This is a genomic window from Micromonospora sp. A200, from assembly GCF_029893845.1.
Classification (GTDB): domain Bacteria; phylum Actinomycetota; class Actinomycetes; order Mycobacteriales; family Micromonosporaceae; genus Micromonospora; species Micromonospora purpureochromogenes.
On the sequence record NZ_JARXXY010000009.1, the window covers coordinates 168,526 to 214,058 of the forward strand.

General features: G+C 72.8%; 40 protein-coding genes, 1 tRNA gene and 1 other RNA gene (1 of these 42 running past the window's edge). 27 read left to right on the forward strand and 15 right to left on the reverse strand.

Going from position 1 to position 45,533, the window contains the following annotated elements; translation table 11 throughout:
- The 3 genes from M2302_RS11560 to ahcY form a co-directional block, all read left to right on the forward strand.
- Positions 1-605, forward strand: the 3' portion of a protein-coding gene (locus M2302_RS11560; protein ID WP_280837915.1) for a cation diffusion facilitator family transporter. 403 nt of this gene lie to the left of the window's left edge; only the last 605 of its 1,008 coding nucleotides appear in the window; its start codon lies off the left edge, out of view; it ends in the stop codon at positions 603-605.
- 2 nt (positions 606-607) lie between these two features.
- Entirely contained in the window at positions 608-1,771 is a 1,164-nt protein-coding gene (gene manA, locus M2302_RS11565) for a mannose-6-phosphate isomerase, class I (RefSeq protein WP_280837916.1), read from the forward strand.
- A gap of 316 nt (positions 1,772-2,087) precedes the next feature.
- Complete coding sequence (gene ahcY / locus M2302_RS11570) at positions 2,088-3,575, forward strand: adenosylhomocysteinase (protein WP_280837917.1); 1,488 nt, start codon at positions 2,088-2,090, stop codon at positions 3,573-3,575.
- A 232-nt stretch (positions 3,576-3,807) separates the two neighbouring features.
- Here ahcY and M2302_RS11575 read toward each other — a convergent pair whose 3' ends face one another.
- Complete coding sequence (locus M2302_RS11575; RefSeq protein WP_170285359.1) at positions 3,808-3,960, reverse strand: hypothetical protein; 153 nt, start codon at positions 3,958-3,960, stop codon at positions 3,808-3,810.
- A 283-nt stretch (positions 3,961-4,243) separates the two neighbouring features.
- Here M2302_RS11575 and efeU point away from each other — a divergent pair, with 283 nt between their 5' ends.
- Genes efeU through efeB form a run of 3 tightly spaced genes read left to right on the forward strand, consistent with a single transcriptional unit; the run spans position 4,244 to position 7,697 of the window.
- A complete protein-coding gene (efeU, locus tag M2302_RS11580) occupies positions 4,244-5,197 on the forward strand; it encodes an iron uptake transporter permease EfeU (RefSeq protein ID WP_280837918.1) in 954 nt (317 codons plus the stop codon).
- 29 nt (positions 5,198-5,226) lie between these two features.
- Positions 5,227-6,360: an iron uptake system protein EfeO gene (gene efeO / locus M2302_RS11585; protein WP_280837919.1), complete on the forward strand. Its 1,134-nt coding sequence runs from the start codon at positions 5,227-5,229 to the stop codon at positions 6,358-6,360.
- Positions 6,361-6,383: 23 nt separating this feature from the next.
- Positions 6,384-7,697 (forward strand): iron uptake transporter deferrochelatase/peroxidase subunit, encoded by a 1,314-nt coding sequence (gene efeB / locus M2302_RS11590; protein ID WP_280837920.1) that lies wholly within the window; start codon positions 6,384-6,386, stop codon positions 7,695-7,697.
- Between the two features lie 63 nt (positions 7,698-7,760).
- Here the strand turns inward: efeB and M2302_RS11595 are convergent, their stop codons facing one another.
- Entirely contained in the window at positions 7,761-8,753 is a 993-nt protein-coding gene (locus M2302_RS11595) for an RDD family protein (RefSeq protein WP_280837921.1), read from the reverse strand.
- Positions 8,754-8,794: 41 nt separating this feature from the next.
- Between M2302_RS11595 and M2302_RS11600 the strand changes: the two genes are divergently transcribed.
- Positions 8,795-9,832, forward strand: a complete 1,038-nt coding sequence (locus M2302_RS11600; RefSeq protein ID WP_280837922.1) for a stage II sporulation protein M — start codon at positions 8,795-8,797, stop codon at positions 9,830-9,832.
- 41 nt (positions 9,833-9,873) lie between these two features.
- Here M2302_RS11600 and M2302_RS11605 read toward each other — a convergent pair whose 3' ends face one another.
- From M2302_RS11605 to M2302_RS11625, 5 genes are read right to left on the reverse strand one after another with little or no spacing between them, the layout of a single operon-like run.
- Complete coding sequence (locus tag M2302_RS11605) at positions 9,874-11,184, reverse strand: DUF58 domain-containing protein (RefSeq protein ID WP_280837923.1); 1,311 nt, start codon at positions 11,182-11,184, stop codon at positions 9,874-9,876.
- Positions 11,181-12,173: a MoxR family ATPase gene (locus tag M2302_RS11610; protein ID WP_280837924.1), complete on the reverse strand. Its 993-nt coding sequence runs from the start codon at positions 12,171-12,173 to the stop codon at positions 11,181-11,183. Before M2302_RS11610 ends, M2302_RS11605 begins: the two co-directional genes overlap by 4 nt.
- A complete protein-coding gene (locus M2302_RS11615) occupies positions 12,170-13,582 on the reverse strand; it encodes a DUF4350 domain-containing protein (RefSeq protein ID WP_280837925.1) in 1,413 nt (470 codons plus the stop codon). The genes M2302_RS11610 and M2302_RS11615 overlap by 4 nt, the downstream gene beginning before the upstream one ends.
- On the reverse strand, positions 13,579-14,253 hold the full coding sequence (locus M2302_RS11620; RefSeq protein ID WP_280837926.1) for a DUF4129 domain-containing protein: 675 nt from the start codon (positions 14,251-14,253) through the stop codon (positions 13,579-13,581). Before M2302_RS11620 ends, M2302_RS11615 begins: the two co-directional genes overlap by 4 nt.
- Positions 14,250-15,101 carry a hypothetical protein gene (locus tag M2302_RS11625; protein WP_280837927.1) on the reverse strand — a complete coding sequence of 284 codons (852 nt, stop codon included), beginning with the start codon at positions 15,099-15,101 and terminating at the stop codon, positions 14,250-14,252. Before M2302_RS11625 ends, M2302_RS11620 begins: the two co-directional genes overlap by 4 nt.
- Before the next feature lie 225 nt (positions 15,102-15,326).
- On the opposite strand from M2302_RS11625, the gene mtrA reads away from it, so the two are divergent.
- From mtrA to raiA, 5 genes are all read left to right on the forward strand, one after another.
- The gene (mtrA, locus tag M2302_RS11630) at positions 15,327-16,016 is read left to right on the forward strand and encodes an MtrAB system response regulator MtrA (RefSeq protein ID WP_154939275.1); all 690 of its coding nucleotides are present in this window, start codon (positions 15,327-15,329) and stop codon (positions 16,014-16,016) included.
- Between the two features lie 72 nt (positions 16,017-16,088).
- On the forward strand, positions 16,089-17,771 hold the full coding sequence (gene mtrB, locus M2302_RS11635) for an MtrAB system histidine kinase MtrB (protein ID WP_280837957.1): 1,683 nt from the start codon (positions 16,089-16,091) through the stop codon (positions 17,769-17,771).
- Positions 17,768-19,588, forward strand: coding sequence for an LpqB family beta-propeller domain-containing protein (locus tag M2302_RS11640; RefSeq protein WP_280837928.1), 1,821 nt, complete (start codon positions 17,768-17,770; stop codon positions 19,586-19,588). The genes mtrB and M2302_RS11640 overlap by 4 nt, the downstream gene beginning before the upstream one ends.
- A 50-nt stretch (positions 19,589-19,638) precedes the next feature.
- A complete protein-coding gene (locus M2302_RS11645) occupies positions 19,639-20,304 on the forward strand; it encodes a ComF family protein (RefSeq protein WP_280837929.1) in 666 nt (221 codons plus the stop codon).
- Between the two features lie 246 nt (positions 20,305-20,550).
- Positions 20,551-21,177, forward strand: a complete 627-nt coding sequence (gene raiA / locus M2302_RS11650; protein WP_280837930.1) for a ribosome-associated translation inhibitor RaiA — start codon at positions 20,551-20,553, stop codon at positions 21,175-21,177.
- A 74-nt stretch (positions 21,178-21,251) separates the two neighbouring features.
- Here the strand turns inward: raiA and M2302_RS11655 are convergent, their stop codons facing one another.
- Positions 21,252-22,361 carry a GNAT family N-acetyltransferase gene (locus M2302_RS11655; protein WP_280837931.1) on the reverse strand — a complete coding sequence of 370 codons (1,110 nt, stop codon included), beginning with the start codon at positions 22,359-22,361 and terminating at the stop codon, positions 21,252-21,254.
- Positions 22,358-23,518, reverse strand: coding sequence for a GNAT family N-acetyltransferase (locus tag M2302_RS11660; protein WP_280837932.1), 1,161 nt, complete (start codon positions 23,516-23,518; stop codon positions 22,358-22,360). The genes M2302_RS11655 and M2302_RS11660 overlap by 4 nt, the downstream gene beginning before the upstream one ends.
- 169 nt (positions 23,519-23,687) lie before the next feature.
- Between M2302_RS11660 and secA the strand changes: the two genes are divergently transcribed.
- On the forward strand, positions 23,688-26,615 hold the full coding sequence (gene secA, locus M2302_RS11665; protein ID WP_280837933.1) for a preprotein translocase subunit SecA: 2,928 nt from the start codon (positions 23,688-23,690) through the stop codon (positions 26,613-26,615).
- A gap of 168 nt (positions 26,616-26,783) precedes the next feature.
- Here secA and M2302_RS11670 read toward each other — a convergent pair whose 3' ends face one another.
- Positions 26,784-27,368: an Rv3235 family protein gene (locus tag M2302_RS11670; protein ID WP_280837958.1), complete on the reverse strand. Its 585-nt coding sequence runs from the start codon at positions 27,366-27,368 to the stop codon at positions 26,784-26,786.
- Positions 27,369-27,472: 104 nt separating this feature from the next.
- Complete coding sequence (locus M2302_RS11675; protein WP_154939259.1) at positions 27,473-27,700, reverse strand: helix-turn-helix domain-containing protein; 228 nt, start codon at positions 27,698-27,700, stop codon at positions 27,473-27,475.
- A gap of 197 nt (positions 27,701-27,897) precedes the next feature.
- Here M2302_RS11675 and M2302_RS11680 point away from each other — a divergent pair, with 197 nt between their 5' ends.
- Positions 27,898-28,407: a hypothetical protein gene (locus M2302_RS11680; RefSeq protein ID WP_210774833.1), complete on the forward strand. Its 510-nt coding sequence runs from the start codon at positions 27,898-27,900 to the stop codon at positions 28,405-28,407.
- 77 nt (positions 28,408-28,484) lie between these two features.
- Here M2302_RS11680 and M2302_RS11685 read toward each other — a convergent pair whose 3' ends face one another.
- Entirely contained in the window at positions 28,485-29,507 is a 1,023-nt protein-coding gene (locus M2302_RS11685; RefSeq protein WP_280837934.1) for a hypothetical protein, read from the reverse strand.
- A 354-nt stretch (positions 29,508-29,861) separates the two neighbouring features.
- Between M2302_RS11685 and pruA the strand changes: the two genes are divergently transcribed.
- The 9 genes from pruA to M2302_RS11730 all read left to right on the forward strand — a co-directional run bounded on the left by pruA (position 29,862) and on the right by M2302_RS11730 (position 37,920).
- Positions 29,862-31,490, forward strand: coding sequence for an L-glutamate gamma-semialdehyde dehydrogenase (gene pruA, locus M2302_RS11690; protein WP_280837935.1), 1,629 nt, complete (start codon positions 29,862-29,864; stop codon positions 31,488-31,490).
- Positions 31,491-31,739: 249 nt separating this feature from the next.
- Positions 31,740-32,255: a helix-turn-helix transcriptional regulator gene (locus tag M2302_RS11695; RefSeq protein WP_088963825.1), complete on the forward strand. Its 516-nt coding sequence runs from the start codon at positions 31,740-31,742 to the stop codon at positions 32,253-32,255.
- 64 nt (positions 32,256-32,319) lie between these two features.
- Entirely contained in the window at positions 32,320-33,441 is a 1,122-nt protein-coding gene (gene prfB, locus M2302_RS11700) for a peptide chain release factor 2 (protein WP_280837936.1), read from the forward strand.
- 118 nt (positions 33,442-33,559) lie between these two features.
- Complete coding sequence (gene ftsE, locus M2302_RS11705) at positions 33,560-34,240, forward strand: cell division ATP-binding protein FtsE (protein ID WP_088969966.1); 681 nt, start codon at positions 33,560-33,562, stop codon at positions 34,238-34,240.
- Positions 34,241-34,310: 70 nt separating this feature from the next.
- Positions 34,311-35,186, forward strand: coding sequence for a permease-like cell division protein FtsX (ftsX, locus tag M2302_RS11710; RefSeq protein WP_280837938.1), 876 nt, complete (start codon positions 34,311-34,313; stop codon positions 35,184-35,186).
- A 137-nt stretch (positions 35,187-35,323) separates the two neighbouring features.
- Complete coding sequence (gene smpB / locus M2302_RS11715; RefSeq protein WP_280837939.1) at positions 35,324-35,803, forward strand: SsrA-binding protein SmpB; 480 nt, start codon at positions 35,324-35,326, stop codon at positions 35,801-35,803.
- Between the two features lie 106 nt (positions 35,804-35,909).
- Positions 35,910-36,285, forward strand: a transfer-messenger RNA (tmRNA) gene (ssrA, locus tag M2302_RS11720).
- A 188-nt stretch (positions 36,286-36,473) separates the two neighbouring features.
- The gene (locus M2302_RS11725; RefSeq protein WP_280837940.1) at positions 36,474-36,938 is read left to right on the forward strand and encodes a hypothetical protein; all 465 of its coding nucleotides are present in this window, start codon (positions 36,474-36,476) and stop codon (positions 36,936-36,938) included.
- 40 nt (positions 36,939-36,978) lie between these two features.
- Entirely contained in the window at positions 36,979-37,920 is a 942-nt protein-coding gene (locus M2302_RS11730; protein WP_280837941.1) for a hypothetical protein, read from the forward strand.
- A gap of 4 nt (positions 37,921-37,924) precedes the next feature.
- On the opposite strand, the gene mdlC is transcribed toward M2302_RS11730, so the two are convergent.
- Both mdlC and M2302_RS11740 read right to left on the reverse strand, forming a co-directional pair.
- A complete protein-coding gene (gene mdlC / locus M2302_RS11735) occupies positions 37,925-39,520 on the reverse strand; it encodes a benzoylformate decarboxylase (RefSeq protein ID WP_280837942.1) in 1,596 nt (531 codons plus the stop codon).
- Between the two features lie 149 nt (positions 39,521-39,669).
- A complete protein-coding gene (locus tag M2302_RS11740; protein ID WP_280837943.1) occupies positions 39,670-40,473 on the reverse strand; it encodes an S-methyl-5'-thioadenosine phosphorylase in 804 nt (267 codons plus the stop codon).
- Between the two features lie 150 nt (positions 40,474-40,623).
- On the opposite strand from M2302_RS11740, the gene M2302_RS11745 reads away from it, so the two are divergent.
- Both M2302_RS11745 and M2302_RS11750 read left to right on the forward strand, forming a co-directional pair.
- Positions 40,624-41,214, forward strand: a complete 591-nt coding sequence (locus M2302_RS11745; protein WP_280837944.1) for a YqgE/AlgH family protein — start codon at positions 40,624-40,626, stop codon at positions 41,212-41,214.
- 88 nt (positions 41,215-41,302) lie between these two features.
- Positions 41,303-41,375, forward strand: a tRNA-Ala gene (locus tag M2302_RS11750).
- Positions 41,376-41,613: 238 nt separating this feature from the next.
- Here M2302_RS11750 and M2302_RS11755 read toward each other — a convergent pair.
- Entirely contained in the window at positions 41,614-42,795 is a 1,182-nt protein-coding gene (locus M2302_RS11755; RefSeq protein WP_280837945.1) for a low temperature requirement protein A, read from the reverse strand.
- A 696-nt stretch (positions 42,796-43,491) separates the two neighbouring features.
- Here M2302_RS11755 and M2302_RS11760 point away from each other — a divergent pair.
- Together M2302_RS11760 and M2302_RS11765 are read left to right on the forward strand one after the other, a co-directional pair.
- Entirely contained in the window at positions 43,492-43,911 is a 420-nt protein-coding gene (locus M2302_RS11760; protein WP_280837946.1) for a DUF2267 domain-containing protein, read from the forward strand.
- 221 nt (positions 43,912-44,132) lie between these two features.
- Positions 44,133-45,359, forward strand: a complete 1,227-nt coding sequence (locus M2302_RS11765; RefSeq protein ID WP_280837947.1) for a low temperature requirement protein A — start codon at positions 44,133-44,135, stop codon at positions 45,357-45,359.
- Positions 45,360-45,533: the final 174 nt, after the last annotated feature.

A 45,533-nucleotide genomic window follows, 5' to 3' on the forward strand; every position in this document is an offset into this window, starting at 1 on the left:
TCAAGGAGTCGAACCACGTCCGGGGCAACCAGTCCTGGGTGAGGTTCGTCCGCCGGGCCAAGGCGCCCGAGCTGCCGGTGGTGCTGCTGGAGGACCTCGGCGCGCTGGTCGGTCTGGTCTTCGCGCTCTTCGGTGTCAGCATGACCCTGATCACCGGTGACGGGGTGTGGGACGCCCTCGGCACCGCGATGATCGGCGTGCTGCTGGTGGCCATCGCGATCATCCTCGCCATCGAGACCAAGAGCCTGCTGCTCGGCGAGGGCGCGGAGACGCACGACCTCGCCGCCATCGAGAAGGCGGTCACCGAAGGCCCCGAGGTCGAGCGGATCATCCACATGAAGACGCTCTACCTCGGCCCCGAGGAGCTGATGGTCGCCGCGAAGATCGGCGTGTCGGCCCGCCACAGCGCCGAGGAACTGGCCCGTGGCATCAACACCGTCGAGGCCCGCATCCGCGCCGCCGTGCCGACCGCCCGGGTGATCTATTTGGAGCCGGACATCTACAGCGCCGCCGCGGAGCGCGCCGGCACCGGTACGGCCTCGCACACCGCCGTACCGGGGTCGGAGACCGAGCCGGGCGACGCCGCCGGGCGGGCCGGAGGCTGAGCATGGAACCGCTGTACGGCCCGATCCGCGACTACGCCTGGGGGTCCCGCTCGGCCATCGCCGAGTTGCAGGGGCGCCCGGTGCCCAGCGACGGGCCGGAGGCGGAGCTGTGGCTGGGCGCCCACCCGGGCGCCCCGGCCACGGTCGACCGCGACGGCGACCGGGCGAGCCTGGTCGACCTGGTCGCCGCCGAACCGGGCCACTGGCTCGGCGCGCAGGTGGTCGACCGGTTCGGCACCCGGCTGCCGTTCCTGCTGAAGGTCCTCGCCGCCGACGCGCCGCTGAGTCTGCAGGCCCACCCGGACCCGGAGCAGGCCCGCGCCGGGTACATCGCCGACGGCGCGCGCGTCCAGGGGCGCCGCAACTACGTCGACCCGTACCACAAGCCGGAACTGCTGGTCGCGATCGCGCCGATGGAGGCGCTCTGCGGGTTCCGCGACCCGGCGGACTCGGCGGACGTGCTCGCCGCGTTCGGCGTACCCGCGCTGGAGCCGGTGGTGGCGGCGTTGCGCACCGGACCGACGGGCCTGCGGGACGCCGTGCGTCTGCTGTTGGCCTGGCCGGCGGCGCAGCGCGCCGGGCTGGTCGACGCGGTGGTGGCGGCGCGGGTCGCCGGCCCGGACGCCGAACTGGCCCGGTCGCTGGCGGCCGACTACCCGGGCGACCCGGGGGTGCTGGTGGCGTTGCTGCTCAACCACGTGCGGCTGGCGCCGGGGGAGGCGATCTGGATGCCGGCCGGCAACCTGCACGCCTACCTGCGCGGCACCGGGGTGGAGATCATGGCGGCCAGCGACAACGTGCTGCGCGGCGGGCTCACGCCGAAGCACGTCGACGTCGACGAGCTGCTGCGGGTGCTCCGCTTCGAGGTGCTGGCCGAGCCGGTGGTCCTGGCGCGGCCGGTGGCGCCGGGCGTGGTCTGCTGGCCGGTGCCCGTCGAGGACTTCGCACTGCACCGGGTGACGGTGGACGCGGCCACGCCCGAGGTGCGGCTGCCGCTGCCGGGGCCCCGGGTGGTGCTCTGCCGGGCCGGCCGGGTCTCGGTGGACGACGGGACCGGCCGAGTCACCCTCGCTCCCGGCCAGGCCGCCGTCGGGCCGGCCGCCGCGGGCCCGCTGGTCTTCACCGGCGAGGGTGAGGCGTTCGTCGCCACCGCCGGCCTCCGCTGACGCCTTGTTGAACTGACTCCCGGCCCTCGCGTCTCTCCCGGTCCTCGCGTCCGCGACACGAGTCCGACTTTTCCGAAATAGCTTGACTCGCCTCTGGCGCAGTGTGACTCTATGGGTACGCAGCGTTGTCGCGACGAAGGTCCGGTAGCGCGCGGGGAACCAAACCGGGGGGATGCACGGGGCGGCCGGCTCGTGGACGGAAAGTCTGTCCATCACCGACCGCCCCGTGCGCTGTCTTCGGCGGCCGCCCGTGCGGGGCTGGACCATGCGCGTAAGGTGGAAGGTCGCGCAGCACACCCGTTCGACAGGAGCTTCCATGACCAGCACCCTCCCGGCGTCCACCAGTGGCGCGCGGCCGAGCACCCTCGCCGAGGGCGACTACAAGGTGGCGGATCTGTCGCTCGCCGAGTTCGGGCGCAAGGAGATCCGGCTCGCCGAGCACGAGATGCCCGGCCTGATGGCGATCCGCCGCGAGTTCGCCGACGCCCAGCCGCTCGCCGGCGCCCGGATCACCGGCTCGCTGCACATGACCATCCAGACGGCCGTCCTGATCGAGACCCTGGTCGCGCTCGGCGCGCAGGTCCGCTGGGCGTCCTGCAACATCTTCTCCACCCAGGACCACGCCGCCGCCGCGATCGTCGTCGGCCCGAACGGCACCCCCGAGGCTCCGGCCGGCGTACCGGTGTACGCCTGGAAGGGCGAGAGCCTGGAGGAGTACTGGTGGTGCACCGAGCAGGTGCTCGCCTGGCCCGACGGCGCCGGCCCCAACATGATCCTCGACGACGGTGGTGACGCCACCCTGCTCGTGCACAAGGGCGTCGAGTTCGAGAAGGCCGGGGTCGTCCCGCCGGTCGAGTCCGCCGACTCCGAGGAGTACGCGGTCATCCTCGGGCTGCTGCACCGCTCGCTCGCCGAGGACGGCCAGCGCTGGACCCGGATCGCCTCCGCCATCAAGGGCGTGACCGAGGAGACCACCACCGGCGTGCACCGGCTCTACGAGATGCACCGCGCCGGCACCCTGCTCTTCCCGGCCATCAACGTCAACGACTCGGTGACCAAGAGCAAGTTCGACAACAAGTACGGCTGCCGCCACTCGCTCATCGACGGCATCAACCGGGCCACCGACGTGCTCATCGGCGGCAAGATGGCGGTCGTCATGGGCTACGGCGACGTGGGCAAGGGCTGCGCCGAGTCGCTGCGCGGCCAGGGTGCCCGGGTCGTGGTGACCGAGGTCGACCCGATCTGCGCGCTCCAGGCGGCGATGGACGGCTACCAGGTCGCCACCCTGGACGACGTGGTCGAGCAGGCCGACATCTTCATCACCGCGACCGGCTGCTTCGACGTCATCACCAACGAGCACATGGCCCGGATGAAGCACCAGGCCATCGTCGGCAACATCGGCCACTTCGACAACGAGATCGACATGGCCGGCCTGGCCAAGCGCTCGGACGTCACCCGGGAGAACATCAAGCCGCAGGTCGACCTCTGGAAGTTCGACGACGGCCACGCCATCATCGTGCTCTCCGAGGGCCGCCTGCTGAACCTGGGCAACGCCACCGGCCACCCGAGCTTCGTGATGTCGAACTCGTTCGCCAACCAGACGATCGCCCAGATCGAGCTGTTCACCAAGACCGACGAGTACCCGATCGGCGTGTACGTGCTGCCGAAGCACCTGGACGAGAAGGTCGCCCGGCTGCACCTGGGCGCGCTGGGCGCCAAGCTCACTCAGCTCACCAAGGAGCAGGCCTCCTACCTCGGTGTCGCCATCGAGGGCCCGTTCAAGCCGGAGCACTACCGCTACTGAGTTCCGCCTCAAGGACCGGGTCGGCCGCCGCGCGGCCGGCCCGGTCCTCTTCGCGTACGCCCACAGTCAAGTCCCCCGCCGCTCCGCGCCGGCTCCCGCCGCGGCCGTCCGCCCGCCGGCCCCGCCCGCCGGCCCCGGTTGCGGCGTGTTGCTGTGTCCGGGCATGGGGATACCGCGACACGCCGCAACTCGGGTGGGACGGGACGTCGTGCCGCGCCCGGCGTGACGGGGGTCAGCGTGGGGTGCGGCGGGTGGGGCGGATCCAGGTCCAGACGCACCAGGCCAGCCAGGCCAGTGACACGGCGGCGGCCAGCGGGCGCAGCCGCAGCTCGCTGAGCACCACGACCAGCGCCAGCACCGCCAGCCAGGGCAGCAGGCCCCTCACGGTCGGCGTCCGGTGGCGTGGGGTTGGTCGGTGGTGGACCGCCGCCGGTGTGCGGGGTCGCCGGCCGCCGGCGTGGGGACGGAAATCTCTGGCGGCGGTGGGTCGGCCGGCGTGCTGGTGGAAGTGATCAAGGGGCCTCGTCCCGTCCGTGAACGTCGGGCCGATCCTGTCACGGGACGGACAAGTGAACTCGTGGCGATCGACTTGACGGCACCATGGGAGCGGGAGGAAGGTAAGTCTGCCCTAAGTTAAGTGAGGCAATCCTCATCAAGCCGGAGCATCGATGTTCGCCACGTACCTGATCGGCCTGCGTGAGGGCCTGGAAGCGACCCTGGTGGTCAGCATCCTGGTCGCCTTCCTGGTGAAGTCGCAGCGCCGGGACCGGCTGCCCCAGGTGTGGGCCGGCGTCGGTCTGGCCGTGGTGCTGTCGGTGCTCTTCGGCTGGCTGATCGAGTACACCTCCAGCTCGCTGCTCGCCCGGTCCGAGGACCGCGAGCTGTTCGAGGCGGTGACCTCCGTCGCGGCCGTGGCCTTCGTGACCTGGATGATCTTCTGGATGCGCAGGGCCGCCCGGATGATCGCCGGCGAGCTGCGGGGCAAGCTCGTCGAGGCGCTGGCGGTCGGCTCGCTCGCGGTCGCCGGCATGAGCTTCCTCGCGGTGATCCGGGAGGGGCTGGAGACCGCCCTGATCTTCTACTCCGCCGCCCAAGGCGCGGCGGGGGACAGCGGTCCGCTGCTGGCACTGATCGGCGGGATCGTCACCGCCGTGGTGATCGGCGTCCTGCTCTACGCCAGCGCGCTGCGGATCAACCTGTCGAGGTTCTTCACCTGGACCGGCGCGCTGCTCATCCTCGTCGCCGCCGGCATCCTCAAGTACGGCGTGCACGACTTCCAGGAGGCCGGCGTCCTGCCCGGCCTGAACGACCTGGCCTTCGACATCACCTCGGTGCTCGACCCGAACACCTGGTACGCCGCCCTGCTCGCCGGGATGTTCAACATCACCGCCACCCCGAGCGTGCTCGAGATGGTCGCCTGGGTCGCCTACGCCGTGCCGGTGTTGTTCCTCTTCCTCCGCAAGCCGTCGCCCGCCGGCAAGCCGACCGCGCCGGCCGCGACGCCGACTCCGCCCACGACCGCCCCGGCCGGCGAAGCCGCCCCGGACACGGACGCCGCCCCGGCCAGTGGGCCCGCCGAATCCGACGTCGATCGCCCGGCCTCCGCGCCGCAGCGCGCCTGAACCCACCTGCTCCGAGGAGACAGAAACTGATGCGTACCACCCGCTTCCTGGTGCTCGCCGCTGCCGGCGTGCTGGCCGTCACCGGTGTGACCGCCTGCAGTGACGGCAAGGAGCAGGACGGCGCGAAGGGCGCCAACGCGGTGAAGGTCAAGGCCAGCGACACCACCTGCGAGGTCGAGGTCACCGCCCTCGACGCAGGCCAGGCGACCTTCACCATCACCAACTCCGGCAGCAAGGTCAACGAGTTCTACGTGTACGCCGCCGGTGACCGGGTGATGGGCGAGGTGGAGAACATCGCCCCGGGGCTCAGCCGCGAGCTGCGCGTCGAGCTGCCCGCCGGGACGTACGAGACCGCGTGCAAGCCCGGGATGAGCGGCCGGGGCATCCGGGGCGCGCTGAAGGTCAGCGGCACCGCCCCGACCGTCGCGCCGGACGCCGCGCTCGCCCAGGCCACCGCCAGCTACCAGCGGTACGTGGCCAGCCAGACCGGCGCCCTGCTGACCAAGACCGAGGAGTTCGTCGCCGCGGTCAAGGCCGGCGACGTGGCCAAGGCCAAGGCGCTCTACCCGGTCACCCGCACCTACTGGGAGCGGATCGAGCCGGTGGCGGAGATCTTCGGCGACCTCGACCCCAAGATCGACGGCCGCGAGGAGGTCATCGAGGAGGGGATGGAGTTCACCGGCTTCCACCGGATCGAGAAGGACCTCTGGCAGTCCGGCGACATCAGCAAGGACGGCCCGATCGCCGACCGGCTGCTCGCCGACGTCAAGGAGATCGTGGCCAAGGCCAACGCCGAGAAGCTCAACCCGCTCCAGCTCGCCAACGGCGCCAAGGAGCTCCTCGACGAGGTCGCCAGCGGCAAGATCACCGGCGAGGAGGACCGCTACTCGCACACCGACCTCTGGGACTTCAACGCCAACCTGGAGGGTTCGAAGGCCGCGATCGCCGCGCTGCGCCCGGCCCTGGAGCAGCGCTCGCCCGAGCTGGTCACCCAGCTCGACACGGAGTTCGCCAACGTCGAGAAGGCGCTCGGGCAGCACCGGGCCGGTGACGGCTGGAAGCTGCACACCGAGCTGAGCAAGGCCCAGCTCAAGGAGCTGTCCGACAGCATCAACGCCCTCGCCGAGCCGATCAGCAAGGTCGCTGCCGTCGTCGCCCGATGACGGCCGGTCCCACAGGAGAACCGATGAGCGAGCAGAGCAGCGCGTCCGCCACGTCCGCCGAGGCTCCTCGGGGCGGGCTGTCCCGGCGACGGGCCATCACCCTCGCCGGGGTCGGGGTCGCCGGGGTGGCCGGCGTCGCCGCCGGCGCGGGCGCGCTGCTCCGCGACGCCGACCAGGCGGTGGCCGGCGACGTGGCGGCCGGCGCGGTGCCGTTCCACGGCGAGCACCAGGCCGGCATCACCACCCCCGCGCAGGACCGGCTGCACTTCGTCGCCTTCGACGTGATCACCAAGGACCGGGCCAAGCTGGTGGCGCTGCTCCAGGAGTGGACGGCCGCCGCCGCCCGGATGACCGCCGGCCGGGACGCCGGGGTGATCGGCGCGGTCGACGGCATGCCGGAGGCCCCGCCGGACGACACCGGTGAGGCGCTCGGTCTGCCGCCGTCGCAACTCACCCTCACCATCGGCCTCGGCGCGACGCTGTTTCGGGACGCGCAGGGCCGGGACCGGTTCGGCATCGCCGATCGCCGCCCCGCCGCCCTGGCCGACCTGCCGCACTTCGCCGGGGACGCGCTGCGCCCGGAGATCTCCGGTGGCGACCTCTGCGTCCAGGCCTGTGCCAACGACCCGCAGGTGGCGGTGCACGCCATCCGCAACCTGGCCCGGATCGGCATGGGCGTGGTCAGCGTCCGTTGGTCGCAGCTGGGCTTCGGGCGTACCTCGTCGACCTCGCGGGGCCAGGCGACGCCACGCAACCTCTTCGGCTTCAAGGACGGCACCGCCAACCTCAAGGCGGAGGACGCCGCGCTGCTGCGCGAGCAGCTCTGGGCCCAGCCCGGTGACGGGCCGGACTGGATGACCGGCGGGTCGTACCTGGTCACCCGGAAGATCCGGATGCAGGTAGAGACCTGGGACCGCACCTCGCTGGTCGAGCAGGAGCAGATCGTCGGGCGGACCAAGGGCGTCGGCGCGCCGCTGGGCCGCCGCGACGAGTTCGACGAGCCCGACTTCGACGCCAAGGGCGACGACGGGGAGCCGGTGATCGCCGACGTCGCGCACGTGCGGCTCGCCCACCCGAGCCGCAACAACGGCGCCCGGCTGCTGCGCCGGGGCTACAACTTTGTGGACGGGTCCGACGGGCTGGGTCGCCTCGACGCCGGACTCTTCTTCATCGCGTACCAGCGGGATCCGCGCAAGCAGTTCGTGCCGATCCAGACCCAGCTCGCCCGCCACGACGTGATGAACGAGTACCTGCGGCACGTCTCCAGCGCGCTCTTCGCCTGCCCGCCCGGCGTCCGGGACGCCGCCGACTGGTGGGGCCGCTCGCTCTTCAGCTGACCGTTTCCCGCCGCCGCCGTGCGGTCGAGCGGGCCAACGTGCCAGCAGCCGGTCCGACGGCCGTCAGGCCGGGGGCGCCGGCGGGCCGGGCGCGGGGCGGGGGGCCGGGACCGCGGGCCGGAGGCCGGCCGGGGTGGCGTCCGCGGTCGCCCCGACGGGTACGACGGGTGTGGCTGGGGCCGGTGACAGTTCGGGCCAGAGGCTGGCGGTGAGCGTGCGGGCCCGCCGCAGCCGCAGCGCCCCACGGCGGTTGCGTTCGGCCAGCACGGCGGCCAGCAGCAGCTGCTCCGGTACGCGGGCCGGCGGTGGCGGCGTCGTCACCGCGGCCACCTCGCTCCATAGTGCCCGCGCCAGCAGGGTCCGCGACGGCTCGACGAACCGGTGCGCCCGGGTCAGGTACTGGCGCAGGGCCAGGGCCAGCGGGTCGTCCAGCCGGGTCAGGTCCAGGCGGACCGCCCAGCCGGTCAGCGGCGGGATGATCATCGGTGCCGGCAGCCAGGGCTGCTGGGTGCGGGTGTGCACCACCATCGTCCCGGCCACCAGGTCGCCCAGCCGCCGGCCGCGCCGGTCGGTGAGCATCACCGCCACGCCGGCGACCCAGCTCAGCAGCGGCAGCACCAGACCGGGCCACTCCACCGCGACCCCGACCAGCGCCCGGCTCAGCGACTGCCGTACCCCGACCGGGCCGCCGTCGGCGCTGACCACCCGCAGCCCGACGGCCAGCTTGCCCGGGGTGCGGCCGTGGTTGAAACGTTCGAAGAGCACCGGGTAGCCGACCAGCAGCAGCACCAGCAGGACGGTCGCCAGCGCGTTCAGCAGGGCGCCGTCCACGCCGGGCAGGGCGTTCAGCGACAGGCCCGCCAGCGCCATCGCGAGCAGCACCACCAGCACCAGCTGGACCGCGACGTCCAGCAGCAACGCCAGCACCCGGGAGCCCAGCCGGGCCGCCCGCACGTCCAACTGGACGGCCTCGCCGCTGACCAGGCCGGCGTCGGCGCCCGTCGGGGAACGGTCGGCCGCGCCGGTCGCGGCGGGCACCGGTGGTTGCGCTCTCACCCGCACAGTGAACACTATGAGCGCCGGACGGGGGAGGACGAGTGGATCTCGACGCGTACGTCGCCGAGCACCAACACGAGTGGCGGCGGCTGGAACAGCTCTGCGACCGGCGTCGGCTGGACGCCGACGAGGTCGACGAGCTGGTGGCGCTCTACCAGCGCGCCGCCACCCACCTGTCCGCGCTGCGCAGCCGCTCACCCGACCCGGGTCTGGTCAGCCGGCTCTCCCAGCTGGTGCTGCGCGCCCGGGCCCGGGTGACCGGGCGGCCCGGCGCATCCTGGTCCGCGGTGGCCCGGTTCGTCACCGTCGGCTTCCCGGGTGCCGTCTACCGCGCCTGGCCGTGGTGGTGCGCGGTGGCGACCGGGTTCAGCCTGCTCAGCGGCTTCCTCATCTGGTACGTCGCCGGCCACCCGGAAACCGCCGCGGCGTTCATCGGCCCGCAGGCGGCGGCCGAGCTGGTCGAGTCGGGCTTCGCCGGCTACTACACCGAGTTCTCCGCGCCAACCTTCGCCTTCCACCTGTGGACCCACAACGCCTGGGTAGCCGCCCAGTGCCTGGCGTCCGGCGTGCTGGTGGTGCCGGTGTTCTACCTGCTCTGGCAGAACGCGCTCAACGTCGGCGTGGTCGGCGGGGTGATGGTCTCCTACGGCCGGGCCGACGTCTTCTTCGGACTGATCACTCCGCACGGCCTGCTGGAGCTGACCGGGGTCTTCGTCGCCGCCGGGGTGGGCCTGCAGACGGCGTGGGCGTGGATCTCCCCGCCGGCGCACCTGGCCCGGGGCCGGGCCGTCGCCGAGGCGGGCCGCTCGGCGATCCTGGTCGCCGTCGGCCTGGTCGGGCTCTTCGCGGTCTCCGCGCTGCTGGAGGCCTTCGTCACCCCGGCGCCGGTGCCGATCGCGCTGCGCGTGGCGCTCGGGGCCATGGTCTGGCTGGGCTTCCTCGGGTACGTGGTGGTCCTCGGCCGTCGGGCGGTCGCCGCCGAGCCCACCGACCCCTGGCTGGCCGAACTCTGGCCCTCCACCGATCCCGTCCGCGCCTGGCACCGACCGACCCCGACCGCCGACCCCGCTGGTCGCTGACCTGACCCACACCACCCGGAACGCCGGGAGGGCCGGGTGGGTCAGAGTTGGCCGAGGGCCTTGAGGCGGAGATAGGTGTCGGCGACCGTGGGGGCGAGGCGGTCCGCCGGGGCGTCCACCACGGTCACGCCGTACCGGGCGAGGGCGGCGCGCACCCGGTCCCGCTCGGCCAGCGCCCGCCAGCCCGCCGCCGCCGCGTAGGCGTCCTCCGGCCGGGTCGGCGCGGCGGTGGTCAGCCGGGTGAGTACCGGGTCGTGCACGGCGGCCACCACCACCCGGTGCCGGGCGGCCAGCCGGGGCAGCACCGGCAGCAGGCCCTCGCCCAGCGCGCCCGCCTCCAGCGCGGTGAAGAGCACCACCAGGCTGCGCTGCCGCTCCCGGCGGAGGATCTCCCCGACGATCAGCTCGAAGTCCGTCTCCACCAGCGCCGGTTGCAGCGGCGCGAGCGTGGTCACCAGCTTGCCGAGCAGGGCGGGGCGTCCGCTGCCGGTGACCGTGGCCCGGATCGCGGCGTCCGCGGCGATCAGGTCGACCCGGTCGCCGGCCCGGGCGGCGAGCGCGGTGAGCAGCAGCGCCGCGTCGATCGCGGTGTCCAGCCGGGGCTCGTCGCCGACGCGTACCGCCGAGGTGCGGCCGGTGTCCAGCACGCAGACCAGCCGGCGGTCCCGCTCCGGCCGCCAGGTGCGGACCAGCACGTCGGCGCGCCGGGCGCTGGCCCGCCAGTCGATCGAGCGGACGTCGTCGCCGACCACGTACTCGCGCAGGGTGTCGAACTCGGTGCCCTGGCCGCGTCCCCGGGTGACCTGCATGCCGTCGATCACGCGCAGCCGGGAGAGCTTCTCCGGCAGGTGCCGCCGGGAGTCGAAGCGCGGCAGCACCCGCAGGGTCCAGGCCGGGGTGACCGGCCGCCCGGCGCGCTGCCGGAAGGCCAGCCCCAGCGGGCCCAGCGAGCGCACCGCCAGGGCCACCGCGGGCCGGTCGCCGCGCCGGGTCGGGGTGAGCCGGCTGGGCAGCAGCGCGTCGCCGCCCGCCGGTACCGGCACGACCCGCTCCGGTGGCAGGTCCGGGCGGGCCCCCGCCGAGGGCACCCAGGCGTCGCGGACCTGGGCGCGCAGCGTACGGCCGGAGGCGTTGGTCAGGCGCAGCGCGACGGTGGCGGTGCCGCCGAGCCGGACGGTCCGGTCGCCCTCCCGGGTGGCGGTGACCGCGTGCAGCGGCGCGGCCAGCGCCCAGTCCAGGGTGCAGAGCAGCAGCACCGCGCCGGTCATCGCGACGACCCCGAGGAACGGGTCCGGCCACACCGGCAGGGTCAGCGCGCCCCCCAGCAGCAGGACGGCCGCCCGCCAGGTCATCGCGGCGTCGGCACGGTGGCCAGCACCGTGTCCAGCACCGCGTCCACGCCGACGCCCTCCAGTTCCACCTCCGGGCGCAGCCGCAGCCGGTGCCGCAGCGTCGGCCGGGCGGTGGCCTTGACGTCGTCCGGGGTGACGTGGTCGCGCCCGGCCAGCCAGGCCCACGCCTTCGCCGTGTTGAGCAGGGCCGTCGCGCCCCGGGGCGAGGCGCCCAGCTCCAGCGCCGGGGTGGCCCGGGTGGCCCGGCACAGGTCCACGATGTAGCCGAGGACAGGCTCGGCCACGTACACCCGGCCGACCGCCTCCCGGGCGGCGGCCAGGTCGGCGGCGGTGGCGACCGGTCGTACGCCGGCGGCGGCCAGGTCCCGCGGGTCGAAGCCGGCGTGGTGGGCCCGCAGCACGCCCAGTTCCTCGTCCCGGGTGGGCAGCGGCACGGTGAGCTTGAGCAGGAACCGGTCCAGCTGCGCCTCCGGCAGCGGGTACGTGCCCTCGTACTCGATGGGGTTCTGGGTGGCGGCGACGATGAACGGGTCGGGCAGCGGCCGGCGGGCGCCCTCGACGGAGACCTGCCGCTCCTCCATGACCTCCAGCAGCGCCGACTGGGTCTTCGGCGGGGTCCGGTTGATCTCGTCGGCGAGCAGCAGGTTGGTGAAGACCGGCCCCTCCCGGAAGGTGAACGCGGCGGTGTGCGGGTCGAAGATCAGCGACCCGGTGACGTCGCCCGGCATCAGGTCCGGGGTGAACTGCACCCGCTTGGAATCCAGGTCCAGCGCCGCGGCAACCGTCCGGATCAGCAGCGTCTTGGCCACTCCCGGTACGCCCTCCAGCAGCACGTGTCCCCGGCAGAGCAGCGCGATCACCAGCCCGGTGACCACGGCGTCCTGCCCGACGACCGCCTTGGCCACCTCGGCGCGCAGCCGGTGCAGGGCGGCACGGGCGTCGTCCGCGCCGGCGGTCGCGGTCGCGGCGGATGCGACGGGGTGGGTCACCGGAGGTCTCCTTCGGTCGGGTGGTCGGGGGGTGCCGCGACCGTACGGGTCACCCGGTCCAGCGACCGGGCCAGTGCCAGCAGTTCGGCGTCGGAGGACGGCTCCCCGCCGTACAGCAGCTCGTGCGCCTCGTCGGTGGTGCCGCCGGTCCGCGCGGCGACCAGCGCGGCCACCTCCGCGGGCGGGGTGGTGGCGGGCACGTTGAGCCGGGCGGCGAGCCGGTCGAGCGCGGCGGCGCGCAGCGTGTCGGCGGCCGGGCCACGGGCGCGGGCGCGCTGGTAGAGCCGCGCCCGGCCGAGGACCGTCTCGGCGGAGCGCACCCGCACCGGCAGCGGCTCGGCGACCGGCGGGCCGAGCCGGCGGGCCCGCCAGAGCACCATCAGCAGCGCGGCCAGCGCGAGCTGCACCAGCAGCGCCCAGAACCAGGCGGGGAACGCCGCCCAGAGCGGGTTCTGCCGGTCCGGCGGTTGGGCCTGTTCCCGCTCCTGGTCCCCGCCGTCGGACGGGTCGCCGTCGGAGTCGCCGGAGCCGCCCGGGTAGCCGTCGCCGGGCTGCCCGCCGTTGCCGTCACCGCTGCCGTAGGTGGTCGAGCCGCCGGGGGTGGGCGACCAGGCGGGTTCGCCGCTGCTGCCGGTGCCGAAGTGCGGGGGCGGGGCGGGTCCGTCCAGGTCGAGCCAGACCACCCGGCCGTGGCCGCCGAGCAGCCCGGTGGCCAGCGCCTGGTTGCCCCACTCGCCGATCCGGTCGTTGCGGAACGGGTCGCCGGCGCCGATCACCACCACGTCGGCTGCCCAGGGCAGGTGCACGAGTCCGCCGGAGTAGCAGGTGCGCAGGGTGTTAGCGAAGCCGGCGGGCGGGGCGTACCGCTGGAGCCGGGCGGCGGCGGTGCCGGCCCGGGCGGCCTCGGGCAGCGGGCAGGGCACCCCGTCGGCGTCCGGGGCGACGGCCCGGGTGGCCCAGCGCCGGTCGGCCCGCACCACCGGCAGGTCCACCGACTCCAGCACCCGCAGGGACGGGTCGACCAGGACCAGTCGGCGGCCGGCCGGCAGGTCGCCCAGCGCGCCGACGGTGTCCGGGTGCAGCAGTTCCGGCGCCGGTACGAAGAGCGTCGCCGGCCCGGTGTCGAGCGCCAGCAGGGCCCGCAGGGTGTCCGTCTCCCGCTGCACGGTGACGCCCTGCCCGCGCAGCGCCTCGGCCAGCCGGCTACCGCCGTCGTCGTTGGTCGCCACCGGGGAGAGGTAGCCCCGCTCGGTGGCGTCCGGCTGGTCGACCGCGTGGGTGACCACGGTGATCGTGAGCAGCGCGGCGGCCAATGCGAATGGGATCACCAGCCGGTGCCAGCGGCGTCGCCGCCGGGGCGGGGGCGGGGCGGTCGAGGGGGCGGCCGGCGGTGCGGCGGTGGCGGTCATCGCGGCTCCTCCGGACCGCCGGCCAGCACCCGGTCCAGTTCGTCGGCGAGCTCCCGCATCCGCCGGTCGTGCTCGGCGGAGGCGGTACGCCGGGCGTACCAGAGCTCGGAGAAGATCGTGCCCGCCGCGCGGAGCGTCGGGTCGACCGGGGGCCGGTTGCGGGCCGCCGCCTCGGTCAGCTCGGTGACGGTCATGCCGGGGCGCTGCTCGACCGCCCCGGTGGCGACCAGCCGGCGGACCATGCCGCGCAGCCGTTCCCGTACCGCCTCGGCGAAGCGGCCCTCGGCGGCCAGCCGGTCGGCCAGGGAGAGCGCCGGCCCGGGGGTCGGTGCCGCGTCGCCCGCCCGGGGCCGGGGCAGCTCCGGGGTCTCGGCGGCGGGCCGGGTCCGGCGGTGCCGACGCCAGCGGGGCAGCCGGAAGCGGAGCCGGGGCAGCCGGAGCCGGGGTAGCCGGAAGCGGAGTCGGGGTAGCCGGAGGCGGAGGCCGGGCAGCCGGAGGCGGCGTCGGCGGAGCCGGAGCCGGGGCAGCCGGCGCGGCACCCACGCCGGCCAGTGGTACCAGGCCAGCGCGGCCAACCCGGCGGCCAGCAGGAGCAGCAGCGCCGCCAGCGGCAGCGGCAGCAGGTCGCCGAGCGCGGCGCTGGCCTCGGTCCACCAGCGGCTGAAGCTCATCGGTCGGCCGCCAGCAGGACGGGCTCGGCGAGGCCGGCCGGGGAACGGGCGAGCCGGATGTCGAGGCCCTCGGTGCGCATCCGGTTGTCCAGGTGGATCACCGCGTCCAGGCAGGCCAGCGCCGGGTAGGCGACGGCATTCACGCCGGCCCAGACCGTGATGGCGGCGACCTGGGCCAGGGCCGGGTCGCTGAGATCGATCAGGTCGAGGGAGTCGAGCCCGGTGAGGACGCCCAGGCCGAGGCCGACCCGCAGGATCCACCAGCCGAGGTAACCGAGCAGCCGGACGGCGCCGGCCTGCCCGCCGCCGCGCACGGCGAGCCGTGCCGCGCGGCCGACCGCCCGTTCCACCGGTACCCGGTCCACCGCCAGGGTGGCCGCGACGGAGCCGAACAGGGCGTACGCGACGAACCAGAGAGGGCCCATCAGGCCGGCGAGCATCATCACCAGGCCGACCAGGAGCGCGAGGAGCAGGGTGGCGCCGTAGCGGGCACCCCGGGGGCGGAGCAGTTCGCGTACGCCGGCGCGGCGGCCGAGCAGTGCGGCGCCGGCGGCCCGGGCGGCCGGGTTGCCGAGCAGCGTGACGATCAGCGCTTCGCTCGCCGCGCCCAGCGCCAGCAGGAACCACAGCGCGGGGAACCCGTCGACGCCCAGCAGCCAGCTCGGCGGCTCGACGCCGGCGGCCAGCCGCAGGGGGTGGAGCAGGAGTTGCTCGCCGACGGCGAACAGGGCGCCCAGCGGGAGCAGCAGCCGGCCCTGGGTACGCAGCAGCAGCACGGCCGAGTCGAGCAGCTCGCCGACAGTGAGCGGGCGCCTCGGGAGCACGGCGGTCGGGCCGACGTCGGGCACGCGTACTCCTGCTCCTGACGGGTCTCGGTGGCGGGCGGCGGGGCACCCGGGGGATCATGGTGACACGGCCCGTCCGATCGGGTGGACCCGCACGCCGCGTGGCCCTCGCGGATGACCTTCGGCGGCGGTCTTCCGCGTGGGACGTGCGGTGACAGCACCCACGGCAGTACCGTGCCGGGTGACGCCGATCCCACCGAACTGAACGGGGATGGAAACATAAATCCCATGAGAGCCCGGGTACTGGTGGTCGACGACGACCCCGCGCTCGCCGAGATGCTCGGCATCGTCCTGCGCAGCGAGGGCTTCCTGCCCTCGTTCGTCGCCGACGGGGAACGGGCGTTGGCCGCGTTCCGGGACAATCGACCCGACATCGTGCTGCTCGACCTGATGTTGCCCGGTATGAGCGGTATCGACGTGGCCCGGGCGATCCGGACCGAATCGGGCGTGCCGATCGTGATGCTGACCGCCAAGAGCGACACCGTCGACGTGGTCCTCGGCCTGGAGTCCGGCGCCGACGACTACGTGGTCAAGCCGTTCAAGCCCAAGGAGCTGGTCGCCCGGATGCGGGCCCGGCTGCGGCGCGGCGAGGACGTCGCCCCGGAGATGTTGACGATCGGGCCGCCCGGCAACCAGATCACCATCGACGTGCCGGCGCACACGGTCAGCCGGGACGGCGAGGAGGTGAAGCTGACGCCGCTGGAGTTCGACCTGCTGGTCGCGCTCGCCCGTAAGCCGCGTCAGGTCTTCACCCGCGAGGTGCTGCTGGAGCAGGTCTGGGGTTACCGGCACGCGGCCGACACCCGGCTGGTGAACGTGCACGTGCAGCGGCTGCGCGCCAAGATCGAACCGGATCCGGAGCGCCCGGAAATCATCCTCACCGTTCGGGGCGTGGGCTACAAGGCTGGTACCGGATAGCCTGGTCGCACCGTGACCAGCTCCCCGACCCCCCACTCCCGGACCCCCGCCGGCTGGCGACCCGCCGCGCGGGTGCTCTGCCGTGCCCTGGTGCGTCAGGGCCTCGGCCTGCACCAGACCTGGCGCCGGTCGCTGCAGGTGCGGGTGGTCACCATCACGCTGGTGGCCTCCAGCCTGCTGGTCGGCGGCTTCGCCTACCTGATCGCCGACAAGATCACCAACATCCTGGTGGAGAACGCCCAGACCGACGTGCTGCTGCGGCTGCGCAGCGGCAGCGACTACTCGGCGAAGCAGTTCAACCTCTACAGCCAGCCACAGGAGGCCCAGCTCCAGGACACCATCGAGGGCACGGTCAACTACCTGGCCGGCGGCGACCCGCAGCAGACCAGCGGGGTGGTCGTGGCGATCACCGCCGACAGCTACGCGGGGATCATCGAGACCCGGACCTCCCCGGCGACCGACGTCCGGCCGCTGATCAGCCGGGAGCTGCGGGCCGCCGTCGCGGACGGCAAGGTCGCCCACCAGGTCCGCACCGGCCGGCTCGGCGGGGCGCGGACCAAGTACCTGGTGTACGGCTCCCCGGTGCCGACCCGCTTCGGCCAGCTGGAGCTCTACTACCTGGTGCCGCTGACCCGGCAGGACGCCACCGCCGCCGACGCCCGGGCCACCGTGCTCGCCACCGGGGTGGCCCTGGTGCTGCTGCTCGGCCTGCTCGCCGCCCTGGTCACCCGCCTGGTGGTGACCCCGGTCCGGGTGGCCGCCCGCACCGCCCAGCGGCTCTCCGCCGGCCTGCTCGACCAGCGGATGGTGGTCAACGGCGAGGACGACCTGGCCCTGCTGGCCGCCTCGTTCAACCAGATGGCGACCAACCTGCAACGGCAGATCCTCCGGCTGGAGGAGATGTCCCGGTTGCAGCGCCGGTTCACCTCGGACGTGTCGCACGAGCTGCGTACCCCGCTCACCACCGTCCGGATGGCCGCCGACCTGATCTTCGCCGAGCGCGACGAGTTCGACCCGGCCGTCGCCCGCAGCGCCGAGCTGCTCCAGGCCGAGCTGGACCGGTTCGAGGAGCTGCTCACCGACCTGCTGGAGATCAGCCGCTTCGACGCCGGCTTCGCCATGCTCGACGCCGAGCCGACCGACCTGGTGCCGGTGGTGCACCGGGTCGCCGACCGGTTGGCCGGCCTGGCCGAGCGGGTCGGCGTACCGATCCACCTCGACGTGCCGACCACGCCGGTCATCGCCGAGGTCGACCCGCGCCGGGTCGAGCGGGTGCTGCGCAACCTGGTCGGCAACGCGGTCGAGCACGGCGAGGCGAAGCCGGTGCTGATCACCCTCGGCATGGACCAGACCGCCGTCGCGATCACCGTGCGCGACCACGGCGTCGGGCTCAAGCCGGGGGAGGAGAAGCTGGTCTTCAACCGCTTCTGGCGGGCCGACCCGTCCCGGGCCCGGCAGACCGGCGGGACGGGCCTGGGCCTGTCGATCAGCCTGGAGGACGCCCGGCTGCACGGTGGCTGGCTGGAGGCGTGGGGCGCGCCCGGGCAGGGCGCCCAGTTCCGGCTCACCCTGCCGGCCCGCGCCGGGGACCGGCTGACCACCTCGCCGCTGCGGCTGGTGCCGGCCGACGCCGCGTTGCCGTTCGGCGGCCCCCGCCCCGGTGAGCTGCTGGCGATCGGCCCCGCGGGCGAGGGCACCCTCGCCATCGGGCCGGCCTCGGCCGCCGACGACGACCGGGCGGAGGTGCGTTCATGAGGTCGCCGCGCGGGCGGACGCTGGCCGGGGCGCTCTGCGCCGCGCTGCTGGCCGTGGCCGGCTGCGGCATCCCGGAGAACACCGAGGTGCAGGTGGATGGGTCCGGGCCGGCGGTGGAGGCCGGCGGGTCCAGCTTCCGCCGCAGCGAGCCGCCCGCCCGGGCGGCGGCCGGCACCGACCCGGAGACCTTCGTCCGCAACTTCCTCTCCGCCGCGGCGGGCGAGCCGGACCGGGCGTACGCGAAGGTCAAGCAGTTCATCGCGCCGGAGAACAAGAGCCGCCTGCAGGAGAAGCAGGGCAGCGAGGTCGCGGTCAACGTGGTCCGGCTGACCGAGGCCCCGGTGATCACCGAGAACGCGAACGGACTGTTCTCCGTGCTACTGCGGGTGCAGCAGATCGGCGTGCTGCGGTCCAACGGCGTCCTGGCGCCACCGGTGGCGACCGAGCGGGAGTACCGGTTCACCCTGCGCGGCGCCGTCTCGCCGGGGCAGCAGGGCACCGAGGAGGCCGGCCTCTTCGTCACCGACCCGCCGCACGTGCTGCTGCTCAGCGAGCAGGCGCTGCGGGAGTACTACCAGACCAGGCCGGTCTACTTCTGGAACTCCGACCAGACCCGCCTGGTCGCCGACCAGCGTTATCTGCCGCTGGCGGTGCCGGACGAGCGGCGGGTCAGCGAGGTGGTCAAGTGGCTGCTCGCCGGCCCGTCGGAGTGGCTGCGCCCCGCTGCCCGGCCGCTGCCGGACCGCACCGCGCTGATCAACAACGCGATCGAGACGGACGGCCGCTGGGAGGTCACCCTCGAACTGCCGGGTGACGACAACCGCGAGCTGGGCAGGATCGGCATCCAACTCGCCTGGTCGCTGCCGGAGCTGGACGGTCAGCTCCAGCTCACCACCCGCAACCAGTCCCGGGTGGCGATCGCGGACCTTGAGCAGCACCGCCTGGCGCACCCGCTCTACCCGATCGACGACGCCCCGCAGCGGTTCACCGCCTACGACGGAGCGGTCCACGCGCTGAGCTTCCCGGGCGAGGCCAGCGGCGTGGTGCCGCTCATGCCGGCCGACAACCGCAACGTCGTCTCGGCCGGGCTCAGCCGGGTCGAGGACAGGATCTTCGCCGCCCTGGTGGTCGGCGCCCCAGGCGGCCGGCAGCGGCTGGCCGTCGGATCCGGCACCGGCACGGTGGAGGGCGTCCACAAGGGGACCCAGACCTTCGGCGCGATCGGGCGCCCGGTGTGGCTGCGCTCGCTCGACCCCGGCCAGCCGTACGGGCTGATGGTCGCGGACGGCCAGCTCTACCGCTTCGACGACCGGGCCCGGACGGTTCCGGTGCCGTTGACCGCCGCCGGCCGGGTGACGGCGGTGGCCGGCTCGCTGGACGGGCACCGGCTCGCCCTGGTGATCGGCGGTCGGCTCCACCTGGCGGCGGTGAACCTGGCCGGCGGCCTGGTCTCGGTCGGCCCGGCCCGCGAGGTGGCCACCTCGCTGCGCGACCTGTCCGCGGTCGACTGGGCGGATGAGAACACCCTGGTCGTGGCCGGTACGGCGGACCGTTCGGCGGTCTACTACGTGAGCACCGACGGCGCGCTGGAGACCGCGCTGGTGGCCGACGTGGGCGCCCGGGTGACGCACCTGGCCGCGTACCCGACGAACCCGGTGGTGCCGCTGCCCAGCGCGCTGATCATGTACGAGGCGAACGGGGTCGCCTACCGCTATCCCTCGCCGGACACCATTCGGCGCGACCAGGTGCTGGAGGTGACGCCGCCACCGGCCGGCGTCCGCCCGGGCAGCCCGACTGCCCCCCTCTTCCTGTACTGAGGGCGTCGTGCGGGGCGGTCGGCGGGCTCTGGGCGGACCTGACCGACCTGGTGCTGCCGAGCGGGTGCGCGGGTTGCCGGCAGACCGGTTCGGCGAGCCGGCGGGGGTTCTGCCCGGCCTGCGCCGACGCGCTCCAGGCGTTGCGTCCCGCCCCGGTACGCCCCACCCCCGCCCCGCCCGACCTGCCGCCCTGCCATGCCCTCGGCCCGTACGCCGGGCCGTTGCGGGAGGCGCTGCTGACGTACAAGGAACGGGGTCGGCACGGTCTGGCCGGGCCGTTGGGCGCGCTGCTGGCCGAGGTGGTGGCCGACGCGGTGGGCCCGGCGCGGCCGGTGCTGCTGGTGCCGGTGCCGGACACCGCGGCGGCGGCCCGGTCCCGCTACGGCGACCACCTGGGTAGGTTGGCCCGGCACGCGGCCCGGCGGCTGCGCGGGGCGGGGTGGGACGTGCGCACGGCCCGGCCGCTGCGGGCGCTGCCCCGGCCCGACTCGGTGGTGCTGGACAGCGCCGGGCGGGCAGCCGCGGCGGCGTCGGCGTTCCGGGGCCGCGCGGGCCGGGGTGGGCGCGAAGCCGGCGGCCGGAGCGTGGTGGTGCTCGACGACATCCTCACCACCGGGGCGACCCTGGCCGCGGTGGCCCGCACATTGCGGGGCCTGGGAATAACGCCAAACGTCGCGGCGGTGCTCGCCGCAACGCAAAAACGACGCCATTGGTGACGCTTCGTGTTTCCGTTTCACCCCTTGGTGTATGAGGTGTGAAATCCCTGAGCCTTCTCGACAACTGGGGGTGACTGCCGGCCGAACAGGAGTTAGCGTTTTCCTGTCGGGGGTAGGAGGTTTCAAACCCACCCCCGGCGGTGGAAGGAGGCGTAGCCGTACCTGACCGGTCGACGCCACAGGGATGCTCCCAGGGTCGGTCGACCGGATTGAAGATCAGACGACCATCCGAAAAAGGGAGGTCACGTGGACATCGTGGTCAAGGGCCGAAACGTCGAAGTGCCGGACCATTACCGGGTGCACGTAGCTGAGAAACTCGCGAAGATCGAACGCTACGACCACAAGCTCATCCGAGTCGACGTGGAGTTGTTCCACGAACGCAATCCCCGCCAGTCCGACACCTGCCAACGCGTGGAGATCACCTGTGTCTCCCGGGGGCCGGTGATCCGGGCGGAGGCCTGCACGAACGACTTCTACAGCGCGCTCGACGCGGCCATCGCCAAGCTGGACACCCGACTGCGCCGGGCGGCCGACCGCCGCCGCGTGCACCGGGGCCGGCACGCGCCGCTCTCCGTCGCCGCCGCCACCGCCGATCTACCGGTGGCCGACCTGGCCGCGCCGTCCGGCGCTACGGCCACCGCGGTGGCCGAACGGGTCGAGGAGGAGCCCGCCGACGAGTACGACGACCAGCCCTGGCACATCGCCCGGGCCAAGGTGCACCCCGCCGAGCCGATGACCGTGGACGACGCCCTGTTCCAGATGGAACTGGTGGGGCACGACTTCTACCTGTTCCACGACAAGGAAACCGGCCGGCCGAGCGTCGTCTACCGGCGGCACGCGTACGACTACGGCATCATCTCGCTCGACATCTGACCCCTTCCCACCCCTCGCAGCCGGTCACGGGGCCGGGTGGTTCGCCCATCCCGGCTCCGGTGGCCGGCGCGCGTTCAGCCCGGGTCGTCGGCGAGCAGTGCGTAGAGCACCGCGTCCGCCCGCAGCCCGTCCCGGCCGGGGAGCCGACCCCGCATCAGCCCCTCCCGCCGGAACCCGGCCCGCTCCAGCACCCGCTGGGAGCCGAGGTTGTCCGGCGCGGTACCGGCCCAGAGTCGGGCGAGGCCGACCGGCCCGAAGGCCCAGTCGGCGACCAGACGCACCGCCCGGGTGGCCAGCCCTCGGGCGCGTGCCTCGGGCAGCAGGCTGTAGCCGAGCATCGCCTGGCTGGTGGCCGGCTCGTCGTAGCTCATCGCGCAGCCGCCGGCCAGTTCCCCGGTGCCCGCGTCGCAGAGCGCGAAGTCGGCCGAGCTGCCGACCAGCCATTCGCTCTCGGCGACGGCGCAGCGCCGCGCGATCGCCGCCCGGGTCGGCGGGACCTGCGGTACCCGGCTCGCCACCACCTCGGGCAGCGTGTGCAGCCGGTACAGCGCGTCGGTGTCCGCCGGGGTCAGCCGGCGCAGCGTCACCACGTCGTCGGTGAGCCGGCCGTCGGGCAGGTCCGGCAGTGCCCGGGGCGTCGGGCCGGCGGGGTCGTCGGCGAGGCGTACCCAGGCCCACAGGTCGTGTCGCCCGCCGCCGCGCGTCGGGTTCGCGGCCCGGCGGACCCCCTCGTACCGGAAGCCGGCGGCGAGCGCCACCCGCATGCTCGCCGCGTTCTCCTCGTGGGTGAGCAGCTCCAGCCGGGCGATGCCGGCGGCGAAGGCGTGCCCGGCCAGTGCGCGGGTGGCGGCGGTGGCCACGCCCCGGCCGCGGGCCCACGGCGCCACCCAGTAGCCGATCTCCGCCTGGCCCCGCGCCGGGACCGGCTGGCTCAGCCCGATCCCGCCGAGCAGCCGGTCGGAGGCCGGGTCGGCGATCGCGTACGCGGCGCCGCCGGTGGCCCAGGCGGCCGGCGCGCCCTCGGTGATCCACCACCGGGCGCTCTGCTCCGTGTACGGGTCGGGCATGCCGGAGATGAACCGTCGGGTGAGCGGGTCGGCGCAGGCGGTGGCGGTGTCCGCGACGTCGTCGAGCCGGAACGGTCGCAGCCGGACCTCGTCCGCCTCGATCGTCTCCGGCGTCACCGGACCAGGTCCTCGGCGACCAGCGCGGCCACCCAGGCGTCGCCCCGGCCGCCGTCGCGGGTGGTCAGGCGGGACCGGGCGGTGCCCTCGAACGAGAACCCCGCCTTCTCCGCCGCCCGGCGGGAGGCGGTGTTGCCGACCAGCGCCAGCCACTCGATCCGGGCCAGGCCCAGGGTGGTGAAGCCCCAGGCGGCCAGCGCGGCCACGGCGGCGGGCAGGTAGCCCCGGCCCCGGGCGTGCGGGGCGGTCATGAAGCCGACGTTGCCGCCGAGCGGGTCGGGGCCGAGGCGTAGGTCGACCGAGGCCACGTACCGGTCGTCCGCGTCGGCGACCGCGTAGTACGCCCCGGTGCCCCGGGCCCAGGCCGCCTCGGCGACGTCCCGCCGGAAACCCTCGGCGTGCTCCCGCCGGTACGGGTGCGGCACGGTGGTCCAGCGGACCGTGTCGGGGTCGCGGCAGGTCTCGACGATGGCGTCGAGGTCGCGTTCCTCCATCGGGCGCAGCCGCAGCTCGGTGTCGCCCGCCGTGGCGAAGAGGACGGGCTGCGGCCGACCGAAGACGGCGGCCCGGCGGGCGTCGAGGGTGTCCGGGCCGGCCGGCCCCGGTTCGCCCGGCGCGGGCACCTCGCCGGGGAGCAGCGAGCCGATCCAGCCGGCCGTCCGGCCGCCCTCGGCCGGGTGGGCCAGCCGCAGCTCGCCGGAGACCTGGAAACCGGCGCGCAGCGCGACCAGCCGGGAGTAGTGGTTGCCGACCTCGGCCTGCCAGACCAGCCGGCGCAGCTTCAGCGCGTCGAACGCCCAGCGGGCGACCGCCCGGGTGGCCCGCACGGTGACGCCCCGCCCGCGCGCCCAGGGCGCGGTCCAGTAGCCGATCTCGGCGGAGTCCAGGGCCCGGTCGATCGAGACGAGGCCGCAGGAGCCGAGCAGCTCGCCGGTGTCGGCGTCGCAGACCGCGAACGGCGCCCCGGTGCCCTCGGCCCAGGCCGTCGGGGCCCTGTCGGTGACGAACCCGTGGGCGTGTTCCGGCAGGTACGGGCGCGGTACGGTGGTCCAGCGCTGGATGTCCGGGTCCTGGCAGGCGCGGTGCACGGCGTCCGCGTCGGCGGCCTGCCAGGGGCGTAGCAGCAGGCCGTCCTCGATGATCTCCACAGGCTCCATCCGAGCCATCGTGCCGGATCGTTCGCGGTGGGCGTAACCGGATAACCGCCGGTGGCGGCGCTGCCTGCGCGATATGTCGGGTTCGCCGGGCCGGACCGCCGCCACCAGTGACCATCGTGCCGATGAAGCGCCTACGATGGTTCGAGACTGTCTAGGGGAGCGTTGATCCGTGTCGATTCTGGAAAAGGTCCTTAGCGCCGGCGAGGGCCGTATGGTGCGCCGGCTCAAGGCCATCGCCGCCGCCGTCAACTCGATCGAGGACGACTACGTCAACCTCACCGACGACGAGCTGCGCGGCCTGACCGAGCAGTACCGCGAGCGGCTCGCCGACGGTGAGACCCTCGACGACCTGCTGCCCGAGGCGTTCGCCACGGTGCGCGAGGCGGCCGCCCGGGTGCTCGGCCAGCGCCCGTACGACGTCCAGGTGATGGGCGGCGCGGCGCTGCACTTCGGCAACATCGCCGAGATGAAGACCGGTGAGGGCAAGACCCTGACCTCGGTCATGGCGGTCTACCTCAACGCGCTCTCCGGCAAGGGCGTGCACGTGGTCACGGTCAACGACTACCTGGCCCAGCGCGACGCCGCCTGGATGGGCCGGGTGCACGAGTTCCTCGGCCTCACCGTCGGCGTGGTCCTGCCCAACCGGCCGGCGTCGGAGCACCGCGCCGCCTACGAGTGCGACATCACCTACGGCACGAACAACGAGTTCGGCTTCGACTACCTGCGCGACAACATGGCCTGGTCGCGCGACGAGCTGGTGCAGCGCGGCCACAACTTCGCCGTGGTGGACGAGGTCGACTCGATCCTCATCGACGAGGCCCGGACCCCGCTGATCATCTCCGGCCCGGCCGAGCACTCCGCCCGCTGGTACTCCGAGTTCGCCGGCGTGGTGGCCCGCCTCCAGCCGGGCACCGACGGCGAGGGCGACTACGAGGTCGACTACGCCAAGCGGACCATCGCCATCACCGAGCGCGGCGTGGCCAAGGTCGAGGACCGGCTCGGCATCGACAACCTCTACGAGTCGGTGAACACCCCGCTGGTGGGCTACCTCAACAACGCGATCAAGGCCAAGGAGCTCTACAAGCGCGACAAGGACTACATCATCAGCGACGGTGAGGTCCTGATCGTCGACGAGTTCACCGGGCGCATCCTGCACGGCCGCCGCTACAACGAGGGCATGCACCAGGCGATCGAGGCCAAGGAGGGGGTGGAGATCAAGCAGGAGAACCAGACCCTGGCCACCATCACCCTCCAGAACTACTTCCGCCTCTACGAGAAGCTGTCCGGCATGACCGGTACCGCCCAGACCGAGGCGAGCGAGTTCAACAAGGTCTACAAGGTCGGCGTCGTGACCATTCCGACGCACCGGCCGATGGTCCGCCTCGATCGGGCCGACGTCATCTACAAGACCGAGCGGGCCAAGTTCAACGCGGTCATCGAGGACATCGCCGAGCGGCACCAGGCCGGCCAGCCGGTGCTGGTCGGCACCGTCTCGGTGGAGAACTCGGAGATCCTCTCCCAGCTGCTGCGCCGCCGCGGCATCCCGCACTCGGTGCTGAACGCCAAGTTCCACGCCCGCGAGGCGGAGATCGTCGCCCAGGCCGGTCGCAAGGGCGCGGTCACCGTCGCCACCAACATGGCCGGCCGTGGCACGGACATCCTGCTCGGCGGCAACCCCGAGTTCCTCGCCGCCAGCGAGCTGCGCCAGCGCGGCCTCGACCCGCTGGAGAACGACGAGGAGTACGCCAAGGCGATGGAGGAGGTCCTCCCCGCCTGGAAGCAGGCCTGCGAGGCCGAGGCCGAGGAGGTCGCCGAGGCCGGTGGCCTCTACGTGCTCGGCACCGAACGGCACGAGTCCCGCCGGATCGACAACCAGCTGCGCGGTCGGGCCGGCCGGCAGGGTGACCCAGGCGAGTCCCGCTTCTACCTGTCACTGCAGGACGAGCTGATGAAGCGCTTCCGCGCGGGTGCGGTCGAGGCGGTGATGGAGCGCTTCAACATCCCGGAGGACGTGCCGATCGAGTCGAAGATGGTCACCCGCCAGATCAAGAGCGCCCAGGCGCAGATCGAGGGCCAGAACGCCGAGATCCGTAAGAACGTCCTCAAGTACGACGAGGTGCTCAACAAGCAGCGCCAGGTGATCTACGCCGAGCGGCTGCGCGTACTCAACGGTGAGGACCTCTCCGACCAGGTCCGCAACATGATCGACGACACGGTCACCGCGTACGTCACCGGCGCCACCAGCGAGGGCTACGCCGAGGACTGGGACCTGGAGCAGCTCTGGTCCAGCCTCAAGCAGCTCTACCCGGTGGGCATCTCCATCGAGGAGATGGAGGAGGAGGCCGGCGGCGCCCGCGCGAGCATCGACGCCGACTTCCTGCTGGCCCGCCTCAAGGAGGACGCGCACGCCGCGTACGACCGGCGTGAGGAGCAGCTCGGCGAGGAGGCGGTACGCCAGCTGGAGCGGATGGTGCTGCTCCAGGTCATCGACCGCAAGTGGCGCGAGCACCTCTACGAGATGGACTACCTCCAGGAGGGCATCAGCCTCCGGGCGTACGCCCAGCGCGACCCGGTCATCGAGTACCAGCGCGAGGGCTTCGACATGTTCGCCACCATGATGGACGGCATCAAGGAAGAGACGGTCGGCTTCCTCTACAACCTGGAGGTGCAGGTCCAGGAGCCGGAGCCGGAGGCCGAGGAGGTCCAGCTGCTGGAGAAGCCGGTCGAGATCCGGGCCAAGGGCCTCAACCGCGCGCCGCAGCAGCAGGGCCTGCAGTACTCCGCCCCCACCATCGACGGCGAGGCCGGCCAGGGTGCGGTGGCCGTGGAGCGGCCCGAGCAGCAGGCGCCCGCGCTGGGTGTCGGGCGTTCGGAGACGCCGGCCCGTCCGGCGGCGCCGGGGGCGTCCGGCACGCCGCGTCGTCCGGCGGCCACCGGGGCGAGCGGTCAGGCCGTCGCGGCCAGTACCGCCCGGCGCGGGTCGGTGCCGGCGGAGCGTGCCGAGGGCGGCAACGGCCCGTCCCGCAACGCGCCCTGCCCGTGCGGCTCCGGCCGCAAGTACAAGCGCTGCCACGGCGCGCCCACCGGCGGCGCCTGATCCTGACGCGGGGCCCCGCCCCGCCGAGTCGGTACGACGAGAGCCGCAGTCCTTCGGGGCTGCGGCTCTCGCCGTTCCGGGGATGTAGCGGTGTCGGTGCCGTGCCGATACCAGCATGTCGGCGATCTGGAGCGGATCATGCGCGCCCGGGCGCAACGGGCGAGGTGGTCAGAGCACCTGGAGGGCGGTGCAGAGCCAGCCGCCCCGGCGGTGTTCGAGGCGTACCGCCAGCGCCCAGGTGTGGCCGGCGGCGGCGAGCACCGCGGCGGCCTCGACGGCCGCCGACCGTGGCTCGCACACCCGGAGCCGGCGCAGGTGCACCACCGGCCGGCTCGACCGACGGCGGTGCGGGCCGGTGCGGGCCGACGCCCGGGCCAGCTGCTCGGTGACCTCGGCGGCCCGTCCGGGCTCGACCAGGGACCGGAGCTGCCCGGGCGGGCGGTAGCCGTTGAGGATCTCCAGGAAGGTGGCGACGAACCGCTGGGCGGCGCGGCCGGCCTCGGGCGTGGCCGTGGCGAGGGCGCCGGGCGGCGGGCCGGAGCGGGGCCGCGGCGGCCCCGGGCGGGAGTCGTGCCGCCGGCCGGGCGGGCGGCCGGCGGGCTGGTGCGCGGCACCGAAGAGGTCGAGGGCGAGCTGGCCGCTGGGGCGGGGCCAGAGATCCGGCGACTCGTCGACGTAGGGCGGGTCGCTGACCGGGGCCGGGCGCAGCCGGACCGGGGGCCGGGAGGGGCCGGGACGGCGGGAGTCGACCATGCTGCTCACCTCTGATCGTTGCGTTTGCCTTCGTTTGCCTCCGATACCTTTCGATAGTCGGGCACGGCAGTGTTCGCCGTCAATGGCGTTCGGCGTCGGGACGGCTACTCGGTGTCGCGGTCGGCGAGCGGGTTGCCGCGTACCCACTCGGCGGTTTCGGCGTACTTGCGCTGGATGTACTCCTCCAGCTGGGCGCGCTCGACGCGCCACTGGCCGCGCCCGCCGATCTTGATCGCGGGCAGCTCTCCGCTGCGCACCATGTGGTAGACCTGCGAGTCCGACACGTTCAACTCGGTGGCCACGTCGGAGAGCAGGAGAAACCTCGGCTCCACGGATAACCCCCGGTGTTGGCGTCGTTTGCCTCAGTTTGCCACCGCCGGCCGGACCCGCCCAGCACCCACCCGGCCAGCGCTGCGGTGCGGCACCTTCCACTGGGCCGGTGCGGGGTGTATGACGGTGTCGGCGTACGGCATGATCGGCGCCCGGACCGGCAGACCCGCCGGTCCGCGAACGATCGGGGGATACGACGGTGAGCGACGAGCTGGTCCGGGTGTACGTCCCGGCGACCGTGCCGATGCTGGCCCGGCTGCGGGAGCAGGGGCTGTCGGCCGACCAGGCGCACGCCGTCACCCCCGCCCTGCGCGAGTGGTACGCCGAGGGCGACGAGGAGGAGCTGGAGTACGTCGCGTTCACCCGCGCCGCCCAGGACGCCCTCCAGCTGCTGCGGGAGGACCCGGCCGCGCCCCGGCGCCGGGTGGTGGTCTCGGTGGACCTGCCCCCGTCGGCGGTCGGCCGGGGCGACGGTGACCTCGGCTCCAGCACGGTGCGGCTCGACCAGCCGGTGCCGGTGCGGTCGGTGGCCGCGCTGCACGTGGACGGCGCGGACGCGGTGGACGACGTGGCCGCTGCCGTCGAGGTGGTCGCCGAGGCCCTGGCGGGCGACCCGGACGCCCAGTTCACCGTCGACAGCGCCGAGGACCACGAGCTGGAGTGGTACGACCCCTCCGAGCTGGACCTGCTGCTCCGCGCCGCCTCCTGATCCGACCCGCCGGCGGGTGCCCGGCCCGCTCCGGAAGCGGCCACGCCACCGGCGGGGCGGAACGCCGGCGGAGCCGCTCAGTCCTCGAACGGCTCCGGCTCGTCGTCGTGGGGCGCCGGGCCGAGGGTGCGGCCGAAGGCGACGAGCGCGGTCAGCGCGCCGACGAACAGCACCCAGATGCCGTTGTCGACCCGGGAGGTGCCGAGGCTGGTCTGGGCGACCGCGTCCGCCTCGCTCAGCGCGCTGGCCAAATCGAGCAGGGTCCGGCCGCCGATCCGGATGATCACCTCGGCGAGCAGCAGGAGCATGCCCGGGCCGGCCCCGGCGACCAGGTACGCCGGCCAGCGCAGCGCCGGCGTCGCCGGGTCGCGGCGCAGCGCCCGGCGGCGGGCCCAGGTCAGGTAGCCGAAGGCGAGCAGGCCGGCGAGCAGGCCGGCGAGCAGCGACTCCGTGCGGGAGACCCACTTGGCGGCGCTCACCAGCGACGCCTGGGAGGCGTCGGCGCCGAAGAGGTCGAACAGCGGATCGCGGGCCCGGCTGAACGCCACGACGAAGACCAGCGTGCCCAGGGCGGCGGTGACCACGGCGCCGACCGGGGCGGCGTCGCGGGCTCCGGCCAGTGCCCCGCCGATGATGGCCGCCGCGGCGCTGGTGCCGGCGATCGTGTTGGTGGTGGCGTTGTCGGCGTAGGTCAGGTTGATCGCGAGGGCGGCGGCGAGCCCGACCAGCAGGCCGGTGCCGACCGCCACCACGAAGCGCAGGGTGGCCCGGTCGACGCCCCGCCGGGCGAGCAGCCCGGTCACCGCCAGGGCGACGGCGGCCCCGGCCACCAGGGCGGCCGAGATGACCCCGGGCAGGGCGAAGGCGGAGAGGCTGATCGCGGTGAGGCCGGCCGCCGCCGAGCTGATCGCCTCGCGGGTCGACCAGAGCATCGCCGCCAGCCAACCGACCGCCAGCAGGGCCAGCACGGGTGCGCCCGGGGCGTGCGCCGGCCGGGGGGCCTCGGCCACCGGCGCGACCTGATCGGCCGGGCCGGCCGGGTCGGTGGTGTCCGGCCGGTCCGACTCCGCGGCCGTCGAGCTGCCGGGCTGCTTGCTCATCGTGTCCCCTTCGACGGGCGCCCGACCGCAGCGGCGGGCCGGGGCAGGTCACCGGCCATCCAGCGTACGCGCCCGGCCCGGCCCGCTCCGCGCGCCCGCGCCCGCGCCGCCAGCCTGCTTTCCTTCGGCCGAAAGGGCCGTTCAGGTACGGATCGCCGCCCGACCCGCACCCGCACTTCTCGATCTATGGTTTCCGGACGGGCGGGGCGCCATCGGCGGGGAGCGGGCGTGGGAGAATCGCCGGAGGTCCCGCCGCCGCGACGCCCCACCGCGCGGTGCCCGGCGTCCGGCCGTCCGGTCGGTGCCCGCGGGTCCGATTTCGCCACCGCCGTCGAGATCGCACAGGAGCCTGTGATGGACGCCGTGTTCTCCGTACCCGAGCCGCGCAACGAGCCGGTACGCACCTACGAGCCGGGCAGCGCCGACCGGGAGCGGCTGCAGCGGCGGCTGACCGAACTCGCCGCCGAGCGGATCGACCTGCCGATGACGATCGCCGGCGAGCAGCGGATGGCCGGCGGTGAGTCGATAAACGTGGTCCAGCCGCACAAGCACGCCCACGTGCTCGGCGTCACCGGCCACGCCACCCACGACGACGCCCGCGCCGCCGTCAAGGCCGCCAAGGACGCCGCGCCGATGTGGCGCGCGCTGCCGTTCGAGGAGCGGGCCGCGATCTTCCTGCGCGCCGCCGAGCTGCTCGCCGGCCCCTGGCGGGACACGCTGAACGCCGCCACCATGCTCGGCCAGTCCAAGACCGCCGTCCAGGCGGAGATCGACTCGGCCTGTGAGTTCATCGACTTCCTCCGGTTCAACGTGCACTTCGCCCGGCGGCTGCTCGAGGAGCAGCCGATGTCGTCGCCGGGGGTGTGGAACCGCTTCGACCACCGCCCGCTGGAGGGCTTCGTCTACGCGGTCACCCCGTTCAACTTCACCGCGATCGCCGGCAACCTGCCCTCGGCGCCGGCCCTGCTCGGCAACACCGTGGTCTGGAAGCCGGGCCCGACCCAGCAGTTCGCCGCGCACTTCACCATGCGGCTGTTCGAGGCGGCCGGCCTGCCGCCCGGCGTGATCAACATGGTCACCGGGCGCGGCGAGGAGGTCTCCGACGTCGTGCTCGCCGACCCGGACCTGGCCGGAATCCACTTCACCGGTTCCACCAAGGTCTTCCAGCACCTGTGGCGGACCGTCGGCGAGAACATCGCCGGCTACCGCGGCTACCCGCGGCTGGTCGGCGAGACCGGCGGCAAGGACTTCGTGGTCGCGCACCCCAGCGCCGACGTCGACGCCCTGCACACCGCGCTGATCCGGGGCGCCTACGAGTACCAGGGCCAGAAGTGCTCGGCCGCCTCGCGGGCGTACGTGCCGCGTTCGCTCTGGGAGGGCGGGCTGCGCGACCGGCTGGCCGCCACCACGGACTCGCTGACCTACGGCGACGTCACCGACTTCAGCAACTTCGGCGGCGCGGTGATCGACGAGAAGGCGTTCAGCCGGCACACCGCCGCGCTGGAGCTGATCTCCGACGACGACACCTGCCGGATCCTCGCCGGCGGCACCGCCGACGACTCGGTCGGCTACTTCGTCCGGCCCACCCTCTTCGAGTGCAGCGACGCCGCGCACGAGACCTTCACCACCGAGTACTTCGGCCCGATCCTCGGCGTGCACGTGTTCGACGACGCCCGCTTCGACGACGCGGTCGCCCAGGCGGAGTCGATCGCGCCGTACGCGCTGACCGGTTCGATCTTCGCCAACGACCGCCGGGTGGTCGAGGCGGTCGCCGAGCGGATGCGGTACGCGGCCGGCAACTTCTACATCAACGACAAGCCGACCGGCGCGGTGGTCGGGCAGCAGCCCTTCGGCGGCGCCCGGGCCAGCGGCACCAACGACAAGGCGGGCTCCTGGCTCAACCTGGTCCGCTGGCTGTCGCCGCGGACGATCAAGGAGACGTTCGTGCCGCCGACCGACCACACGTACCCGCACATGGGCTGAATCGGCGACGGCCGCCGGTGGCGCGCGCAGCGTCATCGGCGGCCGGGCCGGCCCGCGGCCGCGGCGGGCCGCTGGCTGCGTGGTGGAGCCGGGCCGGCCCTCCGGTGGGGCTCCGGACACCGTCCGGCCGGTAGGCATCGATAGTCCTGGCAGCACTGTCGTCCGCCGACAGTGCACATTGGAAATCCTCCCGGGTGGCAAATCCGGAAATCCTGGACGCTGCGACGGCAAAGTGGCAGCTTAGAGGGCATGGCGGAATCCGGAGTCAACCCCACCGCGGCAGCTCTGCTGGGGCTGCTGCACGAGGGCCCGATGACTGGCGGCCAGCTGATGGCCGCCGCTGAGCGCCGACTGGCGCCGTACTGGTCGATGACCCGCAGTCAGGTCTACCGCGAGTTGCCGGTGCTGGCCGAGCGGGGTTTCGTGCGGCTCGGCAAGCCCGGGCCGCGGATGAGCCAGCCGTACGCGATCACCGCCAGCGGGAAACGGACATTTTCCCGCTGGTTGGCGGAGAACCCGGGTCGGGACACCATCCGCAACCCGATCGCCCTGCGGATCGCCTTCGGCGACCTGCACTCGGCCAGCCAGCTGAAGAACCTCTACGCCTCGGCCAACGAATACCACACCGAGGCCCTGGCGCACGTGCGCGAGCAGGTGAAGAACGCCAAGAAAGAGGGCGACACCTACGACGCCAGCGCGCTGGAGTTCGCCGTCGCCTACCACAAGGCGGCGCTTTCCTGGCTCAAGACCGCCCCGGTCGGCTGATCATCTGCCCGGGTCGGCGGTGTGACGTGAGCGGACCGCCGCACGCACAGTACGCTTGTCTGTCGTGACCGCTGCCGATTACGCCGAACAGCTCAAGGATCTCGACGCCACCCTGCGCAACATCGAGGCGGTGCTCGACCTCGACCGCCTGCACGAGGAGAAGGCCCGGCTCGAGGAGCAGGCGTCCGCGCCCGACCTCTGGGACGACCAGGCGAAGGCGCAGCAGGTGACCTCGCAGCTGTCGTACGTCAACGGCGAGATCGGCAAGCTCGGCAGCCTCCGCTCCCGGCTCGACGACGCCGGTGTCCTGCTGGAGCTGGCCGAGGCCGAGGCCGACCCGGGGGTGCTCGCCGAGGTCGAGACGGAGATCGGCGGGCTGCGCAAGGCCATCCAGGAGATGGAGGTCCGCACCCTGCTCTCCGGCGAGTACGACTCCCGGGAGGCGCTGGTCGCCATCCGGGCCGGCGCCGGCGGGGTGGACGCCGCCGACTTCGCCGAGATGCTGCTGCGGATGTACCTGCGCTGGGCGGAGCGGCACGGCTACCCGACCGAGGTCTACGAGACCTCGTACGCGGAGGAGGCGGGACTGAAGTCCGCCACCTTCACCGTCAAGGTCCCGTACGCCTACGGCACCCTCAGCGTCGAGTCGGGCACCCACCGGTTGGTCCGGATCAGCCCGTTCGACAACCAGGGCCGCCGGCAGACCAGCTTCGCCGGGGTCGAGGTGCTGCCGGTGGTGGAGCAGACCGACCACATCGACATCCCCGAGAACGAGATGCGGATCGACGTCTACCGGTCCTCCGGCCCGGGCGGGCAGAGCGTCAACACCACCGACTCGGCGGTCCGGATCACCCACATCCCCACCGGCATCGTGGTGACCTGCCAGAACGAGAAGTCCCAGCTGCAGAACAAGGCCTCCGCGCTGCGGGTGCTCCAGGCCCGGCTGCTGGAGCGCAAGCGGCAGGAGGAGCAGGCCAAGCTCCAGGGCCTCAAGACGGACGCCGCCGGCTCGTGGGGCGACCAGATGCGCTCCTACGTCCTGCACCCGTATCAGATGGTGAAGGATCTCCGAACCGAGCAGGAGACCGGCAATCCGTCCTCGGTATTCGACGGGGAACTGGACAGCTTCATCGAGGCCGGCATCCGCTGGCGCAAGCAGCAGCAGCTCGCCAACGACGCTGTGTGATCAAGCGGCGGCGGAGCGCGTCGTCGATCTCCTGGTGGGAGGGGCAATCGATGACGCGCCTCGCACAGGTGGGGCGTAGGACTTGGCTCAGCGGTTACACCGCGTAGACTCACCACCCGTGATTCAGCTTGAGCAAGTGACGAAGACGTACCCGAAGGCGTCCCGGCCTTCGCTCGACAACGTGTCCGTCTCGATCGAGAAGGGCGAGTTCGTCTTCTTCATCGGTCCATCCGGCTCCGGCAAGTCCACGATAATCAAAATGCTGCTGCACGAGGTCAGCCCCAACAAGGGCCGGGTCGTCGTCAACGGCAAGGACGTCACCACGATGCGCTCCTGGAAGCGACCCCACTTCCGGCGCTCGATCGGCTGCGTCTTCCAGGACTTCCGGTTGCTGCCCAACCGCACCGCCTACGAGAACGTGGCGTTCGCTCTCGAGGTGATCGGCAAGACCAAGGCGGTCGCCCGCCGGGTCGTGCCCGAGGTGCTGGAGCTGGTCGGGCTCGGTGGCAAGGAGCACCGCTACCCGCATGAGCTCTCCGGTGGTGAGCAGCAGCGCGTGGCCGTCGCCCGGGCGTTCGTGAACCGTCCGCTGATCCTGCTGGCGGACGAGCCGACCGGAAACCTGGACCCGGACACCTCGATCGAGATCATGCGCCTGCTGGACCGGATCAACCGCACCGGCACGACCGTCGTGATGGTCACGCACGACTCCAACATCGTGAACCAGATGCGCCGTCGCGTCGTCGAGATCGAGAGCGGCCGCATCGTGCGCGACCAGGCCCGCGGCGTCTACGGGTGAGCCGGCGCTCCACCCCTGCCGTACACCCTGACGACGAACACCTCATGCCGGAGAGCCGGAGGAACACCCGATGCGGATGAAATACGTCCTGTCCGAGGTACTGGTCGGACTGTGGCGCAACGTCACCATGACCATCGCCATGATCATCACCATGGCGGTGTCGCTGTTCATGCTGGGCGGAGCCGGCCTGCTGTACCAGAAGGTCGGCGACATGAAGGACCTGTACTACGAGAACGTGCAGGTCTCGATCTTCCTGGCACCCGACGTCAGCGAGCAGCAGCGCAACGACCTGGACGCCAAGCTCAAGAGCGACCCCCTGGTCAAGGAGGTCCTCTACGTCAACAAGGACGAGGCGTACAAGCGGTTCCAGGAGATGTACCAGGACGCCCCGGACCTGGTGAACGCCGTCAAGGCGGACCAGCTGCCCGAGTCGTTCCGGCTCAAGCTGGTCAACCCGGAGCAGTACAAGAGCATCTACGACCAGTACAAGGACACCGAGGGGGTCGACGAGATCGTCGACCAGAGCCGGCTGCTGGACAAGGTCTTCGGCGTCCTCACCGGCATCCAGACCTTCGCGCTGGTCATCGCGGTGTTCATGGCCGCCGCCGCGCTGCTCCTGGTCGCGAACACCATCCAGGTCGCCGCGTACAGCAAGCGGCGTGAGGTCGCGGTCATGAAGCTCGTCGGCGCGTCCAACTGGTTCATCCAGGCGCCGTTCGTGCTGGAGGCGGTGGTCGCCGGTGTGATCGGTTCGCTCCTCGCACTGGTGTTCATGGCGGTCGGGAAGTACTTCGGCGGCAGCGGCTCGATGGCCGCCCTGGAGGGCCTGATCACGCCGGTCTCGTGGGGCGACATCCTGCTGATGTTCCCGATCATGGCGGGCGTCGGCGCGGTGTTCAGCGCGGTTACCGGCTGGATCACGCTCCGCTTCTACCTGCGGGTCTAGTTACCCGACGGCTCCGCCGAGGACCCTTCCGCGCCGGAATAAACGGCGCGGGAGGGTCCTTGTCATTCGGGTAGCATGATCTACGCCCCGCGGCCGGTCGCGCCGGTCGTGGGTCACCAGGAAAGGGGGTGGCGCCGATGCCACGGGAAAAGGGTCGCAAGGTGGTCGCCTCCAACAAGAAGGCGCGCCACGACTACGCCATCCTCGACACGTACGAGGCGGGCATGGCGCTGACCGGCACCGAGGTCAAGTCGCTGCGGGCCGGTCGGGCGTCCCTGGTCGACGCGTTCGCCCAGGAGCGCAACGGCGAGCTCTACCTGCACAGCATGCACATCCCGGAGTACACCCAGGGCACCTGGACCAACCACGAGCCCCGGCGTACCCGCAAGCTGCTGCTCAAGCGGCTGGAGATCGACCGGCTGATCGGCAAGACCCGCGAGGGCGGGTTGACCATGGTGCCGTTGCAGGTCTACTTCTCCGACGGCTGGGCGAAGGTGGAGATCGCCCTGGCCAAGGGTAAGAAGTCGTACGACAAGCGTCAGGACCTCGCCAAGCGGGACGCCGACCGGGAGATCGCCCGGGTGGCCGGCCGGCGCAGCAAGGGCATGGACGAGTGATCTGTCGTCTTTGTCCGAGTCGGTGAATCCGGCCCGGGGCTCGGGATGAAACCCGTTGCGGCAGGCGTTAGTCTTGTACGAAGCCGCCGGAAGGGCGGCCCACCGAGGGGGTGACTGGTTTCGACTTCGTACGTTGCGGCAGGGGAAGCGAGCCGAGGAAGCCGACGTCGTCTCGAGAATCGTTCGTCGGAAACCAATAAGCGCCAAGAACAATCGCGCTGACTTCGCTCTCGCCGCCTGAGGCGAGTAGTGAGTCTGTCGGCCTGGGAACGCCTTCGTCCCAGTCAGCCGGCATCAGCTAGGAGGCTGGCCAACCGGACCCGGTCGCGGGGTCCGTGCGGCGAGATCAATCAGCGACTGGGCCCGTCACACCAACTTGCTCGCGTGAGCGGTGGGGCCGAGTAGAGGCATAGCGAGCTGCGCTCGGAGAAGCCCTGACAAACCGGCGAAGGACCCGGGTTCGATTCCCGGCACCTCCACCACCTCATGTGCGCCCCGGTCCATCGGACCGGGGCGCACAGTCGTCTCCGGATACTTTTGGGCCACCAGGGGATACTTCTGGGGCCACTGGGACCGATGGGGCCAATGAGGCGTTCCGGCCCCCTGGACAGCGCCCGAGCAGGGGGTTCACCATCGCTGTACGCGGTAGCACGCAGCGCGGGAGGTGCCCATGGTCACCGGTCCGATCCAGCAGCCGTCCGTCGCCCCGCCGGCGGTCCGCCCGCCCGCCGCGCGCCGGCCCCGCCCGCCCGGCGACCTGCCCGCCCTGGCGCGGGCGCTCGCCGTACCGCCGGGGGAGCCGTGCTGGCGGGAACGGGTCATCGTCCACCTCGCCCCGGTCCGCCGGGGCTTCGCCGAACACGTCCGGATCACCGAGGGCCCGGCCGGCCTCTACGCGGAGGTGCTCGCCCAGGCGCCCCGGCTGCACCGCGGCGTCGGGCTGCTCACCCGGGAGCACGCGGCCATCGTCGCGGCGCTGGCCGACCTCCAGCGGGCCGTCGAACGGCCCGGGGTGTGCGCCGAGGAGCTGCGCCGGCGCACCGACGACCTGCTGCGGGCGCTGTCCCGGCACCGGCAGCGCGGCGCGGACCTGCTCTGGCAGGCCTATCAGACGGACCTCGGTGGGGAGACCTGACCGGCGGGAACCGGCCCGTGCCGGGCGGCGTCCAAGTGGTATGCGTCGACTCCTCGCCCTGTTGGGCCTGCCCCTGGTGGTCACCGCGGCCGGCTGCGCGCCGGCCGGCTCCGACCCGGCCGGACCGTCCGCCGGCCCGGACCACCGCTGGGAGGCGTTCCACCAGCGGGCCGCGGGGGTCGCCGAGGACTGGCGCCCCGCACCGGCCTGGCGGACCGGGTACGTGCCGCTGCAGGACCCGACCGTGCTGGTCGGCGACCCCGGGTTCACCGCCGACACCGAGACCGCCTTTCGGGCCGGCTGGTACCGGGATCAGATCGAGCTGCCGGCCGCCCGCCCCGCCGACGGCACCATCCGGTTCCCCGACGGTGCGATGACCGTGCCGCTGCTCAGCGCCGCCGAGGCGTACCGGCAGCTGGACCAGGGCGACCCGCCGCCGTGCGAGGGGCGGCCGAAGGCGCCCGGCCCGACGATCGAGCCGGGGCCGGACGGCTCCGTCTCCAGCCCGGTCGCCACCGCCTGCGTCCCGCTCACCGTCACCGCCGTCCGGCTCGGCACCGCCGGAGTCCGGACCAGCCGCGGCGTGGCCGACGTACCGGCCTGGTTGTTCACCGTGGAGGGACTGGCCGCCCCGGTGGCCCGGGTGGCCGTCGCGCCGCAGTCGGTCACCCCGGTGCCCGAGCCGACGGCTCCCGCCCGGCCCGCCCCCGCCGACGTGGTGGGCGCCCAGCACACCGAACGGGTGGACGGCACCCGGCTGACCTACGTGCTCGGGGTGGGCGCCTGCGACACCGGGATCACCCCGCTGGTGCAGGAGCGCGAGGACGTGGTCGTGGTCGGCGGCGGGGTGGTCCGGGCCAGCGGCGTCTGCACCGACCAGCTGAAGCTGGAGCCGGTCACCGTCACCCTCTCCGCGCCGCTCGGCGGCCGGCCGGTGCTCGACGTGCTGACCGGGCAGGTGCTGACCCAGCGGGCCGGCTGACCGATCAGAGGATCCGGGGCAGCTCGCCGCTGATCGGCGCCGGGAGCACCGTCGGGCCCTCGGCGCGCAGCGCGTCGGCCAGCGCGTCGGGCAGGTCGTCCGGCGTGTTGACGACCCTGGTCGCGCAGCCGTACCCCTGGGCGATCGCGGTGATGTCCAGGCCGGGCAGCTCCAGCCCGGGCACGCCGGGAGTGTGCTTCAGCTCGGCGAACGACTTGAGGATGGCGTACTGCTGGTTGACCGGCACCAGCACCACCACCGGCAGGCGCAGCCGGGCGGCGGTCCAGAGGCTCTGCACCGAGTAGTGGAACGAGCCGTCGCCGATCACCGCGACCACCGGCCGGCCCCGACCGGTGTCCCGCTCGGCGAGGGCGATGCCGACCGCCGCCGGCAGGCCGTACCCGAGCCCGCCGCTGGCCATGGTGAAGTACGACGCCGGCCGGACCATCGGCAGCCGGCGGCGCAGCGCGGCCAGGTTGGACGGTGACTCCTGGACCAGCACCCCGTCGATGGGCCAGCAGGCGGCCAGCGCGGCGAAGAGCGCGTCCGCGTCCGGCGGGTCGGTCGGCTCGGGCGGCGCCACCTCCGGCCGGGGCTCCGGCGCCGGTCGGTCGGCCGCCGGAAGCAGGTCCAGCAGCGCGGCGAGGGTCAGCCCGGCGTCACCGAGCAGGCTGTCGCCGACCGGTGCCCGGGCGGCCTCGTCCGGGTCGTCGGTGACGTGCAGCAGCCGGGCGCCCTCGGGCAGGTGCGCGCCGGGGACGTGCGGGTAGTACCGGAACACCGGGGCGCCGACGACCAGCACCGTGTCGTGCCCGCGCAGCTTCTCCGCCAGCGGCGCGATGGCGAAGGGCAGCACCCCCCGGTAGTGCGGGTGCCGCTCCGGGAACGCGGCCCGCTCCGGTGCCGGGGCGGACCAGACCGGGGCGGCCAGCCGCTCGGCCACCGCCACCGCCAGCGACCAGGCCGCGGCCCGGTCCACCGCCGCGCCGAGCACCAGCACCGGGGAGCGGCTGGCGGCCAGCAGCGCGGCGAACTCCCGCAGCCGCCGGGGGTCGGGCCCGAACCGGGTCGCCACGGTACGAACCTGGGGCAGCGGGTCCGCCGGCTGTTCCCAGTCGTCCAGCGGCAGGGAGAGGAAGACCGGCCCCGCCGGCGGCTGGGCGGCGCTGGCGTACGCCCGCATGAACGCCGCCGGGAGGTCCTGCGCGCGGACCGGCTCGTAGCTCCACTTCACGTACGGCTGGGGCAGCTCGGTCGGTGCCCGGCTGGTCAGTCGGGGCTCCGTCAACAGCATCTCCCGGCTCTGCTGGCCGGCCGAGACGATCAGCGGCGTGCGGTTGTGCCAGGCGGTGACGAGGTTGCCCATGCCGTTGCCGGTGCCCGGCGCGGTGTGCAGGTTCACGTGCGCCGGGCGGCCGGTGGCCTGCGCGTACCCGTCGGCCATCGCCACCGCGGACGCCTCGTGCAGGGCGTGCACGTAGCGGAAGTCCGCCGGGAAGTCCCGCAGGAACGGTTGCTCGGTGGAGCCGGGGTTGCCGAAGACGGTGGTCAGGCCGAGGGCGCGGAGCAGCTCGTAGGTGGTGTCCCGGACGGTCGCCATCGCCCCCGCCTCCCTGTCCCGGCGCGTGCCGGCGCCCGCCGGCGCCTACGCCGACAGAGGGCCCCCCGACCTGCCGAATCTATCGGGGGCAGGTGGACAAGTCGGGCGCTTTGCCGCTCACCGGGCCGGGCGAACCCGGCCGGGGAGGCTCAGGGCAGCGGGAAGGGGGTCTTGATGCCGTCCAAGGCGTGCCCGCACGGGCAGTCCCGGTGGGTCGGCAGCGCGCCCACCGCGTCCAGCAGCACCCCGCGCAGCCGGTCGGTGTTCTCGGCGAAGACCCGGAACACCTCCTCCTGGGTGACCGACTCGCCGGCCTGCACGCCGGCGTCCAGGTCGGTGACGAGCGCGATCGAGGTGTAGCAGAGGGCCAGCTCGCGGGCGAGCACCGCCTCCGGGTGGCCGGTCATGTTGACCACCGTGCCGCCCATCGAGGCGTACCAGCGGGACTCGGCGCGGGTGGAGAAGCGCGGACCCTCGACCACCACCACCGTGCCGCCGTCCACCGCCGCCACGTCCCGACCGGCCGCGGCGGCCAGCAGCGTACGCCGCCCGACCGGGCAGTACGGGTCGCCGAAGGGCACGTGCACCGCGCCCCGGTCGAAGTAGGTCTGGGCCCGGCCGCTGGTCCGGTCGATCAGCTGGTCGGGGACCACGAAGGTGCCCGGGCCCAGCTCCGGGCGCAGACCGCCCACCGCGCACGGGGCGACGACCTGGCGCACCCCGAGCGACCGCAGCGCCCACAGATTCGCCCGGTACGGGATCAGGTGCGGCGGGTACCGGTGGTCGCGGCCGTGCCGGGGGAGGAAGGCCACCGGCCGCCCGCCCACCTCCGCGACGGTGATCGGGTCCGAGGGTGCCCCGTACGGCGTCTCGACCATGTGCTCGGTGGCACCTTCCAGGAACGCGTAGAGCCCCGACCCGCCGATCACCGCGATGTCCGCCGTCGGACCCATCGACCCTCCCTCGTTCCCGCTCGATCACCCGCCGGTCAGACCTTAGCCACCGCCCCGGGCGCAGGCTATGGTGCCAGGCATGGCGGTGACAGCGCGGACGGCCGACGGCAACCGGTTCCACGACCCGGCGTGCGGCTGACGGTGTCCGAGATGCAGGAGGAGGGACGGGCGATCGGCGGTCGAGCCATGGAGTCCATGACCGGGCGGCTGCTGGTCGCCACCCCGGCCCTCAAGGATCCGAACTTCGATCGCACCGTGGTGCTGCTGGTCGCCCACGAGGCGGGCGGGGCGCTCGGCGTGGTGCTCAACCGGGCGACCGAGGTGCCGGTCGCCGACGTGCTCGGTGACTGGTGCGACCTGGCCCGTCACCCCGCGGTTCTCTTCGAGGGCGGCCCGGTGCAGCCGGACTCGGCCATCTGCCTCGCCCGGATGCGGCACCCGATGCGCCGGCTCAAGGGCTTCCAGCAGATCTCCGGAGCGGTCGGCACCGTCGACCTGTCGGCCGACCCGGAGAAGCTGCGCGACGGCATCGGCGGCATCCGGGTCTTCGCCGGCTACTCGGGGTGGGGTTCGGGTCAGTTGGAGCAGGAGATCGATGACGGCTCCTGGTTCGTCTTCGACGCGCTGCCGGGGGACGCCTTCGTCGACCGGCCGGACGACCTGTGGCAGATGGTGCTGCGGAGACAGGGCGGAATGATGGCGGCCGTCGCCCACTTCCCGCCCGACGTGGCGCTGAACTAGCCGCGGCGGGGTGGGACCCCGCGAGATGACCATGCCGGGCGGCGTGTGTATAGTTCTCTGCGTGCCCGGGACACCGGGACGACAGCAAGGGGCCGTGGCGCAGCTGGTAGCGCACCACACTGGCAGTGTGGGGGTCAGGGGTTCGAGTCCCCTCGGCTCCACCCTAGCGAAACGCCCTGGTGAGGGATCGAATCCTTCACCAGGGCGTTTATTGTTTCCCATGCTCTCAGGGCCGGTACGTGCCCCGGCGGGCCATGCGGCCCCCTTTCCACCAGCGCCCCCGCACCTCCACCAGCAACAATTTAGTCGAACAGACGTACGATCCGGCCGGCTGCCGGCGATGTCGGGTCTCAGGACCTGCGTGACAGAACAGTCTCAAGACATAGGTGACGCTTCCGGCTAGCCGGGTGGTGACGGCGGCTCGGGCGGGCGTCTGCGGGCGCGGGCTGTGTCGGATATGGCGATCGCGGTCAGGACGAGGGCAGCAGCGGCGGCGACCACGAGTGGCGGCAGGGGGAGCATCGCCGGTGTCAGGGCGGCCAGCGCAAGGACGCCGATCGGTCGGGACCGGGACACGCGGCCGAATACCGCGTGCTCGAAGCGGGCGCGCCCGGCCAGGTACAGCGCGGGTCCGCCGAGGATGACGGCGATCCAGGCCGGTGGGGTGTGTCCGAGTGGATGGGCGATGACGAGTTCGTCGCCGACGGCGGCGACTACCACGCCGGCCACCATCACCAGGTGGGCGTATGACGCCGATCGGGCGAGGCGGACCGGGTCGGCAGACACGGCAATCGCTTCCGCCAGGACCTGCCCAGCGCGGTAGATGTAGATCCGCCACAGCAGCACGGTGGCCGCGATCGACACTGCGAACGCGGCGGCTCCGTCCGGCGCGAAGCCGCTGCTGCTCAGCGCCAGTCCGGTAACCAGGATCAGCTCGCCGAGCGCGATGATGAAGAACTGCCGGTAGCGCTCGGACAGGTGCTCGCTCGATATCACAAGGTCTTGATTGGGCGAGCGGCCCGCCCCCGGGGTGGGGAAGCCGATTCTGCCTGCCGTGTGGTCAAGGACCACCGCGAGTGCCCACAACGCGCCACGCGCCGTGCCGTGCACGAGCGCCCCCGCGATCCACGGCAGCGCCGACAGGCCGTACCAGAACAGCCCGCGCACGACGTGGCGCTGCAGCTCGTGGCCATGCAGAACGGCCGCGAGGACGAGCCCGCGGCCGAGTTGGACGGCGACGTAGGCGCCCGCGAAGATCAGGCCCGTGTCGCCGAATGCCTCGGGCACCGCGGCCGCCATCACCAGGCTGCCGACCATGGTCGCGATGACCAGCGCCTGGATTACCGGTCGTTGCGGGTCCGTCCGGTCGGTTAGCCACGCGGTGCTGGACCAGACCCACCACATGGCCCCCAACAGCACCAGCGTCCGGAAGGCACCGCTCCACCCGAGATCCTCAGCCAGGCCGCGCGAGAGCTGAGCGAGCGCGAGGACAAACACCAGGTCGAAGAAGAGTTCCAGGAACGTAGCCCGCTCCGGGTCCCCGGCTTTCCGCACCAGCCCGGCCGCCCTGCTCGTCGTCATCGGCTCGCCCGTTCTGCCAGCTTTGCCCCAGGTTTGGGAGCATTCTGACATGCGGCAGCGGCGGTGACCGCGGACGTGCTGCCGTGGACTGGATCGAGCGACCCGCGTTACACGGACGGGCGACGGTCGAGGCCGGTGAGTTTCCTTCCATCCGTCGCCGCGGGTTCGGATTAGCTCGTCGACCTTGGGCCAAGCGTGGGGCCGGTGCTACAGAGGGCGGAGTGTCACCCAGGTCCTGATACCGATATGTCACGCAGGTCCTGACACCGGACAGCCGGCTGCCGGCGGTGATCGGACGACAGATGCGCGACACATGTCCGCCAGATGATGTGCGGCAGTTTAGCCGCCGACGAAACGTCGGGTCAGCCGATGAGAGTGCGTCTCAGGAACCTGCCGGTGCAGGTGTAGGCCACTAGGGTCGCGTCATGTCTCGGCTTCTGGGGGCTCGGCGAGCCCGATCGGGGTCCGTCCAGTACATCCACGCACCGTTGGATGCTGTGCTCGACACTGCTCTCAAGAGCCTGAGCCCAGCCGGCCAGGGCTTGTGACCTGCGCACGCAACCGCCAGCAACCAGCACCTCGCCGGCAATCCATAGCTTCAGGGCGACCCCCGAGGACCGGGACCAGGTCGAGGGAGGCCGTTTCACCGTGAGGGGCGCGGGTAGACGATGGCCTGGTCGGACAGGAGGCTTTAAGGTGAATTACGCCGAATTCGTAGAGGTTGTGGCAAGGCGTGCCGGGGTGCCGTCAGAGAAGGCCGAAGCCCTCAGCCGCGCGACTTTGGAAACGTTGACCGACCGGGTCACCGCCGGTCAGGCGAGCAACATCGCCGGGCAGCTTCCGAGAGAGCTACGTCAGCATCTGCACAAGACCACCACCGCTATCGGGTCGCAGAACGCCGAGCCGTTCGGGCTGGACCAGTTTGTCGAGCGGGTGGCCAGACGTGCCGGTGTCGATGTGCCGATGGCCGATGCCGGTATGCGGGCCGTGCTCAGCACCATCGGTGAGGCCGTCAGCAAGGACGAGTTGGAGGACCTGGTTTCGCAGCTCCCGAAGGAGTTCTGGGAGATCATTCAGGCCGGCGCGGGGGTCGAGGTCAGGCCGCGCGGCGCATAGCGGAGGGTTGCCCCAGCTCTGACTAAGGGTTCGAGTCCCCTCGGCTCCACCCTTGAGACCAGGGCGTTCGTCAGAGATGACGGGCGCCCTTCGTCGTTCTTGGCGGCGAAAGTACCCGAGCAAGGCCCGCCGAGAGGGTGTAGCAGCGGATCGGTCAGCCGCCCAGGGTTCCGCCTATCCGCGTCGGAGGCCGTGACCGGCGTGGTACGACTGCGTCAACAGTGGGCGAGGCGGACGAAAACGGGCGGGCGATGACGGTCGGTGGCTTGCGTGGTCTGCTCCGCGACCGCGAGGGGGAGCTCCTTCTCGACCTGGTTTACGTCTTCGCGCTCACCCGGATCTCGGAGCGGTTGATCGTAGATTTCAGCACTCAGCGGCAGGTCGTTCTGCCGGAATTCGGTCAGACGGCGTTGTTGCTGCTGGCACTCTGGTTGACCTGGGTTCGCGCGGCGATCGTGACCAGCGCCTTCGATGCGCAAAAATGGGCGATCCGGCTCGTGTGCGTCCTGGTCATGTTCGGCACCATGATCATGGCCGTTACGCTGCCCTTTGCGTTCGGCGATCGAGCCGTGGTCTTCGCGGTCACCTACGTCACCATCCAACTCGGCACGCCCGTCGTGCTCCTGCTCGGCCGGTACGACCGTGAACGGCACACCCCCGCCCGGGCGCTCTGCTGGGCAGCGGTATCCGCCGTACCCTGGATCGCCGGGGCGGTTCTCTTCCCGCAGAGTCCCGCGCGCGGGGTCCTGTGGACGCTGGCGTTGGCGCTGGACTACACGGGACTCGTCCACGGCTGGCCCGTTCCGGGACTTGGCCGCACCCGTATCGACGACTGGAAGCTCGCCGGCGAGCACATCGCCGAGCGTTTTCAGCAGTTCATCGTCATCGCGCTCGGCGAGACGATCCTGCTCACGGGAATAACGTTCGCCGAGCAGTTCACCCCCGATCGGGTGGTGCCGAGCGTCGTGTCCTTCGCCACCACGATCCTGATGTGGCGAATCTACTTCCACCGTGCTGGGGCGGTGTTGCCCGCCGCCATCGAGGCCATCCCCAGCCCAGCCCGCCTCGGTCGGTCTGCCTTTCACACCCATCTGATCATCGTGACCGGCATCCTCGCCACCGGCGTCGGCCACGCACTGGTCATCCATCATCCGGTCCTCCACGAGGATCCGCTGTGGCTCGCCGTCATCCTGGGTGGGCCCGCGCTGTTCCTGGTCGGGCGGTCCCGCCTCGAGTACGAGGTGTTCGCCCGGGTGTCCCCGTCCCGGGTCATCGGACTTCTCACGCTCGCCGCTCTGGCGCCGGTGACGGTCCACCTGCCACCGCTGATCGCCACCAGCACCGCGGCCACCGTGCTGGTCGGGATCGCGGCGTGGGACACGATACGCGAGCGAAGACACCCAGGTGAGGCACCGTCGCCGCCCGGGTCAAGCCGCCAGCAACGCTGAGAGCAACGTGCCTGAAAGCGCGGGTGTCGTTACCGGGTACCGGGCGGCACTCACTCACGACCTGCGTGCCCGTCCACCAGCTAGTGCGGTGTCCACTAACGTTCGCGGGGTTGGCTGCTGCCGGGTTTTGTCGTACCCGTGGGGTTGGGTGTGGTTGTGCCTCGTCGTCGGGAT

What these genes read in the sequence shown, in the direction of transcription:
- ahcY (WP_280837917.1), top strand. Translation starts at nt 2,088, where the DNA reads ATGACCAGCACCCTCCCGGCGTCCACCAGTGGCGCGCGGCCGAGCACC.
- efeB (WP_280837920.1), top strand. Translation starts at nt 6,384, where the DNA reads ATGAGCGAGCAGAGCAGCGCGTCCGCCACGTCCGCCGAGGCTCCTCGG.
- efeU (WP_280837918.1), top strand. Translation starts at nt 4,244, where the DNA reads ATGTTCGCCACGTACCTGATCGGCCTGCGTGAGGGCCTGGAAGCGACC.
- M2302_RS11640 (WP_280837928.1), top strand. Translation starts at nt 17,768, where the DNA reads ATGAGGTCGCCGCGCGGGCGGACGCTGGCCGGGGCGCTCTGCGCCGCG.
- M2302_RS11670 (WP_280837958.1), bottom strand. Translation starts at nt 27,368, where the DNA reads ATGGTCGACTCCCGCCGTCCCGGCCCCTCCCGGCCCCCGGTCCGGCTG.
- efeO (WP_280837919.1), top strand. Translation starts at nt 5,227, where the DNA reads ATGCGTACCACCCGCTTCCTGGTGCTCGCCGCTGCCGGCGTGCTGGCC.
- mdlC (WP_280837942.1), bottom strand. Translation starts at nt 39,520, where the DNA reads ATGGCGACCGTCCGGGACACCACCTACGAGCTGCTCCGCGCCCTCGGC.
- M2302_RS11725 (WP_280837940.1), top strand. Translation starts at nt 36,474, where the DNA reads ATGGTCACCGGTCCGATCCAGCAGCCGTCCGTCGCCCCGCCGGCGGTC.
- M2302_RS11740 (WP_280837943.1), bottom strand. Translation starts at nt 40,473, where the DNA reads ATGGGTCCGACGGCGGACATCGCGGTGATCGGCGGGTCGGGGCTCTAC.
- pruA (WP_280837935.1), top strand. Translation starts at nt 29,862, where the DNA reads ATGGACGCCGTGTTCTCCGTACCCGAGCCGCGCAACGAGCCGGTACGC.
- manA (WP_280837916.1), top strand. Translation starts at nt 608, where the DNA reads ATGGAACCGCTGTACGGCCCGATCCGCGACTACGCCTGGGGGTCCCGC.
- M2302_RS11685 (WP_280837934.1), bottom strand. Translation starts at nt 29,507, where the DNA reads ATGAGCAAGCAGCCCGGCAGCTCGACGGCCGCGGAGTCGGACCGGCCG.
- M2302_RS11695 (WP_088963825.1), top strand. Translation starts at nt 31,740, where the DNA reads ATGGCGGAATCCGGAGTCAACCCCACCGCGGCAGCTCTGCTGGGGCTG.
- M2302_RS11745 (WP_280837944.1), top strand. Translation starts at nt 40,624, where the DNA reads ATGCAGGAGGAGGGACGGGCGATCGGCGGTCGAGCCATGGAGTCCATG.
- M2302_RS11620 (WP_280837926.1), bottom strand. Translation starts at nt 14,253, where the DNA reads ATGAGCTTCAGCCGCTGGTGGACCGAGGCCAGCGCCGCGCTCGGCGAC.
- M2302_RS11605 (WP_280837923.1), bottom strand. Translation starts at nt 11,184, where the DNA reads ATGACCTGGCGGGCGGCCGTCCTGCTGCTGGGGGGCGCGCTGACCCTG.
- M2302_RS11730 (WP_280837941.1), top strand. Translation starts at nt 36,979, where the DNA reads ATGCGTCGACTCCTCGCCCTGTTGGGCCTGCCCCTGGTGGTCACCGCG.
- mtrA (WP_154939275.1), top strand. Translation starts at nt 15,327, where the DNA reads ATGAGAGCCCGGGTACTGGTGGTCGACGACGACCCCGCGCTCGCCGAG.
- smpB (WP_280837939.1), top strand. Translation starts at nt 35,324, where the DNA reads ATGCCACGGGAAAAGGGTCGCAAGGTGGTCGCCTCCAACAAGAAGGCG.
- M2302_RS11755 (WP_280837945.1), bottom strand. Translation starts at nt 42,795, where the DNA reads ATGACGACGAGCAGGGCGGCCGGGCTGGTGCGGAAAGCCGGGGACCCG.
- ftsX (WP_280837938.1), top strand. Translation starts at nt 34,311, where the DNA reads ATGCGGATGAAATACGTCCTGTCCGAGGTACTGGTCGGACTGTGGCGC.
- M2302_RS11615 (WP_280837925.1), bottom strand. Translation starts at nt 13,582, where the DNA reads ATGACCGCCACCGCCGCACCGCCGGCCGCCCCCTCGACCGCCCCGCCC.
- M2302_RS11660 (WP_280837932.1), bottom strand. Translation starts at nt 23,518, where the DNA reads ATGGAGCCTGTGGAGATCATCGAGGACGGCCTGCTGCTACGCCCCTGG.